We start from the raw sequence: 40,849 nt of genomic DNA on the forward strand, positions 1-40,849 counted from the left end.
ACTGGAGCTGGAAGGGGAGGCCGTCCTGCGGGTGGCAGCACACGGGGGCGCCGTCGCTGTCGTGGGCGCGGAGGAGGTCCACCCAGCGTTGGGGGTCGGGGTCGGCCAGGAGGGTGCGGTGGGCGTGCAGGTGGGCGTAGCGGGGGTGGGTGCTGGCGCCGGGTGGGGTGTTCTCGCCGAGGGCGAGTGCGGGGTCGAGGAAGTGGTTGGTGTGGAGGAGGTAGCCGTCGGTGTCCGGGCGGACGACGGCGACGCCCGCCGGGCAGACCTCGATGCTCGCTGCGTCGGCGTGCCGCCCGTCGTGGGTGACGACGGTGAGCACGGTCGATGCGGTGACCCGTGCGGAGCGGGCGATGTCGACGGCCTCGGCGACGGTGGTCGCCCGCTCCAGGATCCTGCGGGCGACCACATGGACGGGGACGCCGATGCCGTCGCCGTCCGCGCGGTGGCTGAGGATGTTGAAGTGGACGCCCAGACCTGCGTCGTTGACGCCGATCTTGGCGAGTGCGCCGGCCTCGGTGAAGGTCCGCACGGTGGGGCCCGGTGCGTCGGTGCGGTGCCGGGTGAGGGTCCGGGCGAACGCCATCTCGTCGTGCCAGTCCCAGGTCTGGATGGTGTGCGGGGCTCCCGGGCCGCCGAGGTGGACGGCGGTGGAGCACTCGCCTTCGGCGGTCGCACCGACCGTGGCGAGGATCTCGGTGCGGGCGTTGAGCATGGCCAGTTCCCATACGGGCAGCCCCGCGCCGGCGGCGGTCGCGACGAGTTCGGCGTGCAGTTCGGGGGCCCAGCGGGCGATCTCCTCGCTGGCTTGTTCGCCGTGCGGTCGCAGGTCGTGCGGGGCGACGTCGACGGCGGTGAACAGTTCGCGGTAGGCGACGGCGGCGGCCCGGATGCGGTGCCCGTGGGTCCGGCCGAAGGTGCGGCCCCGGCGGGCGGGGTCCGGGTCGTCGGAGTGGAACGTCGGCAGGGTCGCCACGGTGGCGGGCCGGCCGGGGCCGGGCAGGGGGCCGCCGGGGGGAGTGACTGCGGCACGGGTCATCGGACGCTGCTCAGGATCGCGTCCCACATGACCTCGGAGGCGACCGCTCCCAGGGCGACGGAGGTCATCGTGTCCTGCCCGGTGCGCAGGGGGTTGCGCGGGAGGTCGACCTCGTCGGTGGTGAGCGTGAAGAGGGTGTCTCCGTCCAGGTTGGTGTGGAACGGCTGGATGCCGCGGTGCATGGAGCTGTGGACCTGGCGGCCGAAGTAGGCGAGTTCGCGGTCGTCGAGACGGACGTTGGTGACGAGGACGGAGATCGTGGTGTTGCCCGGCATGGTGGTGGGGGCGCTGGTCGGGTCCTTCGCGAACGCCTCCGCGTAGTCGAGTTGCGGGAGGTTCCGGGTGCCGGTCGCGGCGTCGTAGTTGCCGCGGAGCACGGTGCCGTCGCGGTCGACGATGACGCCCACCGCGTTGATCACGGTCGCGGCGAGGATGCGGATGTCCCCGATCTGGCGGAACGCCGCGCCCTGGCCGGCGAATTCGGTGCGGGAGTACTCGACCTTCCCGACGGAGGCGCTGGCCCCGGCCCCGCAGCGGCCGACGGGGAACTCGCCGTGTCGGGCGGCGCGCATCGCGGCCCGGCCCAGGGCGGCGTCCGGGGTGACGGCGTTGTCCCGGGCGCTGTAGTCGTAGATGATCGCCCCGGCCACGCACTTGAGCTGGTCCCAGTTGACGTCGTTGCCGACCCGGGTGAGGAGTTCGCCCGCGACTCCGGGGGCGGCGCCGAGACCGTACAGGGAGCCGCCGGCCAGGCAGACGGCGTGGGCGAAGGAGTCGGCGCCGTAGGTGAGGCCAATGGCGCCGCCGCGGGCGTCGATGGACATCCGGGCACCGGCCGGGACGTGGACGACGGTGACCCCGGTGGGGCCCTCGCTGTACTCGGCGGTGCCGACCTCGACGCCGGGGAAGTCGTAGGTCACCGTCCGCTCGCCGCGGCTGGGGCGCGGCACGGGGTTGACGTCCTCGTTGCCCCGGCAGGGGCCGAAGGCGGGGACGCCCGTCAGGTGGTGCTCGGGCTCGGGGGTGTGGGGCGAGGTGTTCACAGGTTCTCCAGGAGGGTGCGGGAGTAGGGGTGTTCGGGTGTGTTCCAGAAGCGGGCGGTGTCCGCGAGTTCGACGATCCGGCCGCTGTGCATCACGGCGATGCGGTCGGCGGCGTAGCGGACGGCTGCGAGGTCGTGGGAGATGAACAGGGCTCCGAAGCCGTGTTCGTGTTGGAGGTCGCGGATCAGGTTGAGGGTCTGGGCCTGCACGGACACGTCGAGGGCGCTGACGGCCTCGTCGAAGACGATGAACCGGGGCCGGGTGATCAGTGACCGGGCGATGGCGACCCGCTGGCGTTGACCGCCGGAGAGTTCGTGGGGGAGACGGTCGGCGAACCGTTCGGGGAGTCCGACCTGGTCGAGGAGGCCGGCCACGGCGCGGTGGTGCGCGCGCAGTCGGGTGCGGGTGGCGGCGGCGAGGGGTTCGGCGACGCTGTCGCCGACGGTGAGCCGGGGGTTGAGGGACCAGTGCGGGTTCTGGAGCACGGCTTGGATGGGTCCGGCCCGGCCCCGGCGGCCGTGAGGTGCGCCGAGGAACCTGACGGTTCCGGAGGTGGGGCGCCGCAGTCCCAGCGCGATCGCGCCGGTGGTGGACTTGCCGGAGCCGGACTCCCCGACCAGTCCCAGGGTCTGTCCCGCGGCGATCGTGAAGCCGACCCGGTCCATCGCGGTGACCGGGGTGCCGCCCCGGTGACGGGCGGCGAAGACGACGGAGACGGCGTCGAGTTCGAGGACGGGGGTGTCCGGTGCGTCCGGTTCGGGGGGCGGGGGCGTGTCGTTCACGGGGCCGTCTCCAGGTGCGCGGACGGGTGGGCAGCAGGGGTGCGTTCCTCGTCGAGGACGTGGTGGCACAGGAGCGTGCGGTCGCCGCGGGTGACCGGCGCGGGCCGTTCGGCGCGGCACCCGTCGGTGGCCGACGGACAGCGCGGGGCGAAGGCGCAGCCGGTGGCCGCGCCGGAGAGTACGGGCGGCGCTCCGATGATGGACCGCAGTCGGTCGCCGTCGACGGCGCGCGCCGGGTCGGTGGCGGCGAGCGCGGCGGTGTAGGGGTGGCGGGGCGCGCCGAGCACGTGCGTGGTGGGGCCGTCCTCGACGATGCGACCGCCGTACATGACGGCGACCCGGCCGCACCAGCGGGCGACGCCGCCGAGGTCGTGGCTGAGCCAGACGAGGGTGGTGCCGTGTTCGTCGGCGAGGGTGAACAGCAGGCGCAGTACGTCCTGGCGGACCTGCGCGTCGAGGGCGGCGGTGGGTTCGTCGGCGATGAGCACGGCCGGGTTGCGTGCCATGGCCATGGCGATGATGACGCGTTGGGCCATGCCGCCGGAGATCTCGTGGGGGTAGAGCGTCAGGACGCGTTCGGGGTCCTTGATGCGTACTTGTTCCAGCCGTCGGACGAGGTCGGCGCGGTTCTTGCGGTCGGCCCGCGGCGCCCGTTCGGTACCGTCGGTGCGCAGGGCGAGGGCGAGTTGCCTTCCGATGCGCAGGGTCGGGTCGAGTGCGCCGACGGGGTCCTGGGGGATGAAGCCGAGGCGTTCGCGGCGGAGTCGGGCGAGCTGGTCGCGCGGCAGGTCGAGCACGGACCGGCCGTCCACGAGGACCCTGCCGCGGGGGTAGTGCGTCGTGCTGGGCAACAGCCTGCCGATCAGGAGCCCGAGGGTCGACTTCCCGGAGCCGGACTCGCCGACGATCCCGACGTGCCCCCCGGGTTCGACCGCGAGGCTCACGCCGTCCAGGGCCCGTACGGTGCGCTGGGGGGTTCGGTACTCGGCGACGACGTCGTCGATCAGGACGATGGGTGTCATATCAGCGCCCTCGTTTCTCTGGGTTCGAAGTGGTCGCGCAGGCTGTCCCCGATGAGGTTGATGGAGACGATGGCGGCGACCAGGACCGTGCCGGGGGCGATGATCAGCCAGGGGGCGTTGACCAGGTAGAGGCTGCCTTCCTGGATGAGGAGTCCGAGGGAGGCGTCGGGCAGTTGGACCCCGTAGCCGAGGAAGCCGAGGCCGCCCTCGACGAGGATGCCGATCGACAGGGCGTAGGTGCCCTGGACGGCGATGGTGCCGGACACGTTGGTGAGGATGTGGCGGCGCATGAGGGTGAGCGGGGGCACTCCGCTGATGCGGGCCGCGACGACGAAGTCCCGGCGGGCGACGGCCCGGGCGGCGGTGGCGACCATGCGGGTCATGAGCGGGACGGTGACCAGGACGGTGCTGGCGAGGGCTGCGGACCGGCCGGGGCCGAGCACCGCCGAGACCAGGACGGCGAGCACGATGGACGGGAAGGCGTACAGGACGTCGGAGAGTCGGGAGACGGTTTCGGCGGTCCGTCCGCCCCGGTAGCCGGCGAGGATGCCGAGGGCGGTGCTGATGGCCGCTGCGGTGAGCACGGCGAGCGAGGACAGCAGCAGGGTCGTTCCGATGCCCTGGAGGAGTCGCGGGAGCAGGGAACGGCCGAGGTTGTCCGTGCCGAGGGGTGCTTCGGCGCCGGGCGGGGTGAGTCGCCGTCCGACGGTGCTCCCGGGGTCGCCGCCGAGGCCGAACAGATGGCTCAGCAGGGTCGCGACGACGAGGAGGAGCAGCGTCCACAGGGCCACGCGGAACAGTCCGTCGAAGGAGCGCGGGGCGAGCACCGATCGCAGGCGGCTGAGGATCCGGCGTGTGCGGGGTGCGGGGGCGCTCTCGACGGTCGGGCCGGGGGGCGGGTGTGCGGAGGCGGTGGGCTCGTGGCCCTGCGGGGTGGTGGCGCTCATGTGGCGGTGCTCCCGGCCTGGTTGCTGATCCGCGGGTCGATGATTCCGCAGACGATGTCGACGAGGACGTTGACGACGATGAACACGGTCGCCGCGAGCAGCACCCCCGCCTGCACGATCGCGTAGTCGCGGCGGTCGAGGCCGTCCACGAGGAAGGAGCCGAGTCCCGGGGTGTTGAAGAGCCGCTCCACGATGACGGCGCCGCCCAGGAGGTAGGCGGTGAGGGTGGCGAGCAGGGTGAGGACGGGGATGGAGGCGTTGCGCAGGACGTGGTGGCGCACGATGTGGGCGGTCGACTCGCCCCGGGCGATCGCGGCGGCGATGTGGGGTTCGACGAGGACCCCGAGGACGCTGTCCCGCGTGGTGCGGGCGACGGCCGCCGTGCAGAACACCGCGAGCACCGCGGCGGGCAGCGCCAGGGACAGCACGGATCGTAGGGGGCCCTGGTCCCAGGGGACGTAGGCCCCGACGGTCAGGCCGAGGCCGTACCGGGTGAACACGAAGACCACGAGGCTGCCGAGGACGAACTCGGGCAGGCTCAGTCCGAGGCTGCCCAGGAGCCGGCCCGTGCGTCCGCCGCCCGAGCCGCGGATTCCGGTGAGGACGCCGAGGGGGACGCCGATGAGGACGGTCACGCACAGGGCGAGGGCGGTGAGGGTGACGGTCGCGGGGAGCCGTTCGGCGAACTCCGAGGCCACCGGGGTCTGACTCGCCATCGAGATCCCGAAGTCGCCCCGCACCGCGTGGAGCAACCAGTGCACGTACTGCTCGGGGAGGGAGCCGTCGAGGCCGTACCGTTCGGCGGCGGCGTCCTTCTCGGCCCTGCTGGCCAGTGGGCCGAGCACCAGGTCGGAGTAGCGGCCGGGCATCGCGCGGACCGCCCCGAAGATCAGGATGGAGACGCCGGTGAGGGTGAGGGCGGCGACGCCGACGCGTCCCAGGGCCCAGCGGAAGTAGGTCATGACGGACTACTTGGCGCCGGGGATCGTGAACTCGGTGATGTTCCGCAGCAGGTTCCCGTATCCCTCGCGGGCGTGGAGGGTGGGGCTGACCTTGTCGGTGCGGTAGCCGACGACACCGGGCCGGGAGACCAGCGGCAGCATCTCGGCGTTGGTGTCGACCTTCTCGCACACCGCGCGCAGTGCGGCGTTCCGTTGGGCGCCCGGGGCCTGGGCGGACGCGGTGTCGATGAGGGCGTTCAGCTCGGTGTCGTTCTTGAGGAAGACGCTGGAGAAGCCGGCGACCGACGGGTTCCACCAGCGGGACACCATCGAGGCGTCGGCGTATCCGGCGAACCAGCCGATGGCGAGGTCGAAGTCGGGTTCCGCGCCGAAGACCCGTTCGCCGTACGTCGCGTCGTCGAACTTCTCGATCTTCACCTTGACCCCGGCGGCGGCGTACTGCTGCTGGACGACCTGGGCGATCTGGGCGAGTGCGGGCTCGGAGGTGTAGACGGCGATGCGCAGGGTGGTGCCCTCGGCGCCGGCGGCCTTCACGGCCGCCTCGGCGCCGGCCACGCCGGCCTTGGCGCCGGGTAGCGCGCCGGGCTCGCATCCGCCGGGCAGGGCGGACGGGGCGACCCCGGTCGGCCGGGACTGGCCGCCGAGTGCGTTGTCGGCGATCTGCTGTCGGTCGAGTGCGCTGTTGAGTGCGAACCTGACCTTCTGGTCGGCGAGCGGCGATTTCGGGTTCTGGGAGTTCTGGATCAGGTAGTAGAAGTCGCTGTACCGCTGGTTGACGACCTTGGCGTTCGGCGTTCCGGTCAGCTGGTCCATGGAGTCGACGTTGTTGAAGAACGCGAGTCCGGCGTTTCCGCTGCGGACGGCGGCGAGTCGGGCGGATTCCTGGGGGACGATCTCGACGCGCAGTTCGGAGACGCCGACCTTGTCGGCGAACCGGTACTTCGAATTGGGGGCGAACGTCCAGTGCCGGTCCTGCTTGTGCTCGCGGACGGTGAAGGGGCCGGTGCCGAGCATCTGCTTCTTGATGTCGAGTGAGCCGTTCTCGATTTCCTTCATGGGGAGCACGGAGGCGGGTGTGTTCGACAGCGCGGAGAGGAATGCGCCGTACGGCTTCTTCAGTTCGACCGTGACCTCGGCGGGACCGGTGGCCCGGACCGTCTTGATGGGGCCGAGCTGGGCGCCGTACGGGGCCTTGGAGGCGGCGAGGCGCTTGAGGCTGCCCACCACGTCGGCGGTGGTGACCTCGCGTCCGTGGGAGAACCTGGCCCCGTCACGGAGGGTGAACACGTAGGTCGTGGGGTCGGGTTGCGTCCAGGACTTGGCGAGCAGCGGCTTGATCTCGAAGCGGGCGCCTACGGTGACCAGCGGTTCGTAGACCAGGGAGCCGAGGGACCAGGAGCGGGCGCTGCCGGCGAGTTGGGGGTCGAGCCCGCCGGCCTCGACCGAGTCGTAGTCGACCTGGACGGTGAGCGGGCCGCGGCCTTTGACGCCCTTGTCGGCGACGGCGAGGTAGCCGGGGTGCTTGCCTGCATCCGCCGGGGCGTCGGGTTCCGGAGCGGCCGTACAGGCGGTGAGGGCCGTCGACAGGACGGCGGAACACACCATGACGGAGGAGGATCTTCGCACGGGTCATCTCCTTGCCAAACGAAGCCGGATCGTTCCGGCGTGCCGGAAAACTATGTCCGCCACAAGCCGGTGTCAATGCCACGCACAAGAAAAGATCTGACGATCCGAAAGGCCTCTTGAATTCCCCGAAACGGGCAGGGGTCTTTCGCGAACAACCATGGTCGGCTGTTCGCGAAAGACCCCTGAAGGAAAGGAACGCGATAACGAAATGAGTTTCTTACTGAATCCGGAGCGGGCGAGTGGAAGTCCGAATGTTGAGCTCTATGGGAACCGAACGAATGGTGCCCTCCGGTTCCTGTCGGGCGAGGATCTCGCATAGCAGGCGGGCGCATTCCGCACCGACCGAGCGGGGGCGGAGTTCGATGGAGGTGATCGGGGGGTCCGCCAACCGCATCGCGGAACTGTCCACGCAGGAGGCCAGCAGCAGGTCCTCCCCCACCGTGCGCCCGGCCGCACGCAGCTCCGGCAGGATCGCCGCCGCGGCCCCGTCGGCGGCGCAGACGATCGCGTCGACCTCGGGGCAGCGGACGAACATCCGACGGACTTCCGCTTGCAGCGCCTCGGGCGCGGAGCCGAACGGCGCCCGGTGGGTGAGGTCGGGTGCCCCCCGCTCGGCGCACCACCCGCTGTAGGTGGCGCACAGGGTGGTGGCCCATTCCCCGGTGGTGTCCGAGGCCAGGAACGCGACGCGGCGGGCCCCCCGTTCCCCGAGGTGGTCCAGGAGTTCCGTCAGGTGGGTGCGGTGGTCGGAGACGACGACCCCGGTGGATTCCTGGTCCCCGACGTACCGTTCCGCCGTCACGACGGGCAGACCGGAACTCATCAGCTGGTCGACCACCGGGTCCCCGGCGATCGGATCGCACAGCACCAGACCGTCGACCTGCGGGGCGCCGGGCCCGTGACCCAGGTGCCCCGCGGACATCAGGGTGACGTTGAGACTGGCCCTGGTCGCCTCCTCGATCACGCCGAACACGAAGGACATGTAGTACTCGGCGCTGGTCAGGAACTCCGGAATGTGCAGCCCGATCGTCTCCGTCACCGAGGTGCGCAGCGACCGGGCGTTGCGGTTGGGCGAGTACCCCAACTGCCGCGCCGCGGCGACCACCACCTCCCGGGTCGCCTCGGAGACCCGCCCGCGTCCGCGCAGCGCGTCGGAGGCGGTGGTCCTGGAGACCACCGCCAGGCGGGCCACGTCCGCGATGGTCGGGGCGGCGGGGGTGCCGGCCCGGGGTTCGCGGGTGTCCGGCGCCGCCTGGGGGCCGTACTGCATGTTCACCATCCGTGGGTCAGGGTGTCGTCCAGCGCGGACACGAACCGGTCCGCGCTGTCGGGGGTCAGGCACAGCGGGGGTTTGATCTTGAGGACGCACTGTCGGTCCGAGGTGGGCTGGACGATCACGCCCAGTTCGCGGAGCCGCTCGCAGATCGCGGCCGTCTCCTCGGTCGCGGGTTCGCGGGTGCTGCGGTCCCGGACGAACTCCACGCCGAGGTAGAGCCCGCTGCCGTGCACGGCGCCGATCAGCGGGTGGCGCTCCGCCAGCTCCTGGAGTCCGGCGCGCAGCCGGTCGCCGACGGTGCGGGCGTTGTCCTGGAGCTTCTCGTCCCGGAGCACGTCCAGGACGGTGAGTCCGACGACCGAACTCACCGGGCTGCCGCCCGCGGAGGAGAAGAAGTACCCCTGGGTCCGGTAGGCCGCGGCGATCTCACGGGTGGTGATGACCGCGCCCAGCGGATGACCGTTGCCCATCGCCTTGGCGACGGTGACGATGTCCGGTACGACGCCCTGCTGGTCGAAGCCCCAGAAGTGGTGACCGAGCCGTCCGTAGCCCACCTGGACCTCGTCGGCGACGCACAGCCCGCCGGCTGCACGGACCGCCGCGTACACCTGCTCCAGATAGCCCTCGGGCAGGGCCATTCCGCCGGCGTTCCCGTAGTAGGGCTCGCAGATGAACGCCCCCGGGGGGCGTCCGGACGCGGTCAGTGCCTCGATCGCCGCGACGGCCTCCGGCGCGTACCGCCCGGCCCCGGTTCCCCGGTGGACGCCCCGGTAGGCGTTGGGCGCGGGGAGGGCGTGCACCCAGTCGGGGCGGGAGGCGAGCGCACCGGGGTTGTCGGCGGTCGAGGTGGACACGGCGTCGCTGGCGTAGGTCCAGCCGTGGTACGCCTCGCCGATCGCGACGGTGTCCTGCCGTCCGGTGGCCGCCCAGGCCAGCCGGAGCGCGAGGTCCACGGCTTCGGAGCCGCTGTTGACCAGGAAGACCTGGTCGAGCGGGGCCGGGAGGAGTTCCGCGAGGCGTTCCGACAGCTCCACCACGGCGGCGTAGTGGAACCGGGAGTTGGTGTTGAGGCGCTGCCACTGTCGGTGCACGGCCGCAGCGAGCCGGGGGTGGCCGTGACCGAGGACGGTCACGTTGTTGAGCACGTCCAGGTAGCAGCGGCCCTCGGTGTCGAGGAGGTACTCCCGCCAGCCGCGCTCCACCCGGGGCGGCGCCCCGTAGTAGTGCTCCTGCACCGCAGCGAAGGAACGGTCACGGCGGGCCAGCAGTGCGGCGGGCGAGATGCCGGCGTCGTCGCCCGTGGACGAGGTCGGGGCCGGTGCGGTCGAACCGGCCGGGAGGATCAGGTCGGTGGGGTCCGGACACGACGCGAGCCAGCCGGGAGCAAGGCCCGGGGCGGCGAACCGGGGCGGTGCGTCGTCCGCGAGCCGGGTGAGCAGGACATGGGCCGCCGGACCGCCGTCGCGGGGGGTGAACGTCCCGATCGGGTCCCCGGCCCGGACGGCCACGGCGCGTCCCCGGCCCCCACCGCCCCCGCCACCGCCTCCGTCGACGTCGTCGATGACGAGGTGCCAACCGTCCGCCGTCAGGGTCACCCCGTGCGGCCCGTGGTGGACCAGGGTTCCGGCCCACGGCGCGGTCAGGGTCACCGGCCCGGCCGTGCGCAGTTCCACGCCGAGCGCCAGGGTGGCCGCCGCCGGGTCCTCGGTACGGGACCGGGTGATCCGGTGTTCGCCGTGCCGGGTGAGCACCACCGCCGCTCCTTCGGCGAACGCCCGCGCCGCCGACGTGGCCTCCGCGTCCGGGGCCAGCCAGGCGCCGCCGTGCAGGTCGTCACTGAGGACGGACAGGTCCAGAAAAGTGACGGAGCCGCCCGGTTCGACCAGCAGCGGGTGCTGTGCGATGGGCGGACCCGGCTGCTGCGGGTGGCCGGTCGCCGCACGGAGTCGGGCGCCCATCACCTCGGTGGGCACGGACAGGGCCGCCTCCAGCATCGCCCACTCGCGGTCGAGCGCTGCGGCGGCATAGGCGTTGTCGGGATCCTGGAGCGCGTCGAACCGGCCGCTGGCCACCAGCACGGCACAGCGCAGCACGATCAGCGGCCACAGCGCGTCGATCTCGTCGACCCCCAGCGGACGCACGGCGTGGAAGGCGCGTACGGCGGGCACCACGGACGCCGGCCCGCAACCGTGGTGGTGAAGGACCGAGGCACAGGTCACGGCGAGTTCGGCGACGCCCCAACCGGGTCCGAGGTCACCGAAGTCGATCACTCCGACGGGCCGTGCGCGGCCCTGAGGACCCGTCTCGCAGACCACGTTGTTGTCGGTGACGTCACCGTGGATGGTCTGGACGGGGAGCCGAGGGGCGAGCGGTGCGAGGTGTGCGTGGGCCGCTCGGGCGGCGGCGAGCACCCGGGTGGCTTCCGCGCGGTCGGTCAGCTGCGGGGCGAGCGCCTCCACCACGGCCAGCCCGTTGCGCAGGTCCCACAGCCGGGCGTCGTCCTGCTCCGGTACGTCGACCGCGGCGAGTCCGGCGGCGACCCGTCCGGACAGTTCACCGAGGCGGGCGACCACCTCGGGGGCGAGGTAGCGACTGTCCATGATCGGCTCGCCGGGTACGTGGTCGAGCAGTCGGGCGCACAGGTCGACGCCGTTCACGGTGATCCGTTGGACGAACGCGCCGTCGGTGCCGGGGCGGGCCCGGGGCAGCCGGAGGTCCGGTGCCGCGGCGGTGAGCGCCTCGACCGCCCGGACCTGACGGTCCAGGGCGGCGGGCGGGGTGGCCGGGTTGGCGATCTTCAGGACGTGGTCGCCGCCGCCTTCGGTCCGCACCCGGTGGTTCAGGTCCTGCTGACTGCCCAGGTCCTGGAGCGTGCCGCGCACCCCGAACCTCTCCTCCAGCACGACGGTCAGGGTCTCCGCGCCGACGGCGACCATCGGCGGTGTCAACCAGTCTGCGGACGGGATGGCCATAGCACTCCGATCAGTGGCATCCGAGGACCGCCCGAGGTGCGGGCGGCGGTGCCGCATGGACTGCCGGAACGATCCGGCACGAGTGAAGGTGAAGATAGGGAGGGCCCGCGGAACCTGTCAACGCATCTGACAGGAATCCGACGAACGGACATCCGATCGTGCCGCGCGCGCCTCGCGGGTCCACCGCGTGTCCCTGCGCGGGGAGTTCCGCCGTCCGCCCCCTCACCAGCGGCGATGGACGCGAACGCGCTCCGTGTACAGGAGCAGTGGCTCTGCGGTGGTGCTCGGCCCGGTACGGCGGCCCCTGCTGGCGACCCGTTCACCCGGGCGGGACCGAAGCTCCGTGAGCGCCCGTACCCGGACGAGGACGCTGACCCTGCTCTACGCGGAAACGACCGGGAGGCCCGCCAACCCGCAGCGGATGAGGTCCCGTTGGCCCGTCTCCTCGGAACGGGCTCACGGCATCGCCGTCCCCGCGGGTTCCGATCGGTCTGTAATGCTGAGGCCATGCCCACCGCACAGCGCCTCCCGGACCCCGTCACCCCGGACGCCCCCGTGGCGATATCGAGTCCGCTGCTCACCCAGTGGTGGTTGGACCTCGCCTTCGTCCACTGGGCCGTGGAACCGGAGCTGGTGGCAGGGCTGCTGCCGGCCGGAACGGTGCCCGACACCCTCGACGGGACGACGTACGTCGGCCTGATCGCCTTCCGGATGCACCGGGTCGGCTGGTTCCGGCTCCCCGGAATCCCCTACTTCGGCGCCTTCCCGGAGACCAACGTGCGCCTGTACTCCGTCGATGCCGACGGGCGGCGCGGTGTGGTGTTCCGCTCGATGGACGCCTCCCGGCTGGTACCGGTGATCATGGGGCGGGCGGGGTTCCGGCTCCCGTACGTGTGGTCCCGCATGTCCGTGCGCTCCGCGGGCGACACCCTCGCCTACACCAGCCGCCGGCGCTGGCCCGGCCCCCGCGGCATCACCGGACACCTCACGATACGGAAGGGCGAGCGCGTCGAGGAGCCGACGGAACTGGAGCACTTCCTGACCGCCCGGTGGGGCATGCACAACGCCTTCCCCACCGGGGTCGCCTACCTGCCCAACGACCACCCGCGCTGGCCGTTGTACCGCGCGGACCTCGTCGCATGCCGGCAAGGGCTGACAGCGGCTGCCGGACTGCCCCCGCTGCGGGGCGAGCCAGTCAGCGTCCTGTACTCACCGGGGGTCCCCGTCCGTCTCGGCCGACCGTGCCGTCAGGGCCGGGCCGCCAGCAGGACGGCGTAGAGGACGAGGACCGTGACGCCGAGGACGATGCCCGTCCTCGCCAGGGCCGTACCGGAGTTGCCGTCCTGGGTCAGGGCGAGGTAGCCGGTGAGGACGGCCAGCGGGCCGAACAGCAGGCTCAGGGTGAGGAATCCGAGGACTCCGGAGACGACGCTGACCAGGGCGAGCGCCGGAGCGAAGGACGGTGCGCGAAGGGCTGAAAGGCTCTTGGAGGCGTGCACGATCTGACTCCTGTCATCGATCTGCGGTGCTTGCTTCCGGTTGTGCGGGTACCCCGCACCGGCCACCGCATGCCACCGACAGGCGATCTCTCCCCGTTCGCCGACCTCCTGGTGGATCAGCGTCCAGCGCGAAGCCGGCAGGTCGTCGTCGAACAGCCGCCGTCCGCCGCCGGTGATCCCGGGGAAGACTTTGGCCGTCTGCGGTTGGCGCGCCCCGGCGCGGGCGGGGTCGGCCCGCGCGGGCAGGCGAAGGACCCCAGGAGGATCGACGGAAGGCTGACCGGACGCTCCGCACGAGCGACTTAGGTCAGCCGTGCGGGGACTCAGGAGGGATGATCCCGCCGCCCCGTACGGACCACGCTGGGGGACAGAGACAAGGGCGGGACCTACAGCCGGGAGACGCTGTGACACAGCCACGCACGATGCATCGCGCTGCCTTCCTCCGACGGGCGGCCACACTCGGCCTGCTCACCGTGGCCGGGTCGGCGGTCGCGCCCGGGGCGGCGACCGCCGCGGGCGGTCGGGTCCCGCCCGGACGCGCCGGGCGGGGGCTCACGTACCGGGGCGTCGTCTACGACACCGGCACCTCCCACGGACCGGGCCACCTGCCTCCCGAGGTGTGGACGGCTTCCCTGATGCGGACCGACCTGCGGGCGATCGACCGCGGACTCCACTGCAACGCGGTCATGGTCTGCGGATCGGATCTCGACCGGCTTGAGCTGAGTTCGCGCGAGGCGCTCCGTCGGGGACTCCAGGTGACGCTCCAGCCCAGGTTGTTCGACCATCCGCAGGCGGAAATCCTCGCTCATCTGGCCCGTACGGCCCGGCTGGCGGAACGACTGCGGACCTCGCACCAGCCCGAGGTGGTCCTCGCCGTGGGCTGTGAGTACATCCTCTTCGCTCCGGGAATCGTGCCGGGGGCGACCTTCTTCGACCGCATGCAGCACCTGATCGAGGGGCAGTTCGACTACCCCGCCATCGTGCGGCGGCTGAACGACTTCGTCCGCGAGGCCGTCGCCGTGGCCCGCACGCACTTCCACGGCCGCATCACCTACGGCGCCGCCGCCGGCTTGGAGCAGATCGACTGGAGCCTCTTCGACATCGTGGGGGTGAACTACTACGCGTTCCACCGCGACCCTCGTGATCACAGCAGGGAGCTCGCCCCCTTCCGGCGCTGGAACAAGCCCGTCACGATCCTGGAGTTCGGCTGCTGCACCTTCCGCGGAGCAGCCGAACGGGGCGGCGACGGCTGGTCGGTGGTGGACTGGGACAAGCCGGTGCCCGAGGTGAAGGGGGACCTCCAGCGGGACGAGCGGGAACAGGCCGAGCACATCGCGAACATGCTCGGGGTCTTCGAACGGGAAGGGTTCCACGGGGCGTGGCTCTACGGCTTCATCGCCCGGGACAGCCCGCACTCCCCCCGTCCCCGGTACGACCTGGACATGGCGTCGTTCTCCGTGGTGAAGGTGATCAGGCGCGACCACGAAGACCCCGCGTCCCCGTACCACTGGGAACCCAAACGTGCCTTCTTCGCGGTCGCACGGCACAACCGCGCGGCGCGCGGGCGCTGATCCTCCCGCCCGTCGCCCGGACGGGACGGGCCTCCGGTCACAGAGCCCACCAGCAGTAGAGGCGCGAACTCGTCGCGCGTGCGCGGCCGGCCAGACCCGCAAGGCGTTCCAGTACCTCGGTGGCCTCCTCGGGGGTGGTCCCGAGGTCCTGGAGCTCGTCCGATGCGCACCACGGCCCGGCAGCCTCACTCAGGGAGGGGGGCGTCGCCGAGGCCAGTGCTTCCTGCAAGGTGCCGGAGACGCTGACGACGAAGGCGTCCTCGGCCTCGGGAGAGGAGAGCAGTTGCCCGGAGCGGGGGCGCTGGCGCGCCTCCTCGTACGTGCAAGCGGTCAGGACCGCTTCCAACTGGGCGATCACCACGACCGGGTCGATGCCCTTCAGGGACACCACGTCGAACGTCGTGCTGTCCGGGCCACCGAACCCGTCGAGGACGCCGAGGGCCGACTCGTCGTCGGAGGCGGAGAAGTACGTGCAGGTCACCATGCGGGAGATCCTCGCACCGGGGACTGACAACGCCGCGCCACGGGGCGCTCCCCCGGCAGCCCCCGGTAATGCGGCTGCCGACGGAGGTGCCCCTCGCTAGCCTTGCTCGATGGAAGAGCGAGAGGTCCTCCTCGGCGGTGTGAATCGGGTCGTCCGGGAAGGCGGCCTGGTTCGGCGCCCGGCGGGTCCCTGGAGCGCCACGGTCCAGCGTCTGCTCGCCCAGCTGCGTGACGCGGGCTTCGCCGGCGCGCCCCGTCCGTACGGGTTCAGCGGGGACGGGGGCGAGGAACTGGTCGAGTACCTGCCCGGAGGGGTCGGGCACGACTTCGCCGCGCCCGAGGTGCGCAGCGATGCGTCGCTGACGGCCGCGGGACGCCTGCTACGCGGACTCCACGACGCGTCCGTCGGCTTCGTCCGGGAGCGGGGCGACGTCTGGCAGCTGCCCCCGCGCGAGCCGGCGGAGGTGATCTGCCACGGTGACGCGGCCACGTACAACACGGTGTTCCGGAACCAACTTCCGGTGGCCTTCATCGACTTCGACACGGCTCATCCGGGACCCCGGCTGTGGGACGCCGCCTACACGGCCTACCGCTTCGTTCCGCTGTACGCTCCCGACGAGGTGGAGCACGCCCTGCCGCTCCCCCAGGCGCGGCGCCGCCTCGCCCTGTTCGCCGACGCCTACGGCCTGTCCCGCGCGGAACGGGCCCGACTGCCCGTCACGGCGGCACAACGGCTGAGGGCACTCGTCGCATGGATGCGACAGCAGGCCGCAGCGGGTCACCCGGCGTTCAGCCGACACGTGGCGGAGGGGCACGACCGCCGCTACCTGACGGATGCCCAGTGGATCGAGGTCACCTTCGCCGCTGGTGAAGGGTGAGTGGTCCCCGGGCGCCGGGCGGGTGACCGCCGCGCTTCGGCAGGGCGGGAGCGGACCGCACCTCACGGGCCGCCCGCCCCTGCGCCGTTCCCGGGAGGACGTGCCGTCCTGCGAGGTGCGGGCAGCCGAACGGCCCCGTGTCAGAAGCTCTTGTGGAACCCGGCGTCGACGGCGAAGTCGGCGCCGACCGTGCTGGCCGATCGCGGTGAGGCCAGGAGCAGGATGGTGTCGGCGACCTCCTGCGGATCGATCAGACGGCCCGTCACCTGGCCCATCATCTGCGGCGCCAAGGTCTCCAGGACGGTGTCCCGATCCGCGCCGGCCATGGCGGCGATGACGTCCGCGGCTCCCCCCTTCTCGGTCCACCACGCGGTGCGCACCGCCCCCGGGGAGACCGTGTTGACCCGGATGCCCTGGGGCCCGAACTCCTCCGACAGTGCCTTGGTGAGATTGGAAAGCCCGGCCTTGGCGGCTCCGTACTCGATGTTGACGCTCGCGGGCTGGCGGGCCAGACCGGTGGACACGTTGATGATGGAGCCACCGCCGCGCTCGATCATCCGGGGGATCGCGGCCCGGGTCATGCGCACGGCCGAGAACAGGTTGAACTCGAAGATGGCCCGCCACTCGGCGTCGTCACCGCCGAGGAACCCGGAGCGCGGCATGGTGATGCCGGGCGGCGGGCCGCCCGCGTTGTTCACCAGGACGTCGAGCACGCCGAAGTGCTCGATCGCGCGCTCCACGACCCGACCCGGTGCGTCCGGGTCCATCAGGTCGGCCGGCACGTGGAGGAAGCCGGCGCCCCGGAGGTCCTCCAGGTCCGGCGTCGTCCGGCGGGAGACCGCCACCACCTTGGCGCCCTCTTCCCGCAGGGAACGGGTGACGGCCAGCCCGATGCCCTTGGACGCGCCGGTAACGAGGGCGACCCGGTCCAGAAGCTGCAGATCCATGATTGTCCTTCTCTTGACACCAGGGGTTCTTCCCGTTCGGCACCGGGGCCCTTCCAGGGCTCGCAGTGTTCCGAACGGGTTCGAGGAACATGCTGGTCCGTCCCCCCGGGTCGTACTGGCGCGATTCCGACATCGCGTTCAAGGCCCCGTCTCGGCGGGACGCCACTACGGCGGCGACTTGCCCTTGACGCGTGGGTCAAGTCCTAGCGTCGTCGTCGCGACCGCATCCGCGGCTCGCCGTCCCCGTGTCGAGAAGAGACCATCGTGAACGAGGCCCCGCTCCCCGCCACCCATCGTGAGGTCCATCTGGTCGGCCGACCCGATGGCCCGCTCACCGCCGACCACTTCCGGTTGGTGGAAGCGCCGCTCCCCGTGCCCGGGCCGGGACAAGCACTGGTGCGCAACCGGCTGATGAGCGTCACCGCGGTGATGCGCACCCTGATGGAAGGCGACGGCGACCTCCCCATGCCCGGCTACGCCCCGGGTGCCGTCCTGTCCGGGCCGGCCGTCGGCGAGGTGATCACCGCTCCGTCCGGTTCGCCGGCCCCCGGGGACCTGGTCGAGCACGGTGCGGGATGGCGGGAGTACGCGGTGGTGGGAGCGGACGGGCTGCACCCGTTGGACCTGGAGGTGCTCCCCGATCCCGCCGCCCACCTCTCCCAGGGCTTCGTGGCGTGGCTCGGGGTGGTGCGCGGCGCGGAGGTCCGCCCCGGGGACACCGTCCTCGTCACCGGTGGCGCGGGCGGAGTCGGCTCCATGGCCGGCCAGTTCGCCCGGCTGCGCGGCGCGACCAAGGTGATCGGCAGCACGAGCACCCGGGAGAAGGCCGACGTGTTGACCGGCAGGCTCGGCTACGACGCGGCCGTGGTCCGTTCGGCGGGTCCCCTCGATGCGCAACTGCGCTCGGTCGCGCCGGACGGGCTGGACGCCGTCGTCGACGTGGTCGGCGGGGACCAGTTGCGGGCCGCGCTGGCCCATGCCCGGCAGGGTGCGCGGATCGCGCTGGTCGGGAGCCTCGCCAGCCAGTTGACGGGCACCGCCACGACCGGGGTCGAGACGGCCACGCTGCTGAACCGGGGGATCACTCTGCGCGGGGTCCCGGGCTTCGCTCACCTCGACGCGCTCCCGCAGTGGGCCGAGGAGTTCGGCCGGGGGCTGCGCGACGGCTCCCTCACCGTCCCGCACACGTTGGTGCACGGAATCGAGCGTGCCCCGCAGGCACTGCGCGATCTCCTCGACGGGCGCTGCGTCGGTGCGGTACTGATCGAGCTCTGACGGCGCTACCTGGAGGAGACGACATGCGCATCGGCGAGGCGGCACACGCCACGGGGCTCACCCCTCGGGCATTGCGCCACTACGAGCAGCAGGGTTTGCTCCGCCCGGGGCGCACCTCCTCCGGCCACCGGGTCTACACGTCGGCGCACCTGGAGCAGTTGCGCGCCATCGGTGAACTGCTCCGTGCGGGCCTGACCGTCGCCGATGTGCGGAGTTTCGCCCATCTCCTGGATCGCGCCGCCGACGACGGGGCCGCGGACGGGGAGCCCGGCCACTGCGCGGTCGCGGAGGTGAGCCTTCAGCGGCTGCGGGAGCTGGACCGGCGCATCGAGCAGCTCTCCCTGGTGCGGACCCGGCTCGCCGCGCAACTCACCGACCGCTTCGGTGACCTCTTCGCGGAACGGCCCGCCACGGGCAGCACGTCGTCGCGGGCGTCCCGCTGATCGCCTCCTGCTAGCTTCCACGGAAGAACACGCGACCTGTGGAATCAGCGTGGAGTCAGGGGAGGACACCCGGTGGGCGATTCGAGCGCCGCGGCGGCGGCCGTAGCAGAGCTGGTGAGCGAGGCACGGGAAGAAGCGGAAGGGCGGGCCGGTGACTTCGCGTATCGGGAATCGGGGGGTTGGGAAGCCGTCGCCCATGACGTCGGCTTCTGGTACGCGTGGCATTGGGACGAGGTCAAGGAGGAACTAGAGGGTGCGGCCGAGGAGCGCGGCCTGCGGTGGGAGAGCGTGGAGGGCACCGTGCGGGCCGCCTTCGAAGAGACGTTCCGGAAGTCCTTCGGCTGAGGGGGCGGAACCGTGACGGGACCGGGGTCACCTGGCGGGGGTCGCCTCCCGGTGACGCCAACGCACCGGATCGGCCGCGCCGACGACGAGGTCTTCGGTGGTCGACGTGGGCCCCGGCGGCGGTCGGTAGTCCGGGCACGACAGGACCAGCATCTCGTCGCCGCCCGGCTGGAACTCGTAGGCGACCCTCTCCAGTCGGCTCGGGACGCCCCGGTCCGCCAGCTCCCCCCGCAGGCGGTCCAGGGCACCGTACCGGAGGTCACTGGTGTGCAGCAGCACCGGGAACAGGCGCACCTCCCACCGGGCCACCCGGGCCAGGTCGAGCAGTGCGCCGAGGTGGAACGCCTCGTCGAGGCGGGCGCCGTAGGAGAACAGCAGATGGGAGCTGAGGACCAGGTCGAACGAGCCCCGGGGGAAGGGGAGTCGGGGCAGCGCGCCTGCGGTGTAGCGGTCCGGCCGGGCGGTGACGTCGGTGAGGAAGGCACGGGCCGCCCCGGTCCGGATCGTGGTGTACCGCTCGGGGTCGCCGAACCAGGTCCACACGTACTTCGACGCCTCGGCCACCAGGGCGGTGTGCTTGTACTGGACCTCCCGCAGGGCCAGTTCGCCGAGTCTGCGTCGGTCGTGCGCGTACTCGGGGTCGACGGCCCGGGCGTCGACCCCGCGTCGTCCGGCTTCGGCGACGAAGCCCGCGGCCCCGCCGGGGCAGTCGAGGATGCGCAGGGTGAGGTCGTGATCGGTGAGCGTGAACATCGCACGGTACTCGTCGAAGGAGCGGGCACTGACCAGCACGGTTCACCCACGCCCCACGAACGGCATGGTGGTCGGCAGGACGGTCAGCGACTGGATGTTGGTGTCCAGCGGCATGGACGCCATGAGCAGCACCGCCTCGGTGAAGCGTTCCACCGGGATGACGGCCTCGACCGCCGTCGTGCCGTCCGCCTGGAGCGCGGCCGGCTGCGGACCGCCGTCCAACGGGGCGACGTTGCCGACGTCGATCTGTCCGCAGGCGATGCCGTGCCGCCGGCCGTCCAGGGACAGGACCCGGGTCAGCCCGAGGACGGCGTGCTTGGCGGCGGTGTAGGCCACGGAGTTCGGTCGTGGCACGTGGGCGGACGGCGCCCCGTTGTTGATGATGCGTCCCCCCGCCGGGGACTGGGTGCTCATCACCCGGAACGCCTCGCGTGCGCAGAGGAACCCCCCGGTGACGATGGTGTCCATCACCCGGTTCCAGTCCTCGAACGGGGTGTCCGTGATCGGCCGCCGCGGGGCTGCGGCGCCCGCGTTGTTGAACAGCAGGTCCACCCGGCCGAACCGGCGGCGAGCGGTCTCGAACAGTGCGGCGACCTCGTCGGGGTTCCTGATGTCGGTGGGGACGGCCAGCGTCCGCGAGGGATCCGTGGCCGCCAGGGTGAGGGTCTCTTCCAGGGCTTCCTTGCGCCGGCCGGCGACGACGACGGACCAGCCGGCGTCGAGCAGTGCCAACGCGCTGGCCCTGCCGAGTCCGCTGCCGCCGCCGGTCACCAGGGCGATCCGGCCGTCGACCGGTGTGCTGGTGGTCATGCGTCCTCCGTGTTCGTCCCCGTGTTCATCCAGATCCTGAGCATCCGCCGGGCCCGTGGGCCGGGTTCGTCGACGTACGGGGAACGTCCGTGCAGGACCCGGCTGTTACGGATGATCAGCAGGTCGCCCGCGGCCATCGGCAGCCCGAAGGCGATCTCGGGCCGGTACAGGACCTCGTCGAGGACGTCGAGGGCCTCCCACTGACGGGCCGTCAGCGGCGGGCCGCCCCGCTCGGGCGACGACCGCACCGTACGGGTCTGGTAGTAGCAGCCGACGGTGCCGTCCTGTTGGGTGAACAGGATCGGGGAGACGATGACCTGGGGCCCGGCCCGACCGGTGCGGTCGAAGGTCCAGTCCTCGCCGAGCGTGACGAGCACATCGGGTCGCTCCCGCTGGATGATGTCCCGCACATGACGCGCGCTCGCCAGTTTGGTGAGTCCACCGCCCCGTGCCGCGGGTCGCAGACAGAGCAGGACGAGCAGGTCGCAGGTGTCGCAGTGGAATCCCAACTCGGTGGCGCCGTCGCCGTCCTGGTCCCGGAGCACCCGGCTGAGGTCGCCCTCCGCGTTCTGGGCGACGATCTCGCCGAGGTCCCGCAGCAGGAACGACAGGGCCGGCACCAGGTCGTCCTCCGGCGTCGTGGGGTCCGCCAACCCGCTGACGTGGGCGATGCCGACGGCACCGGTGCTGCGCCGCACGAAGTCGCGTAGGCGGCTACGGACCGGCGTCGCGCGGCCCCAGCGGCCGGCCCGGGCGTCCGCCCAGAGCAGCCGTCGTTCGTCCGGGTCGAGCGGCTGCGACCACAGCGCGCTCCGGTGCGCCAGTTCCGTGCTGCTCCAGCCGATCTCCGACACGGTGTCATCGCGCGTCACGTGCCCACTTCCTCTCGTCGTCGGGCGCGCTCTTCGGGGCCTACTGAGGGTTCGTCCGGGCGGTCGCCAGGTCCACGGCCTTCGACCACAGGGCCAGTGCCTCGTCGATCTGCTCGGCGGAGACCACCAGCGCCGGGACCATCCTCACCACGTTGAGGTCGATGCCGCAGGTCAGCAGGAGCAGGCCCGACTCGGCGGCGGCCTGTTGGGCGTACCGGGCGGTGTCCGGGTCCGGGGAGCCGTCCGGGTGGCGGAACTCGTTGCCCACCATCAGTCCCAGGCCGCGGACGTCCGCGAGGGCGGGGACCCCGGTGGCCACCGTCCGCACCCCGTCGAGCAGCCGGGCCCCCTGCCCGGCCGCGTTCTCCACCAGTCGTTCGTCGCGGATGACGTCGAGCGTCGCCAGCGCGGCGGCGCACGCCACCGGGTTGCCGCCGTAGGTTCCGCCCTGGGACCCCGGCCAGGCGCGCCGCATCAGCTCGGTCGGCGCGGCGATCGCGGACAGGGGGAAGCCGCTGGCCAAGCCCTTGGCGGTGATCAGGACGTCCGGGACGACCGTTCCGTGGTGCTGGTGGGCCCAGAACCTACCGGTGCGTCCGCAACCGGTCTGGATCTCGTCGACGACCAGCAGGATGCCGTGGCGGTCGGCGCGCTCGCGCAGGGCGGCCAGGAAACCGGCCGGGGCGGGCACGTAGCCGCCCTCGCCCAGCACCGGCTCGATGAACATCGCGGCGGTGTCGGCGGGGGCGCTGACCGTGGCGAGGACCCGGTCGAGTCCGCGCAGGGCGTGGTCGACCGCTTCCGCTTCGTCCAGACCGAGGCGGAACGCGGACGGGTACGGTGCGACGGCGACGCCGGGCATCACGGGCCCGATGCCGGCGCGGAAGCGGGTGCCGGCGGTGGTGAGCGCCGCGGCCCCCATGGTGCGGCCGTGGAACGAGCCCTCGAACACGATCACGTTCTGTCGGCCGGTGGCGTGCCGGGCGAGCCGGAGGGCCGCCTCCACCGCCTCGGTGCCCGCGGTGGCGAAGAACAGTGAGTCGAGGCCGGGGGGCAGGACCTCGCCGAGCCGTTCGGTGAGCTGGAGCAGGGGGTCGTGCAGCACGGTGGTGTACTGGCCGTGGATCAGCCGGCCCGCCTGTTCCCGTACCGCCTCCACGACCCGCGGGTGGCAGTGTCCGGTACTGGTCACGCCGACGCCCGCGGTGAAGTCGAGGTAGCGGCGGCCTTCGGCGTCGAAGAGGTGGACGCCCTCGCCCCGGGTGGCGACGACGGACGTGGCTTGTTTGAGCACCGGGGACAGCTGGGACACGGGGCCTGCCTTCTGTGCGTCGGTGGGGCGGGGTGCGCGTGGGCGGCCGTGCGGCGGCCCGGGTCAGGCGGTGCGGTCGACCGGCCCGGCGGGCGGGAGGAACCCGACGTCGGACGCCCAGCGCAGCGCGGCCGACCACCACTGCGGGGTGGCGGGGGTGAACCGGACGCCCAGCCGGTCCAGTACGGACGTGGTGTAGGAGGTGTCGACGGTGACGTTGCGCTCCTCCTGCGAGGACCAGGCCGCGGTCAGGCCGGCCGCGGCCGGATCGCTGCGGCCGGCCCGGGTGAGGGCCGCGGTGAACGTCGCGTCGTCGGTGAGGGCGATCGGGTGGCCGTGGGCGGCGAGCCACCCGACGAGTTCGTCGTGCGGCGTCTCGTGCGGCGTCTCGACGTGATAGGTGCCGGGCGCCGACAGCGGGTTCAGCGCGATCGCCGCGATCCCGGCGGCCACCGTGTCGACGTGGGAGAACGCGAAGGCGGTCCGCGGTCGGCGCGGTGCGGCGCCGGCGAGCAGGTAGCCGCGGATGAGTTGGTAGATCCGGTTGTCCCCGATGTTGGGTTGGAAGGCGCCGCTGCGGCTGTGCGCCGCGATGTGTCCGCTGCGGTGGACGAAGCACGGTCGGCCGGTCGCCGCCCAGGCCCGGACGGTCTCCTCCGCGTCGAACTTGGTGCGTTCGTAAGGGGTCCGGAAGTGCTGGCCGATCCACAGGTCGGCCTCGCTGAACCGTCGGGCGGGCCCGTGGACACCGCCCGAGACGGCGAGCGTCGACACGTGGTGGAACCGGGCCGCGGGCGTGTGCGCGTCGATCCAGCCGAGGAGCCGCCGTACGGCCGTGTGGTTGGTGCGTGCCAACTCGACGGGTGAGGCGACCAGGCGGACGTCGGCGGCGGCGTGCACGATGATCCGGGCCGTGCGGGCACGGTCGAGTGCGCCCGGGGTGAGGCCCAGCCCCTCCCGGTCGATGTCCCCGGCGACGACCTCCACCCGGTCGTCCCGCACGCCGAGCCGCCGGACCGCGGCGGCGTCGTCCTCGGCGCGCACCAGGCAGACGACCCGGGCGCCGCGGCCGGTGAAGGCGGTGAGCAGATGGCCGCCCAGATAGCCGGTGGCGCCGGTGAGCAGGACCCGGGCGGGTTCGTTGACCGTCACACGGCCCGGTGCGGGCATCGATGCCCGGGGGCCGGGGTAGAGCAGTTGGCCGGAGGTCGAGAGCCGCGTCGGGGCGGGCGGGACCACCGCGGTCCCGGTCTCGGTCGCCACGGTCCGGGCGAAGGCACCGGCGATGCGTTCCGCGGTCGAGCGGCTGGTTCGGGGGGACGCGTAGACCAGGTCGGCCACCAGTCGGTCCTCGACCACGCGGGCGGTCAGGCGCAGGGCGTAGAGCGGGTCTCCCCCGGGGCACCTGGCTGCTCCGGCCTGTTCGTCGGCGACGGTCCAGTCCAGTGCCGGTGCGTCGGGCAGCCGGAAGGTCCCCAGGAAGTTGAACCCCGTTTCGGGGCGGGGGCCCGCCACGTCCATCGGGAGGACCGGTAGGTCCCGCAGTCGGCGTCCGACGGTCCGCGCCCGGGCGTGCGGCGCCGCGGGCCCCGTTGCGGTGGCGCCGGCGGAGGGGGCAGGGGGATCGGGCGGTTCGACCACGATCCGTTTGACCGCGGTGAACCAGCCGACCGTGTCCAGGTAGTCGCCGGTGTCCCCCGCGCCGTCCCGACCGTGCGTCTCGACTTCGACCGCGAGCCGGGGGCGGCCCGTCCCGAGCGCGGCGTCGGCGAACGCGGCGAGCAGGAACGCTTCGAGGTCGGGTCCCGCCCCGTACCGTTCGATCAGACGGGCCGTGCCGCGTTCACCGAGCGTCCAGGCGAGGGCGGCCGGTTCCGTACCGGCGGCCGGCTCGGGGACGGGCATCGGCGCGGGGACGGGTGCCGGAAGCATGGGGGTGGAAGGGGCGGGGGCCGGTGGCGTCCGTTCGGCCCACCGGTAGAAGTCCGTGGCCGGCGGGAGGTCGACCGGTTCGTCGTCGAGGGCCGCCCGGTAGGCGTGTGCGAGGTCGTCCAACAGGATGCGCCAGGACAGGCCGTCGACGACCAGGTGGTGGACGATCAGGGCGAGTCGGTCGTCGGTGCCGGGCGGGCCCGAGAACAGGTGGGCGCGGACCAGTCGGCCCGCGGCGGGGTCGAGGCTGCGGTGGAGTTCGGTGCAGACGCCCTCGACGGTCCGTGCGAGCGGGCCCGCTCCCGGGTGCAACCGGGAGAAGGACAGCGCCTCCACCTCCCGTGCCGGCCGGGCCGCGCCGTAGCCGTCCGCGGTGATCGGCCGCCGCAGTGCCGGGTGCCGCTCCAGGACGGCCGTGAGGGCCGCCGAGAGGGCCGGGGGATCGACGGGCAGCCGGCATCGGAGGACCACCGACTGGTTCCAGTGCCTGGGGTCCTCGACCGACTGCCCGAACAGCCAGCGCTGGGCGGGGGCGAGGGTCCGGCCTCCGCCGTCGGCCCGGGCGACGGCGTTCCCCGGGGCGTCCGTACGCAGCGGGACGGCGGTCGAGGCCAGTTCGGCCGCGGTCGGATGACGGTAGAAGTCCTCGTACGCCACGTGCAGTCCGGTCCTGCGCAGGAAGGCGATGGTGCGCATGACGAGGATCGAGTCGCCGCCCAGGTCGAGCACGTCGGCGTGCTGCCCGACCGTGGGCAGGCCCAGTGCGCCGGCCCAGAAGTCGGTGATGGCCCGGGCGAGCCCGTCGAGTCGGCGGTTCAGGGGCGCGCCCCGTCCCGGTGCCGCCCGGCCGGCCCGGGCTTCGACGGCTCCGGTCAGCAGGGCGCCCAGACGCGTGCGGTCCAGCTTGCCGTTGGGGCCGATCGGGAACTCCGGCAGGGCCACGATCGGCTGCGGGACGGAGTAGCCGGGCAGCCGGTCGTGCAGGTGGGAGCCGAGCTCCTCGATCGCCGCGTCAGCGCCGGCACCGGCGACCAGACGGACCGCGGCGACGAGTTGGTGGCCGACCCCGGTGTCGCGCAGCAGCACGGCGGACTGGGTGACGCCGGTGAACTCCTGCATGACGCGCTCGACTTCGGCGAGGTCGACCCGGAAGCCGCGGACCTTGACCTGTCGGTCCGAGCGGCCGACGAAGACGAGGTTCCCGTCCGGGCGGCGACGACAGAGGTCTCCGGTGCGGTACGTCGTCCGCCCGTCGAGGTGGGCGAAGCTCCGTGCGGTCTCGGCGGGGCGCCCGTAGTAGCCGGCGCTGACGCCCTTCCCGGCGATGTGCAGTTCCCCGACGGTGCCGTCGACGGTCGGCCGTCCCTCGCCGTCCACGATCCGCAAGGTGACGTCGCCGATGCCCGTTCCGATGGGGACGGTCGCCTCTTCGGCGGGGAGTTGGCGGGCCGTCGAGGCGACGAAGCAGGTGGCGCCGACGGTGGTCTCGGTGGGGCCGTAGTGGTTGACCACGCGGGCGGTGACGCCCGTGTCCAGCAGGGTGGCGGCGAACGAGCGGGACAGCGGCTCACCGCCCAGGAGCACCGTGTGCAGCGGCGGGCTGGTGGGCGGCCGGCACTCCAGCAGCGCGGCGAGGTGCGAGGGCGTCGTCTTCAGCGCGCCCGCTCCGGCGTGGTGCAGCGCCGTCCAGAAGGCGGCCGGGTCGCGGACCTCCCGGTCGGAGACGACGTGTGCGGAGCCCCCGACCGCGAGGGCGAGCAGCCAGGCCGTGTGGCCCAGGTCGGCGGCGAGCGTGGTGACGTGCGCGATCCGCGGGGGGTCGGTGGCGGTGTAGCCCAGGCGGTGCGCCAACGCCCGTGCGTAGTGGACCGCGTTGGCGTGGGTGACGGCCACGGCCTTCGGCTGTCCGCCCGAGCCCGAGGTGAAGGAGAGGTAGGCCAGGTCGGTGGCCGCGCCGGGGGCCCGGGGTGCCGGCGGGCCGGCGGGTCCGGCGGCGGCCCATCCGTCGATGTCGATCCGCTCCGTCGGGCAGGGGTGCGCACCGGGGGGCGGTGCGTCGGTGGTGAGCACGCGACGGACCCGAGCGGTGTCGAGGCGCCGGCCCAGGTCGGGGGCGGACCACTCCGGGTCGGCCAGCACGGCCGCGGCTCCCGATCGGAGGACTCCGTGGAGCAGGGCGAGCATCCGGGCGTCCCTGGGCCCGACGAGGGCCACCCGGTCGCGCGGACCGATGCCGTGCTCGGCCAACCGGGTCGCGACGCGGTCCGCCACGGCGTCCAACGTCGCGTAGTCGAAGGCGCGGGTGCCGTCGGTGAGGGCCGGGCGGTGTGGGTGGGCCCCCGCGACGGACGACAGCAGCTCGGGCAGCGAACCGGTGGACCGAGTCGACCCCGTCTGTCGCAGCGCTGAGGTCACGCCTGCTCGTCCTCCGTCCCGGCCCGGGGGCGCTGCTGTCGCGGGTCGGTCGGCGGGGCGTCGGGGAGGGTGCCCGAGACGAACGCGTCCAGTTCCGCTCCCTCGGGCAACCGTCCGACCAGCTCCCACGAGATCATGCGGTGCAGGCCGTCGATGTGGATCAGTCCTTCCCGGACCAGGAGGTCGGAGTAGTCGGAGTGGTCCATCGGGCTGGTGCTGAGGAAGACGGGGGTGAACGGTGCCCACTCCAGCAGGGCGAGCTTCGCCGCGCAGACCGGGTTGGCGCGGTACCAGGGGGGTCCGTCGGACCGGATGCGGCCCGCCGCTTCGGCGACGGTCAGTCCGGTCCGCGGCACCAGTTCGCGGGCGCCGCCCTCACTGAGGTGCCAGGGCAGGACGACGCCGAGCACGTCGGCGCGCGAGAGCCGTACGTGCCACCAGCCGCCCTTGAGCTGATCGGCGCGTTCCAGGCTCTCGACGCCTTCCGGGTTGCTGTTCGCCTCGTGCGTGCGCTCCACCGGGTGGTCCCGCAGATAGGCGGCGAGGACCTCGGCGAAGGTGACGGGGGTGACGATGTCCAAGCGATGCTCCTCAAACGGCTCTGGTGTACTCGGTGAAGTGTCGCTCGGCGAACAGCTCCGGCCACTGGCCGTCGGCCAGGCCCAGTTCGCGGGCCCGGGCGAGCATCTGCCGCCAGTGGGGCTTCACCGGCCGCCATCGCGCCCCGACCTGGCAGTAGGACGCGTCGATGAAGTAGCGGGCTCTGCCCGGGCCGTCCGGAGCGGGTCTACGGGTGTGGAACAGGGCCGAGTTGAGCAGCACGGTGGTGCCGGGCGGCAGTCGGTCGATGACCACCTCGCCGGTGAGTTCGGCGGTGCCGTGGTGGGCGAGGGCGGCCTTGCCCACCAGGCGGCGGTGCGAGCCGGGCAGGACCGCGAGGCTGCCGACCCCTTCGTCGAGTCCGCCGAGGTAGTGGAGTGCGTGCACCATCAGAAGCGAGGTGTCGGACCGGTCGTTGGGCTCGCAGTCGTGGTGCCAGGACTTGCCGCCGATGTCCGGGGCCTGCCGGTCGCTGTGCAGGTGGTGGAAGACGAACGACGGCCCCATGAGGCGGGACAGGGTCCGTAACAGCGGCACGTGGGTGAGGAGTTCGCCGTGCGCCGTCAGCTCCAGTTCGAGGAGCGGCGGCGGTCCGTTGGTGACGGGGTCGGTGCAGGAGGCTATCGATCGGGCGCGCAGGCCCTCGTCCACCCAGCGGTCGACTTCGGGGACGAGTCTGGTCCGGAGCGATTCCGGGAGCAGCCCGGGCAGTACGAGGTACCCGGCTTCGGAGAACTGACGTCGTTGCGCGGCATCGAGGGCTTCACACCCTCCGGAAGACGGCGGCACCGTACCTTTCCACCCCTTTCGAACGACGCGACGCGCAGCCGAACGGAACACATCGAGCAGCAACGGGTTCGAGCTGGCACATGAGGTCATCCAGACTTCGGGCGGCGTCGCCATCCGTGAGCGCCGCGACCGAGGCGCGATCGCCACGAAGAGCCAGCCATTGATCACGCAAGGTAGTCTGCGGTTGGGAGTATGGCCCGCCGTTCTCGTTCGCGACAAGACCACGATCCACCGACCGGCGCCTTCCCGCCGCCGTGCCGTTCAACACCGGCCATGAGTCGACTCGCCCCCCACTGACCTCGTGGGTCCCGGCCTCACCAGGGGTGGGGCGCGTGCTGCTGCACGGGGTGGGCCGGTGCCGGGTCGGGGCGCAGGGAGGCGGGGGCGTGGCCCGGTGCGGCACCCGCCCGTCGGGGCGGGGGAACGCGGCGGGGCGCCGGCCACCGCATGGGGGTGGCCGGCGCCCGGCGTCGTTGCAGGTGACGGAGCGGCAGGAGGGGTGCGCTGCTCGGTCGGGAACCGGTGACGAGGGGGTGCCGCCGTGCGGTCGGGCGGCGTGACCGTGCGGGCGCTACTTGGGCATGAGGACCGTGTCGATGAGGTAGACGCGGGCGTTGGCCGTCCTGACGTTGCCGCAGACCACGTTGGCCGTGCCGTTGGCCCGGTAGGAGGTTCCGGAGCCGCTGGTGGTGACCTCGCCCTTCTGGAGGGTCTGGAAAGAGCCCTTCCGCAGCTCCCCGGGGGTCAGCTCCTGGCCCACGACGTGGTAGGTGAGGATCTTGGTGAGGGTGGCCTTGTCCGCGAGCACCTTGTCGAGGTCGGCCCGGGGGATCTTGGCGAACGCCTCGTTGGTGGGGGCGAAGACGGTGATGTCCTCGGCGTTGTTGAGGGTGTCGACCAGCCCGGCCTGCTTGACGGCGGCGACCAGGGTGGACAGGGCCGGGTTGTGGGAGGCCGCGGTGGCGACCGGGTCCTTGGCCATGCCGTCGAAGGAACCGGCGCCGTCCTGGGGCACTCCGGTGCAGGCCGCGCCGAACGGCTGGTCGGCGTCCGCGCCTGCGCCGTCGCCGGCGGCAGCGGACTGCTGGCCGGCCGGGGCGTCGGACGCGGCCGGGGCGCTGTCGTTCCCGGTGTCCTCGGAGGAACAGGCGGCCAGCGAGAGGGGGAGGACGGTCGCGGCGACCAGGGCGATCGCGGTGCGGCGGAACGTGCGGGTGCTGCTCATGGGTTCTCCTTGGGGTTCGCGCACCCGAGGGGTGCGGCGGGGACGGTCCGGTGCGGTGCGCACGGGAGGGTGGTGGTCAGCTGACGGTGGTGAACACGTGGTGCCAGCCGCTGGCGCCGTCGGGGACGGTGCGGGTGCGTCGTTCGGTCTGGACGGCTCCGGTGCCGTCGGTGGCACGGACGGTGAGGGTGCGTCCGCCGGGGACCGCCCGCCAGCGGTAGGTCCACGGACGCCAGGTGTCGGTGGTCGCCTCGGCGGCGAGGTCGGCGTCCTGCCAGGGGCCCGCGTCGACGCGGACCTCGACGCGGGCGACGCCCCGGCGCTGGGCCCAGGCCACCCCGGCGACCGTGACGGTGCCGGCGTCGAGACGGGCGAAGGGCCTGGGGGCGTCGATCCGCGCCTGCGTCTTGATCGGGGCGCGTCTGGCCCAGTTGCGTCGGACCCAGTAGGGGTCGTAGGCGGCGAAGGTGGTCAGCTCGATGTCGGTGATCCACTTGCAGGCCGAGACGTAGCCGTAGAGGCCGGGCACGAGCATGCGGACCGGGAATCCGTGGGTGAAGGGCAGGGGTTCGCCGTTCATGCCGAGTGCCAGCATGGCGTCCCGGCCGTCCATGACGTCCTCGACGGGCGCCCCGAAGGTCATTCCGTCCACGGAACGGGCCACGAGCTGGTCGGCGCCGCCGCCCCGGGAGGGCACAACGGCTCCGGCCTCGTCGAGGAGTGCCGCGAGCGGAACGCCGAGCCAGCGGGCGGTGCCGGCGTACGGGCCGCCGACCTCGTTGGACACGCAGGTCAGGGTGATGTCGCGTTCGATGAGGGGGCGGGCGAGGAGGTCGGCGTAGGTGTGGGTGCGGGCGCGGGTGACGCCCCTGCCGTGGATGCGCAGCCGCCAGTCGCGGACGTCGACCTTGGGCACCCTGAGGGCGGTGTCGACGCGGTAGAAGTCCTTGTTCGGGGTGATGAAGGGGGTGATGCCGGGGACGGCGAGCCGTGCGGTGCGCGGGATCGCCGGCGCGGGGGACGCGGCGGCGGGCAGTCGGACCGCGTTGCGGGAGGCGGCGGCGCGCCGGCCGCGCCGCGAGGCCAGGGCGCGCGCCAGGGCTCCGGTCCCGGTGGCAGCGATCGCCGTGGCGGCGGCGACGGCGAGGAATCCGCGGCGGCCGGGGCCGTCCTTCGCGCCCCGGCTGCCCGGTGGTGGAAGGGCTCGGGCGGCCCGGGTGCTCAGGAGGCGGAGCACAGCGATGCCCGCGAGGGCTCCCACCAGCGAGGGCAGGGCGTCGGTGGGGCCGCGCACGTCCGGCCGGGTGAGCGCGGCCAGTGCGCCGACCGCCCCGAACAGCAGGACGCCGAAGGCGGCCGTGCGCGGGTGCCGCACGGCCGTGGCGCCCAGGGCGACGGCGGTCAGGGCCAGCACCAGGAGGATGCCGAGTTGCAGGACGAGCTTGTCGTCCTCGCCGAACGCGCGGATCGCGAAGTCCTTCACCGGCGCGGGCGTCAGGTCGATCGCGGCACCGCCGACCACGGTCACCGGACCGGCCTCGGGCCGCACCAGGGCAGCGGTCAGCTCCCCCACCGCCAGCGCGGTGCAGCCGGCCAGCAGGCCGGCGAGGGCTCCGGCGGCGAACCGGGCGGGACGTACGCGGAAGTTGCTCACGTCCGGCATTCGGCCCCGGGGGGCCGACGGATTGCTCCGTCCTTCGATCGATTGACGACCGCGCTCGCGTTGACGGCGGTTGCTGCGCCGGTCGATCGTTGGGGCGCGCTCCCCGGGGTGCGGTGCCCGACCGCGCCGCAGAGCGGCCGGAATGTGCCACCCGTCCGCGGGCACCTCCGCTACGAACACCCCATGAGCTGCTCCGCACCGCGCGTGCCCAGGGCGGCCGCCACCGCGACGCCGAAGGACTCCCATGCGATGGACTCCCCCGAACCGATCGACCCCCGCCGGCCCTTGCTCGCCCCGGTCCCCGCAACGGGGGTCCGGGCGGTGAGCCGTCCCGTGCCGCTCGGCACCGGCGGCACCTCGCGCGCCGACCTGGCCGAGCTGATGGCGGAGGTCGCCCGCGGTGACCGCCAGGCGTTCTCGGGTCTGTACGACGCGCTCGCGCCACTGGTCTTCGGCATCGTGCTCAAGGTGGTGCGGGACCGGGCCCAGTCGGAGGAGGTCACCCAGGAGGTCATGATCGACCTGTGGCGGCAGGCCGCCCGCTATCGATCCGCCGCCGGCAGCGTGACCACCTGGGCGGCGACGATCGCGCACCGCAGGGCGGTGGACCGGGTCCGCGCCGCGCAGGCCGCCAACGACCGTGAGCAGGCCCGGGCCGCCCGCGAGCACCAGTCCCCCTTCGACGAGGTGGTGGAACAGGTCGAGACCCGGTTGGAGAGCGAACAGGTCCGCCGGTGTCTGAACGGGCTCACCGAACTCCAACGCGAGTCCGTCACCCTGGCCTACTACCGTGGTCTGACCTACCGCGAGGTGGCGCAGACGCTTCGCACGCCTCTTCCGACCGTCAAGACACGCATGCGCGACGGACTGGTCCGGCTGCGCGACTGCATGGGGGTGACCGCATGAAACAGCAACACGAGAGCACGCCCGACCCGCACGCACTCACCGCCGCGCATGCGCTCGACGCCCTGGACGCCGACGAGCGGGAAGCCTTCACGGCGCACCTGGCGCACTGTGCGGCGTGCCGGCGGGAGACCGCGGAGTTCGCGGCGACCGCCGCCCGGCTCGCCTCGGCCGCGGCGCAGGCCCCGCCCGCCTCGATGAAGCAGCAAGTGCTGCGTGCGGTGGACGGCGTGCGCCAACTGCCCCCGCAGGTCTCCGGCACCGTCCCGGCGCGGCTGCGTGCCGGGGCCGGCCGCCGGCTCCCGCGGCTGGTGGTCGCCGCCTCGCTGGCCGTCGCCGCCGCGCTCGCCGGCCTCGCCGTCCAGCAGCACCGGGAGGGGGAGCGGGCCGCGCAACGCGCCGAGCAGGCCCGCCGGCAGCTCCATGACCTCAGCGTGGTGCTCGCCGCTCCCGACACGCGGACGGTCCGGGGACGGGCCAGCAACGGCGCGCACGCCCTGGTCGCCGTGTCGCCCCGACAGGACAGGGCCTTCTTCACCGCCGCCGGTCTGCCCGCCGCGGGGACCGGCCGGACCTATCAACTCTGGCTGAACCGTGACGGCGTGATGCGACCGGCCGGGTTCATCGACCGCGACGGCACCGTGCTCGTCGAGGGCGCCACCGGTGACGCCCGTGCGCTCGGCCTCACCCTCGAACCCGCCGGTGGCTCGCCCCGGCCCACCACCCCGCCCCTGTTGCTGTTGTCGCTGCCCGTCTGAACCGCCCCTCGGCCCTCCGCCCCCGGCGCCCGACCGTGCCGGGGGCGGACGGTTGCGGGGGCGGGCCGAAGGGGCCGGGCCGAGGGGGCGTGCGGCTCGGCCGCCGCACCGGCGGGATCTCCTCAACGGCGCGGCGGAAATGGGACCTGACGTGGTGTTCCCTCTTGACCGGAAACCGTCAAGGAGTATGGTCTAGACCAAGCATGTGCGCGGGTGCGCCTCATGACCGTCGGCAGCTGGTCCCCCACCACCGGACTGCCGTCAGGCCCACCCGCACCGTCACCGTGCCACGCTCCGGCGTGACCTGAGCGGTGACGTGCGCCCCCCACGCAAAGGAGTTGCCATGCCGGGTACCCAGAGGACGGCCGCCGCCTGTGCGGACCTCATCCCTCTCCTGGTCGCGGACACGCCGCCCCGAACGGTCGGCACCCCCGGACGTCTCGTCCCCCTCTCCACCAACGGCCGAACTCAGCGAGTCCGGCCGGCGCGCTCGGGCGTGAACACGCGCTGACCGCCGCGGCCGTCGCCGCTGCCCGGGGCCGCCCCGGGTCGTACCCGTCACCACGACGTTCCCACCACACCCCCGCCCCCGCGTCCGCGCCGGCCCCCTGCCGCCGTGAGCCAGCGGGTCCGGCGCGGGTTCCTGAGGAGCACCCGTGGTGCGGCGTCCGGCGGCGACCCCTTCCACCGTCCGTACCGGACGGGCGGCGCCACCTTCCACACACCGATGGGCAGGAGAGTTCGCAATGACGGTAGGAAACACCAGCGAGAGCCGCGTCTCCGCTTCGGGACAGCGGGTGCTCACCCGGCGCACCACGGGGGCCCATGTGCGTCCGCGGGCCCCGCGCCGCCCACTCAGCAGCGCCGCCGACAACATGGCCGTGCGGATCACGGTCCGCGGACCTTTACTGCTCCGGATCTCCGTGGGCGTGGTCTTCCTGTGGTTCGGCGTCCTCAAACTCTTCCCCAACACCAGCCCGGCGGAAGGGGTCGCCGTCAGAGCCACCACCAAACTGACCTTCGGGCTCCTCCCCCAGGACTTCATCGTCCCGCTGCTCGCCCTGCTGGAGACGGCGATCGGGATCGGGCTCGTCACGGGGCTGCTGCTCCGCCTGACGCTCGTCGTGTTCTTCGGGCACATGGCCGGGGTCTTCTCGGCGCTCTTCCTCCTGCACGACGAGATGTGGCGGGACGGCCTGCCGATCCCGACGATGGAGGGTCAGTACATCCTCAAGAACGTCGTCCTGGTCGCCGCCTGTCTCATCGTCGCGGCCGACGAGTGGAACCGTCGCACCGCCTACCGGGTGCGGATGGCCCACGGACTCACCGACCGCTGAGGCGCGTCCGCGCGGCCCCGCATCCCGGGGCCGCGCGGACCGTCGTTCAGTACGCCCCGTCGAGCCTGGCCCGCTGGGCGGGGGTCAGCTCCAGGTCCACGGCGGCCAGGCTCTCGTCGAGTTGGGCGACGGAGGAGGCACCGACCAGCGGCACCACCGGCACCTCGCCGCCGATCAACCAGGACAGCACCACCTGGTTGGCCGTCGCACCCGTCTGAGCGACCACCTCCGCCAGCGCCGCCAGCCGCACGGGCGTTCCCGCGTGGTCGAGGTCCGGGCCGAGCGGCTTGTCGTCGCGGACGTACGCGCCGCCGAGCAGCGGGGTGTAGGCGACCAGGGCGAGCGAGGGGTCGTCCCGTACGTAGCTCAGCAGATTGCCGTCCACGATGCCGTAGGCGCCGTCCGACGAGAGGGCGTCGGGCTGGTCGGTGCGGCGACGCAGATAGCTGTGGCTGTACTGGAGCACCTCGTACCGGGGCAGGCCGGCCGCCGCGGCGATGGCCCGGGCCCGTTCGACCTTCCACGCCCAGTGGTTGCTGACGCCGAGGAGACCCACGGTGCCCTCGGCGACGAGGGAGGCGAATCCCTCGACCGTTCTCGCGAGGGGCGTGGACGGGTCCTCGATGTGGGCGTACAGCAGCGGGAGACGGTCCATGCCGAGTCGTTCGCGGCTCTGTTCGGCGGCGACCCTGATCGCCTCGGGCGACAGTCCCTCACCGTTCTCGACGTAGCCGGTGCCGGGCGCCAGGGGCCGGGCACCCATCTTCGTCGCGATGGTGATCTCGTCGCCGACGCCGCGGCTGGCCCGCCACCGGCCGATGACGCGCTCGCTCTCGCCGCCCTGACCGCCGGTGTGCCAGTAGGCGTAGTTGTTGGAGGTGTCGATGAACGTGCCGCCGGCCTCGACGTACCGGTCGAGGATCGCGAAGGACGTCTTCTCGTCGGTGAGCGTGCCGAACAGCATCGCTCCCAGACTCAGGACGCTCACCTGGCGACGGGTGGCGGGGTCGGTGCCGATCTGACGGTACTTCACAGGTCTCCCCGGGGTTCCGGGCCCCGACGGTGCACGGGGCGCTGAGGAAGACCCTCCCGGCTGGAGTGCGCTCCAAGTCAAGGGCGGGCGGCGGCGGAACGTCAGATGCGCCAGGAGCGGATGCGGTCGGCGGCGTCGTAGGAGTCCGCGCTGCCGTGGTCCAGATCGCGGGCCAGGTCTATCAGCGCACCGTAGGGGGCGTCGATGCCCTCGCCCGCGGCGTGCATGTACGCCACTGCGATGCCCGCCCCGAACAGGGCGTTGCGCGCGGGGAGCGGACGCAGTCGGACGATGGTGTGCATCAGCACGGCGGCACGCCAGGCGTTGTCGACGGTGGCACCGACCTGGGGGGTGTTGACGCGGTGGCGGCCGACCGCGGCGACGAGGGCCGAGAAGTCGTGGACCGCGGGCTGCTTGGGCATGACCTCCGTCTGGCGTTCCAGGAGCCATCGGATGTCGATGGTGAGTTCCATGGTCAGGCGGCCCGTCCCGAGGCGTCCGCTCGGGCGTCATCGGGGAACGCCTGGTCGAAGGCGTCCGCGTGGTCGCTGACGAAGGAGCGGAAGACCTCGGCGGCGCCTTCGAGTCGAGGATCGCGGACCGCCGCGTGGGCGGCCCGGGTGATCAGGGCGGTCACCGTGGTCCCCTCGGCCTCGGCCCGCTCCTGGAGCAGGGCGTGCAGTTCGTCGGGGACCCGGATCGTCACTGGCTTCGACATGCCCCGACCGTACAGCACGGCGTACAGCACCCACAGGCCCCGCCGACGGCGGATGCGGAGGCGGTCACGGGCACGGTCCGCCCGCGGTCCGGTATCCGCGTCCGGCCGTGCTCGCCGACCTCCACGGCCGCGGGGCCGACTGCTGCTGGAGGGCGCTGAGGCTGCGGTCCGGCTGGGGGATCTCCCCGAAGAGGTCGTCGTCGCGTTCCACGGGAAGGCTGTGGATGAGGGCCTGCACCCGGTTCGGCAGGGTGGGCCGGTCGCCCTGGCGGCAGCGGCTGAGCAGGTCGTGGCGGATGCTGTCGGGCAGCAGGTGGTGCGGCACCGACGTCGCGGTCTGCGGGGGCCCGCTCCATCTCCGCAGGCACCACCGCCCGGTGGTCCTCCGGGGCGTGCCCGGGGCGCTCAGCGCCGCGCTCTGGGCGCGCCAGTACCGTGCGTCGCGGAAGTCGGCCCGTTGTTCGTGGAGGAGGAAGAGGCAGAACGCCGCGTTGGCCTCACCGCTTCCGGCCGCGAACTGCCACCAGAACTGGGCGCCTTCGGGATGTCCGGCGAGGTGGAGCAGCGCGGCGAAGACGACCGCCCCGCCGGGGTCGATGCGGTCGTGGTCGAGGAGCCGCCCCAGGCTGGTGGCGGCGCCGGGTGCGTCGACGATCAGGGTCGCGGCCAGGTCGAGGTCACGGACGGCCTGTTCCGTCCGGGTGAGGACGGTCCGCGGTACTGCCCCGGGGATCGCGTCGGGGCCGAGCCGGTCCAGGGCGGCGTCGGTGTCGTAGGTGTCGTACTCGTGGGCCAGTACCTGTGCGTCGCGCAGGGCGGCGTCGATGTGGATGGGGGTGGCGGGCACGGTCACTTGGTGTCCTCGTCCTCGTAGCGCATGTGGAGCGCTGTCGCGAGCCTACGGCGGGCGTAACGGATGTGGGACCGAACGGTTCCGGTGCGGATGCCGAGGAAGGCGGCGGTGTCCTCCTCCGTGCAGGCGAGGACGAAGCGCAGGACGATCACGTCCTGCTGGCGTTCGGGCAGCTCGGCTATGGCGCTGTAGAGGCCGATCTCCTCGCTCAGCACGGCGAACTCGTCGAGCATCTCCTGGAGGAGGAGGCGTCGGATGGCCTGCTCGAAGGCCGCGGTGCCGACGAGTTGGGGGGTGCGGTCACGGGCGGCCAACCAGTCGTCGACCTCCTCCTTGAGGAGGGTCCAGGCGTAGCGGGGCACTGACTCCTGCCTGAGTGCGTGGTCCCACGTCTGGCGTAGGCGACCAAAGGCGTTCTGCACGACGGTCTCCGCGGCCCGGCCGCCGACCTGGATGTGGGCGTACCGCATCCAGAGCTTGCGGTGGTAGGCGTGGAACGCATGGAAGGTGACGGTTCGGGCCCGTTGGGTGGCGGCCCGGGTGGCGGGTGGGCGCGGGTAGGTCACGGGCGCGCTCCCCCGGGGGGTGCGGCGGGACAGCGGGGCCGAGGGCGTGCGGCGTGGTGCGCTCCGGCGTGTTTGGTGGTGACCGCGCCGGCCGCGCGGACCCGGGGTTCCCGGGGTGGCACGGAGTGGGTGGTGTCCGTTGGCACAGGTGGTCCTTCGAGGGTGGTCCGGGGAACCGAACCGGTCGTCACAGGGCCGGTGTCGGTCGGGAACGTACTCCCACTTGCCAGCCAACCGGACGAACGGGCCGTCCGTGCAGTCCACCCTTCGAACTTCTTCGCATCCAGTGAAAGTATGATTAAACAAGGTCAGTTGACGCCCAGTCAGCTCCGTTCGCGGCCGTGACACCCGGGCCGGCGCGATGGCGCGAAGGGGTTGCCGGCAGCGGGCCGAGCGGGTGGACTGACCTCGGGCGGGCCGTCGCACCGAGCGGCGGGCGGCCCCGATCCAAGACCGCAGGGGGTTGCTCGACGCGGGCCCCCGGAACGAGGAGAGAACGGAGACGGCGTGAGCGACGGCACGGTGGATCTGAGGATGGACCAGGCGCACTCGGCCCGGATGTACGACTACTACCTGGGTGGCATCACCAACTTCCCGGCGGACCGCGAGGCCGCCGCCAGGACACTGACGGTGTTCCCCTCGGCCCCGATCGCCGCCCGCCTCAACCGGCGGTTCATGCACCGTTCCACGCGTCACGTGGCGACCACGCTGGGCCTGCGGCAGTTCCTCGACATCGGTACGGGCATCCCCACCTCGCCGAATCTGCACGAGGTGGCCCAGGAGGTCATTCCGTCCTCACGGGTCGTCTACACGGACAACGACCCGATCGTCCTCGCGCACGCCCGCGCCCTGCTGCTCAGCCGTCCCGAGGGGGCCACGGCCTACGTGGAGGCCGACGCGCGGGACCCGCAGGCGATCCTGGACCACCCGACCCTGGGCGCACACCTGGACTTGGCGGAGCCCATAGCCCTGAGCCTGATCGCCCTCCTGCACTTCGTTCCCGACGAGGACGACGCCTACGCGGTCGTGGAGCACCTCAAGAAGGCCCTGCCCTCGGGCAGCACGCTGGCCATCAGCCACGCCACTGCGGACTTCGACCCCGAGGGCATCGCCCGGGTCACCCAGACCTACGCGGCGGCCGGAACCCGGGTCAAGGCCCGCACCCGTGACGAGATCAGCCGCTTCTTCACCGGCTGGGACCTGCTCGACCCGGGCGTCGTGCCCACCCACCGGTGGCACCCGGACCCGAACGACACCCTGCTCACCATCACCGACGCCGACGCCTCCTGCTACGGGGCCATCGCGCGCAAGCCCTGAGCGGCTCCCCGCCCGCACAGCTCGCGCGGGCTGTGCGGGCTGTGCGGGCTGTGCGGGCTGTGCGGGCTGTGCGGGCGCGCACGAACCGGCCGCGCACCCGGGCGGCAGCGCCCCGCGGACGGGGACGCCCCCGGACGCCCGGCGCGCGCCCGCCGTCGCGTGCGACGACCCCACGCCCCCCACATCCCCAGCGGCCTGGCCACTTGCGCACGCCCGCCGCTTCCCCGGCGCGCGAACACGCCCTCACACTCCCCTTTTCTCGGGCACGAGACCCCTCGACCGCCCCGCCCCGCGGCCCTATATTGAGATAATTGGCTTAGCCACTTAGCCGTAGCGGGTCGGACGGTCGATCCGCTGCACGGCGCCCACCGACGCAGCCCGGAGCCCTCATATGAAACTCACCGAAGCCCTCGACCAGTGCCCGACCGACCTGTTCGTCGACGGCGACTGGCGCCCCGCCTCCGACGCGCGTCGGATCGACGTGCACGACCCCGCCACCACCGAGGTGATCGCCTCGGTGGCCTCCGGCGGCGAGGCCGACGGGCTGGCGGCGGTCGAGGCCGCGGAGCGCGCCCTGCCGGGCTGGGCCGCCACCCCGGCCCGGGAACGCTCCACCGTCCTGCGCCGGGCCTACGAGTTGATGACCGAGCGCACCGACTACTTCGCCACGCTGATCAGCGCCGAGAACGGCAAGGCGCTGCCCGACGCGCGGGCCGAGGTCGCCTACGCCGCCGAGTTCTTCCGCTGGTACGCGGAGGAGGCCGTACGGCTCGCCGGAACGGTGCAGCACGCTCCCGCGGGCGGCTACCGCATCCTGGTGGACCGGGTGCCGATCGGGGTCGCCGTCCTCGTCACCCCCTGGAACTACCCCGCGGCCATGGCCACCCGCAAGATCGGGCCCGCGCTCGCCGCGGGGTGCTCCGTGGTGCTCAAGCCGGCCAGTGACACCCCGCTCACCGCCCTCGCGGTCGGCGCGCTGATGGCGGAGGCGGGTGCTCCGGCCGGGGTGGTCAACGTGGTGCCCGCCGACCGGTCCGGGGCGGTGGTCGGCGCGATGCTCGCCCACCCGGCCGTGCGCAAGCTCTCCTTCACCGGTTCGACGGAGGTCGGGCGACGGCTGCTGCACAGCGCGGCGGACCGGGTGCTCAGCACCTCGATGGAGTTGGGCGGCAACGCGCCCTTCCTCGTGCTCGCGGACGCCGACCTGGACGCGGCCGTGCGCGGCGCGATGCTCGCGAAGATGCGCAACGGCGGAGAGGCATGCACCGCCGCCAACCGCTTCTACGTCCACGAGTCCGTGGCCGAGGACTTCGCGTCCCGGCTCGCCACCGCCATGGCCTCCCTGAAGGTCGGGCCGGGGCTGGAGTCGGACACCGAGGTGGGACCGCTGGTCAACGCGGACACCCGGGACAAGGTGGCGGAGCTGGTCGCGGACGCCGTGACCCGCGGGGCCCGGGTCCGGACCGGGGGGCGTGCCCCGGAGCGGACCGGCTACTACTACGAGCCCACGGTGCTGGACGAGGTGGCGCCCGGTTCGGCGGTCCTGACGGAGGAGATCTTCGGGCCGGTCGCCCCGATCGTCAGGTTCCGTGACGAGGCGGAGGCCGTACGCCTGGCCAATGCGACCGAGTACGGGCTCGTCTCGTACGTCTACACCCGTGATCTGCGCCGTGGACTGGCCGTCTCGGGCGCGTTGGAGTCCGGCATGGTGGGCCTCAACCGGGGCATCGTCTCGGACCCCGCGGCCCCGTTCGGGGGGATGAAGCAGAGCGGGCTCGGTCGTGAAGGGGGCCATGAGGGCATCCTGGAGTACACGGAGGCGAAGTACATCGCCACCGACTGGTGACCCGACGACCACGGCTGGGGCCCGTCGCACCTATGGG

The 40,849-nt window shown here is 72.8% G+C and carries 37 protein-coding genes (1 of these 37 only partly in view); 11 read left to right on the top strand and 26 right to left on the bottom strand.

Translation table 11 applies throughout. The annotated features are described in order from the left end of the window. The 9 genes from ACFWIA_RS19995 to ACFWIA_RS20035 all read right to left on the bottom strand — a co-directional run. On the bottom strand, window positions 1-1,039 hold the 5' portion of the coding sequence (locus ACFWIA_RS19995) for a C45 family autoproteolytic acyltransferase/hydolase (RefSeq protein WP_387006861.1). It extends 104 nt beyond the left edge of the window; the window shows 1,039 of its 1,143 coding nt (coding positions 1-1,039); its start codon is at window positions 1,037-1,039; its stop codon lies off the left edge, out of view. Next, a complete protein-coding gene (locus ACFWIA_RS20000; RefSeq protein WP_387006864.1) occupies window positions 1,036-2,082 on the bottom strand; it encodes a P1 family peptidase in 1,047 nt (348 codons plus the stop codon). Before ACFWIA_RS20000 ends, ACFWIA_RS19995 begins: the two co-directional genes overlap by 4 nt. Next, window positions 2,079-2,864 (bottom strand): ABC transporter ATP-binding protein, encoded by a 786-nt coding sequence (locus tag ACFWIA_RS20005; protein ID WP_387006866.1) that lies wholly within the window; start codon window positions 2,862-2,864, stop codon window positions 2,079-2,081. Before ACFWIA_RS20005 ends, ACFWIA_RS20000 begins: the two co-directional genes overlap by 4 nt. Next, window positions 2,861-3,886 carry an ABC transporter ATP-binding protein gene (locus ACFWIA_RS20010; protein ID WP_387006868.1) on the bottom strand — a complete coding sequence of 342 codons (1,026 nt, stop codon included), beginning with the start codon at window positions 3,884-3,886 and terminating at the stop codon, window positions 2,861-2,863. The genes ACFWIA_RS20005 and ACFWIA_RS20010 overlap by 4 nt, the downstream gene beginning before the upstream one ends. After that, window positions 3,883-4,833 (bottom strand): ABC transporter permease, encoded by a 951-nt coding sequence (locus ACFWIA_RS20015; protein WP_387006871.1) that lies wholly within the window; start codon window positions 4,831-4,833, stop codon window positions 3,883-3,885. Before ACFWIA_RS20015 ends, ACFWIA_RS20010 begins: the two co-directional genes overlap by 4 nt. Further along, on the bottom strand, window positions 4,830-5,795 hold the full coding sequence (locus ACFWIA_RS20020) for an ABC transporter permease (protein WP_387006874.1): 966 nt from the start codon (window positions 5,793-5,795) through the stop codon (window positions 4,830-4,832). The genes ACFWIA_RS20015 and ACFWIA_RS20020 overlap by 4 nt, the downstream gene beginning before the upstream one ends. 6 nt (window positions 5,796-5,801) lie before the next feature. Continuing rightward, window positions 5,802-7,421: an ABC transporter substrate-binding protein gene (locus ACFWIA_RS20025; protein WP_387006877.1), complete on the bottom strand. Its 1,620-nt coding sequence runs from the start codon at window positions 7,419-7,421 to the stop codon at window positions 5,802-5,804. A 217-nt stretch (window positions 7,422-7,638) separates the two neighbouring features. Further along, on the bottom strand, window positions 7,639-8,691 hold the full coding sequence (locus ACFWIA_RS20030) for a LacI family DNA-binding transcriptional regulator (RefSeq protein ID WP_387006880.1): 1,053 nt from the start codon (window positions 8,689-8,691) through the stop codon (window positions 7,639-7,641). A 2-nt stretch (window positions 8,692-8,693) separates the two neighbouring features. After that, window positions 8,694-11,669: an aminotransferase gene (locus ACFWIA_RS20035; protein WP_387006883.1), complete on the bottom strand. Its 2,976-nt coding sequence runs from the start codon at window positions 11,667-11,669 to the stop codon at window positions 8,694-8,696. 507 nt (window positions 11,670-12,176) lie between these two features. On the opposite strand from ACFWIA_RS20035, the gene ACFWIA_RS20040 reads away from it, so the two are divergent. Then, a complete protein-coding gene (locus tag ACFWIA_RS20040; RefSeq protein WP_387006886.1) occupies window positions 12,177-12,947 on the top strand; it encodes a YqjF family protein in 771 nt (256 codons plus the stop codon). Here ACFWIA_RS20040 and ACFWIA_RS20045 read toward each other — a convergent pair. Further along, on the bottom strand, window positions 12,917-13,168 hold the full coding sequence (locus ACFWIA_RS20045; RefSeq protein WP_387006888.1) for a DUF4190 domain-containing protein: 252 nt from the start codon (window positions 13,166-13,168) through the stop codon (window positions 12,917-12,919). The genes ACFWIA_RS20040 and ACFWIA_RS20045 overlap by 31 nt on opposite strands. A 422-nt stretch (window positions 13,169-13,590) precedes the next feature. Between ACFWIA_RS20045 and ACFWIA_RS20050 the strand changes: the two genes are divergently transcribed. Continuing rightward, a complete protein-coding gene (locus ACFWIA_RS20050) occupies window positions 13,591-14,739 on the top strand; it encodes an abortive phage infection protein (RefSeq protein ID WP_387006891.1) in 1,149 nt (382 codons plus the stop codon). Window positions 14,740-14,776: 37 nt separating this feature from the next. On the opposite strand, the gene ACFWIA_RS20055 is transcribed toward ACFWIA_RS20050, so the two are convergent. Continuing rightward, window positions 14,777-15,223, bottom strand: a complete 447-nt coding sequence (locus ACFWIA_RS20055) for a hypothetical protein (RefSeq protein ID WP_387006894.1) — start codon at window positions 15,221-15,223, stop codon at window positions 14,777-14,779. Between the two features lie 109 nt (window positions 15,224-15,332). Here ACFWIA_RS20055 and ACFWIA_RS20060 point away from each other — a divergent pair, with 109 nt between their 5' ends. After that, window positions 15,333-16,100: a phosphotransferase gene (locus ACFWIA_RS20060; RefSeq protein WP_387006897.1), complete on the top strand. Its 768-nt coding sequence runs from the start codon at window positions 15,333-15,335 to the stop codon at window positions 16,098-16,100. A 140-nt stretch (window positions 16,101-16,240) separates the two neighbouring features. Here ACFWIA_RS20060 and ACFWIA_RS20065 read toward each other — a convergent pair whose 3' ends face one another. Further along, on the bottom strand, window positions 16,241-17,047 hold the full coding sequence (locus tag ACFWIA_RS20065; protein WP_387006900.1) for an SDR family NAD(P)-dependent oxidoreductase: 807 nt from the start codon (window positions 17,045-17,047) through the stop codon (window positions 16,241-16,243). A 264-nt stretch (window positions 17,048-17,311) separates the two neighbouring features. Between ACFWIA_RS20065 and ACFWIA_RS20070 the strand changes: the two genes are divergently transcribed. The 3 genes from ACFWIA_RS20070 to ACFWIA_RS20080 all read left to right on the top strand — a co-directional run bounded on the left by ACFWIA_RS20070 (window position 17,312) and on the right by ACFWIA_RS20080 (window position 19,110). Continuing rightward, window positions 17,312-18,322: a zinc-binding dehydrogenase gene (locus ACFWIA_RS20070; RefSeq protein ID WP_387006903.1), complete on the top strand. Its 1,011-nt coding sequence runs from the start codon at window positions 17,312-17,314 to the stop codon at window positions 18,320-18,322. 23 nt (window positions 18,323-18,345) lie between these two features. Beyond that, window positions 18,346-18,765, top strand: coding sequence for a MerR family transcriptional regulator (locus tag ACFWIA_RS20075; RefSeq protein WP_387006906.1), 420 nt, complete (start codon window positions 18,346-18,348; stop codon window positions 18,763-18,765). A gap of 72 nt (window positions 18,766-18,837) precedes the next feature. Beyond that, window positions 18,838-19,110 (top strand): hypothetical protein, encoded by a 273-nt coding sequence (locus tag ACFWIA_RS20080; RefSeq protein ID WP_387006909.1) that lies wholly within the window; start codon window positions 18,838-18,840, stop codon window positions 19,108-19,110. A 27-nt stretch (window positions 19,111-19,137) separates the two neighbouring features. On the opposite strand, the gene ACFWIA_RS20085 is transcribed toward ACFWIA_RS20080, so the two are convergent. From ACFWIA_RS20085 to ACFWIA_RS20125, 9 genes are all read right to left on the bottom strand, one after another. Further along, window positions 19,138-19,902, bottom strand: a complete 765-nt coding sequence (locus ACFWIA_RS20085) for a hypothetical protein (protein ID WP_387006911.1) — start codon at window positions 19,900-19,902, stop codon at window positions 19,138-19,140. Between the two features lie 3 nt (window positions 19,903-19,905). Next, entirely contained in the window at window positions 19,906-20,673 is a 768-nt protein-coding gene (locus tag ACFWIA_RS20090) for an SDR family oxidoreductase (protein ID WP_387006914.1), read from the bottom strand. Continuing rightward, entirely contained in the window at window positions 20,670-21,545 is an 876-nt protein-coding gene (locus tag ACFWIA_RS20095; protein ID WP_387006916.1) for a TauD/TfdA family dioxygenase, read from the bottom strand. Before ACFWIA_RS20095 ends, ACFWIA_RS20090 begins: the two co-directional genes overlap by 4 nt. A 40-nt stretch (window positions 21,546-21,585) precedes the next feature. Then, on the bottom strand, window positions 21,586-22,857 hold the full coding sequence (locus ACFWIA_RS20100) for an aspartate aminotransferase family protein (RefSeq protein WP_387006919.1): 1,272 nt from the start codon (window positions 22,855-22,857) through the stop codon (window positions 21,586-21,588). 63 nt (window positions 22,858-22,920) lie between these two features. Beyond that, window positions 22,921-27,204, bottom strand: coding sequence for an AMP-binding protein (locus ACFWIA_RS20105; protein WP_387006922.1), 4,284 nt, complete (start codon window positions 27,202-27,204; stop codon window positions 22,921-22,923). Next, complete coding sequence (locus tag ACFWIA_RS20110) at window positions 27,201-27,785, bottom strand: DUF6309 family protein (protein WP_387006924.1); 585 nt, start codon at window positions 27,783-27,785, stop codon at window positions 27,201-27,203. The genes ACFWIA_RS20105 and ACFWIA_RS20110 overlap by 4 nt, the downstream gene beginning before the upstream one ends. A gap of 10 nt (window positions 27,786-27,795) precedes the next feature. Continuing rightward, a complete protein-coding gene (locus tag ACFWIA_RS20115; RefSeq protein ID WP_387006927.1) occupies window positions 27,796-28,593 on the bottom strand; it encodes a phytanoyl-CoA dioxygenase in 798 nt (265 codons plus the stop codon). Window positions 28,594-29,164: 571 nt separating this feature from the next. Beyond that, window positions 29,165-29,818: a fasciclin domain-containing protein gene (locus tag ACFWIA_RS20120; protein WP_387006930.1), complete on the bottom strand. Its 654-nt coding sequence runs from the start codon at window positions 29,816-29,818 to the stop codon at window positions 29,165-29,167. Between the two features lie 76 nt (window positions 29,819-29,894). Beyond that, window positions 29,895-31,481 (bottom strand): molybdopterin-dependent oxidoreductase, encoded by a 1,587-nt coding sequence (locus ACFWIA_RS20125; RefSeq protein ID WP_387006933.1) that lies wholly within the window; start codon window positions 31,479-31,481, stop codon window positions 29,895-29,897. Between the two features lie 321 nt (window positions 31,482-31,802). Here ACFWIA_RS20125 and sigK point away from each other — a divergent pair, with 321 nt between their 5' ends. The 3 genes from sigK (at window position 31,803) to ACFWIA_RS20140 (ending at window position 34,479) form a co-directional block, all read left to right on the top strand. Beyond that, window positions 31,803-32,387: an ECF RNA polymerase sigma factor SigK gene (sigK, locus tag ACFWIA_RS20130; RefSeq protein ID WP_387006960.1), complete on the top strand. Its 585-nt coding sequence runs from the start codon at window positions 31,803-31,805 to the stop codon at window positions 32,385-32,387. Then, window positions 32,384-33,142: an anti-sigma factor gene (locus ACFWIA_RS20135; protein WP_387006936.1), complete on the top strand. Its 759-nt coding sequence runs from the start codon at window positions 32,384-32,386 to the stop codon at window positions 33,140-33,142. The genes sigK and ACFWIA_RS20135 overlap by 4 nt, the downstream gene beginning before the upstream one ends. 746 nt (window positions 33,143-33,888) lie before the next feature. Further along, window positions 33,889-34,479, top strand: a complete 591-nt coding sequence (locus ACFWIA_RS20140; protein ID WP_387006939.1) for a DoxX family protein — start codon at window positions 33,889-33,891, stop codon at window positions 34,477-34,479. Between the two features lie 46 nt (window positions 34,480-34,525). Here ACFWIA_RS20140 and ACFWIA_RS20145 read toward each other — a convergent pair whose 3' ends face one another. The 5 genes from ACFWIA_RS20145 to ACFWIA_RS20165 all read right to left on the bottom strand — a co-directional run bounded on the left by ACFWIA_RS20145 (window position 34,526) and on the right by ACFWIA_RS20165 (window position 37,649). Then, window positions 34,526-35,512 carry an aldo/keto reductase gene (locus ACFWIA_RS20145; protein ID WP_387006942.1) on the bottom strand — a complete coding sequence of 329 codons (987 nt, stop codon included), beginning with the start codon at window positions 35,510-35,512 and terminating at the stop codon, window positions 34,526-34,528. Window positions 35,513-35,613: 101 nt separating this feature from the next. Beyond that, complete coding sequence (locus tag ACFWIA_RS20150) at window positions 35,614-35,985, bottom strand: toxin Doc (protein WP_387006945.1); 372 nt, start codon at window positions 35,983-35,985, stop codon at window positions 35,614-35,616. Between the two features lie 2 nt (window positions 35,986-35,987). Further along, window positions 35,988-36,230: a YlcI/YnfO family protein gene (locus ACFWIA_RS20155; protein WP_385495028.1), complete on the bottom strand. Its 243-nt coding sequence runs from the start codon at window positions 36,228-36,230 to the stop codon at window positions 35,988-35,990. A 64-nt stretch (window positions 36,231-36,294) separates the two neighbouring features. After that, complete coding sequence (locus ACFWIA_RS20160) at window positions 36,295-37,077, bottom strand: glycoprotein (RefSeq protein ID WP_387006948.1); 783 nt, start codon at window positions 37,075-37,077, stop codon at window positions 36,295-36,297. Between the two features lie 2 nt (window positions 37,078-37,079). After that, window positions 37,080-37,649 (bottom strand): RNA polymerase sigma factor, encoded by a 570-nt coding sequence (locus tag ACFWIA_RS20165; RefSeq protein ID WP_385495026.1) that lies wholly within the window; start codon window positions 37,647-37,649, stop codon window positions 37,080-37,082. Window positions 37,650-38,183: 534 nt separating this feature from the next. Here ACFWIA_RS20165 and ACFWIA_RS20170 point away from each other — a divergent pair. Next, entirely contained in the window at window positions 38,184-38,966 is a 783-nt protein-coding gene (locus tag ACFWIA_RS20170) for an SAM-dependent methyltransferase (RefSeq protein ID WP_387006963.1), read from the top strand. 391 nt (window positions 38,967-39,357) lie between these two features. Further along, window positions 39,358-40,812, top strand: a complete 1,455-nt coding sequence (locus tag ACFWIA_RS20175) for an NAD-dependent succinate-semialdehyde dehydrogenase (RefSeq protein WP_387006952.1) — start codon at window positions 39,358-39,360, stop codon at window positions 40,810-40,812. Window positions 40,813-40,849 lie beyond the last annotated feature (37 nt).

Origin of the sequence: Streptomyces sp. NPDC127068, from assembly GCF_042724695.1 — a bacterium.
GTDB lineage: Bacteria > Actinomycetota > Actinomycetes > Streptomycetales > Streptomycetaceae > Streptomyces.

Excerpts from the sequence above, each read along its gene's own strand:
- ACFWIA_RS20010 (WP_387006868.1), bottom strand. The coding sequence starts at position 3,886 with ATGACACCCATCGTCCTGATCGACGACGTCGTCGCCGAGTACCGAACC.
- ACFWIA_RS20015 (WP_387006871.1), bottom strand. The coding sequence starts at position 4,833 with ATGAGCGCCACCACCCCGCAGGGCCACGAGCCCACCGCCTCCGCACAC.
- ACFWIA_RS20020 (WP_387006874.1), bottom strand. The coding sequence starts at position 5,795 with ATGACCTACTTCCGCTGGGCCCTGGGACGCGTCGGCGTCGCCGCCCTC.
- ACFWIA_RS20030 (WP_387006880.1), bottom strand. The coding sequence starts at position 8,691 with ATGCAGTACGGCCCCCAGGCGGCGCCGGACACCCGCGAACCCCGGGCC.
- ACFWIA_RS20035 (WP_387006883.1), bottom strand. The coding sequence starts at position 11,669 with ATGGCCATCCCGTCCGCAGACTGGTTGACACCGCCGATGGTCGCCGTC.
- ACFWIA_RS20040 (WP_387006886.1), top strand. The coding sequence starts at position 12,177 with ATGCCCACCGCACAGCGCCTCCCGGACCCCGTCACCCCGGACGCCCCC.
- ACFWIA_RS20050 (WP_387006891.1), top strand. The coding sequence starts at position 13,591 with ATGCATCGCGCTGCCTTCCTCCGACGGGCGGCCACACTCGGCCTGCTC.
- ACFWIA_RS20055 (WP_387006894.1), bottom strand. The coding sequence starts at position 15,223 with ATGGTGACCTGCACGTACTTCTCCGCCTCCGACGACGAGTCGGCCCTC.
- ACFWIA_RS20060 (WP_387006897.1), top strand. The coding sequence starts at position 15,333 with ATGGAAGAGCGAGAGGTCCTCCTCGGCGGTGTGAATCGGGTCGTCCGG.
- ACFWIA_RS20065 (WP_387006900.1), bottom strand. The coding sequence starts at position 17,047 with ATGGATCTGCAGCTTCTGGACCGGGTCGCCCTCGTTACCGGCGCGTCC.
- ACFWIA_RS20075 (WP_387006906.1), top strand. The coding sequence starts at position 18,346 with ATGCGCATCGGCGAGGCGGCACACGCCACGGGGCTCACCCCTCGGGCA.
- ACFWIA_RS20090 (WP_387006914.1), bottom strand. The coding sequence starts at position 20,673 with ATGACCACCAGCACACCGGTCGACGGCCGGATCGCCCTGGTGACCGGC.
- ACFWIA_RS20120 (WP_387006930.1), bottom strand. The coding sequence starts at position 29,818 with ATGAGCAGCACCCGCACGTTCCGCCGCACCGCGATCGCCCTGGTCGCC.
- ACFWIA_RS20125 (WP_387006933.1), bottom strand. The coding sequence starts at position 31,481 with ATGCCGGACGTGAGCAACTTCCGCGTACGTCCCGCCCGGTTCGCCGCC.
- ACFWIA_RS20135 (WP_387006936.1), top strand. The coding sequence starts at position 32,384 with ATGAAACAGCAACACGAGAGCACGCCCGACCCGCACGCACTCACCGCC.
- ACFWIA_RS20140 (WP_387006939.1), top strand. The coding sequence starts at position 33,889 with ATGACGGTAGGAAACACCAGCGAGAGCCGCGTCTCCGCTTCGGGACAG.
- ACFWIA_RS20150 (WP_387006945.1), bottom strand. The coding sequence starts at position 35,985 with ATGGAACTCACCATCGACATCCGATGGCTCCTGGAACGCCAGACGGAG.
- ACFWIA_RS20155 (WP_385495028.1), bottom strand. The coding sequence starts at position 36,230 with ATGTCGAAGCCAGTGACGATCCGGGTCCCCGACGAACTGCACGCCCTG.
- ACFWIA_RS20170 (WP_387006963.1), top strand. The coding sequence starts at position 38,184 with ATGGACCAGGCGCACTCGGCCCGGATGTACGACTACTACCTGGGTGGC.
- ACFWIA_RS20175 (WP_387006952.1), top strand. The coding sequence starts at position 39,358 with ATGAAACTCACCGAAGCCCTCGACCAGTGCCCGACCGACCTGTTCGTC.